This is a genomic window from Gracilimonas sp. BCB1 (assembly GCF_040117685.2).
GTDB lineage: Bacteria > Bacteroidota > Rhodothermia > Balneolales > Balneolaceae > Gracilimonas.
This window is the reverse complement of the sequence record NZ_JBEDYP020000004.1, coordinates 1-57,671: the sequence shown is the minus strand read 5'-3', so window position 1 is coordinate 57,671 and position 57,671 is coordinate 1. Positions and strand designations below refer to the sequence as shown.

The 57,671-nt window shown below is 43.6% G+C and carries 43 protein-coding genes, 1 tRNA gene and 2 pseudogenes (1 of these 46 running past the window's edge); 37 read left to right on the top strand and 9 right to left on the bottom strand.

What is annotated here, in order from left to right:
* Positions 1 to 557: the 5' portion of a ZIP family metal transporter gene (locus ABFW99_RS02100; RefSeq protein WP_349353292.1), read on the bottom strand. 274 nt of this gene lie to the left of the window's left edge; the window shows 557 of its 831 coding nt (coding positions 1–557); the start codon lies at positions 555 to 557; its stop codon lies beyond the left edge, outside the window.
* Positions 558 to 694: 137 nt separating this feature from the next.
* On the opposite strand from ABFW99_RS02100, the gene ABFW99_RS02095 reads away from it, so the two are divergent.
* On the top strand, positions 695 to 1,414 hold the full coding sequence (locus ABFW99_RS02095) for a hypothetical protein (RefSeq protein WP_349353293.1): 720 nt from the start codon (positions 695 to 697) through the stop codon (positions 1,412 to 1,414).
* A 56-nt stretch (positions 1,415 to 1,470) separates the two neighbouring features.
* On the opposite strand, the gene ABFW99_RS02090 is transcribed toward ABFW99_RS02095, so the two are convergent.
* A complete protein-coding gene (locus ABFW99_RS02090; RefSeq protein ID WP_349353294.1) occupies positions 1,471 to 2,592 on the bottom strand; it encodes a YncE family protein in 1,122 nt (373 codons plus the stop codon).
* A gap of 20 nt (positions 2,593 to 2,612) precedes the next feature.
* Positions 2,613 to 4,601: an LVIVD repeat-containing protein gene (locus ABFW99_RS02085; protein ID WP_349353295.1), complete on the bottom strand. Its 1,989-nt coding sequence runs from the start codon at positions 4,599 to 4,601 to the stop codon at positions 2,613 to 2,615.
* A 217-nt stretch (positions 4,602 to 4,818) separates the two neighbouring features.
* Here ABFW99_RS02085 and gcvP point away from each other — a divergent pair, with 217 nt between their 5' ends.
* Complete coding sequence (gene gcvP / locus ABFW99_RS02080) at positions 4,819 to 7,713, top strand: aminomethyl-transferring glycine dehydrogenase (protein ID WP_349353296.1); 2,895 nt, start codon at positions 4,819 to 4,821, stop codon at positions 7,711 to 7,713.
* Positions 7,714 to 7,942: 229 nt separating this feature from the next.
* Here gcvP and ABFW99_RS02075 read toward each other — a convergent pair whose 3' ends face one another.
* Positions 7,943 to 8,566 (bottom strand): DUF1684 domain-containing protein, encoded by a 624-nt coding sequence (locus ABFW99_RS02075; RefSeq protein WP_349353297.1) that lies wholly within the window; start codon positions 8,564 to 8,566, stop codon positions 7,943 to 7,945.
* 8 nt (positions 8,567 to 8,574) lie between these two features.
* Positions 8,575 to 9,024, bottom strand: coding sequence for an OsmC family protein (locus ABFW99_RS02070; protein ID WP_349353298.1), 450 nt, complete (start codon positions 9,022 to 9,024; stop codon positions 8,575 to 8,577).
* 192 nt (positions 9,025 to 9,216) lie between these two features.
* Between ABFW99_RS02070 and ABFW99_RS02065 the strand changes: the two genes are divergently transcribed.
* From ABFW99_RS02065 to ABFW99_RS01920, 30 genes and pseudogenes are all read left to right on the top strand, one after another.
* Positions 9,217 to 10,032, top strand: coding sequence for a UDP-2,3-diacylglucosamine diphosphatase (locus ABFW99_RS02065; RefSeq protein WP_349353299.1), 816 nt, complete (start codon positions 9,217 to 9,219; stop codon positions 10,030 to 10,032).
* Positions 10,029 to 11,072, top strand: a complete 1,044-nt coding sequence (locus tag ABFW99_RS02060) for a glycosyltransferase family protein (protein WP_349353300.1) — start codon at positions 10,029 to 10,031, stop codon at positions 11,070 to 11,072. Before ABFW99_RS02065 ends, ABFW99_RS02060 begins: the two co-directional genes overlap by 4 nt.
* Positions 11,073 to 11,163: 91 nt before the next feature.
* Positions 11,164 to 12,126 (top strand): universal stress protein, encoded by a 963-nt coding sequence (locus ABFW99_RS02055; protein WP_349353301.1) that lies wholly within the window; start codon positions 11,164 to 11,166, stop codon positions 12,124 to 12,126.
* Positions 12,127 to 12,284: 158 nt separating this feature from the next.
* Positions 12,285 to 12,358 (top strand) — tRNA-Ile (locus tag ABFW99_RS02050).
* A gap of 227 nt (positions 12,359 to 12,585) precedes the next feature.
* Complete coding sequence (locus tag ABFW99_RS02045) at positions 12,586 to 13,761, top strand: tyrosine-type recombinase/integrase (protein ID WP_349353302.1); 1,176 nt, start codon at positions 12,586 to 12,588, stop codon at positions 13,759 to 13,761.
* A gap of 348 nt (positions 13,762 to 14,109) precedes the next feature.
* The gene (locus tag ABFW99_RS02040) at positions 14,110 to 14,571 is read left to right on the top strand and encodes a MerR family transcriptional regulator (RefSeq protein WP_349353303.1); all 462 of its coding nucleotides are present in this window, start codon (positions 14,110 to 14,112) and stop codon (positions 14,569 to 14,571) included.
* Positions 14,572 to 14,774: 203 nt separating this feature from the next.
* Positions 14,775 to 15,224, top strand: a complete 450-nt coding sequence (locus tag ABFW99_RS02035) for a hypothetical protein (protein ID WP_349353304.1) — start codon at positions 14,775 to 14,777, stop codon at positions 15,222 to 15,224.
* 155 nt (positions 15,225 to 15,379) lie between these two features.
* A complete protein-coding gene (locus ABFW99_RS02030; protein WP_349353305.1) occupies positions 15,380 to 19,138 on the top strand; it encodes an efflux RND transporter permease subunit in 3,759 nt (1,252 codons plus the stop codon).
* A complete protein-coding gene (locus tag ABFW99_RS02025) occupies positions 19,135 to 20,484 on the top strand; it encodes a TolC family protein (RefSeq protein WP_349353306.1) in 1,350 nt (449 codons plus the stop codon). Before ABFW99_RS02030 ends, ABFW99_RS02025 begins: the two co-directional genes overlap by 4 nt.
* Positions 20,485 to 20,557: 73 nt before the next feature.
* A complete protein-coding gene (locus ABFW99_RS02020) occupies positions 20,558 to 22,273 on the top strand; it encodes an efflux RND transporter periplasmic adaptor subunit (protein ID WP_349353307.1) in 1,716 nt (571 codons plus the stop codon).
* Positions 22,274 to 22,298: 25 nt separating this feature from the next.
* Complete coding sequence (locus tag ABFW99_RS02015; protein WP_255135950.1) at positions 22,299 to 22,640, top strand: P-II family nitrogen regulator; 342 nt, start codon at positions 22,299 to 22,301, stop codon at positions 22,638 to 22,640.
* Between the two features lie 105 nt (positions 22,641 to 22,745).
* Positions 22,746 to 23,222 (top strand): hypothetical protein, encoded by a 477-nt coding sequence (locus ABFW99_RS02010; protein WP_349353308.1) that lies wholly within the window; start codon positions 22,746 to 22,748, stop codon positions 23,220 to 23,222.
* A 59-nt stretch (positions 23,223 to 23,281) separates the two neighbouring features.
* A complete protein-coding gene (locus tag ABFW99_RS02005; RefSeq protein ID WP_349353309.1) occupies positions 23,282 to 24,748 on the top strand; it encodes a multicopper oxidase family protein in 1,467 nt (488 codons plus the stop codon).
* Positions 24,749 to 24,808: 60 nt separating this feature from the next.
* Positions 24,809 to 25,879, top strand: coding sequence for a DUF2231 domain-containing protein (locus ABFW99_RS02000; protein ID WP_349353310.1), 1,071 nt, complete (start codon positions 24,809 to 24,811; stop codon positions 25,877 to 25,879).
* 12 nt (positions 25,880 to 25,891) lie between these two features.
* Positions 25,892 to 26,329, top strand: a complete 438-nt coding sequence (locus ABFW99_RS01995; RefSeq protein ID WP_349353311.1) for a YybH family protein — start codon at positions 25,892 to 25,894, stop codon at positions 26,327 to 26,329.
* 33 nt (positions 26,330 to 26,362) lie between these two features.
* Positions 26,363 to 28,426, top strand: a complete 2,064-nt coding sequence (locus tag ABFW99_RS01990; protein WP_349353312.1) for a copper-translocating P-type ATPase — start codon at positions 26,363 to 26,365, stop codon at positions 28,424 to 28,426.
* A 122-nt stretch (positions 28,427 to 28,548) separates the two neighbouring features.
* Positions 28,549 to 28,830 (top strand): DUF5676 family membrane protein, encoded by a 282-nt coding sequence (locus ABFW99_RS01985; protein ID WP_255135937.1) that lies wholly within the window; start codon positions 28,549 to 28,551, stop codon positions 28,828 to 28,830.
* Positions 28,827 to 29,276 carry a hypothetical protein gene (locus tag ABFW99_RS01980; protein ID WP_349353313.1) on the top strand — a complete coding sequence of 150 codons (450 nt, stop codon included), beginning with the start codon at positions 28,827 to 28,829 and terminating at the stop codon, positions 29,274 to 29,276. Before ABFW99_RS01985 ends, ABFW99_RS01980 begins: the two co-directional genes overlap by 4 nt.
* Before the next feature lie 149 nt (positions 29,277 to 29,425).
* Positions 29,426 to 29,890: a hypothetical protein gene (locus ABFW99_RS01975; RefSeq protein WP_349353314.1), complete on the top strand. Its 465-nt coding sequence runs from the start codon at positions 29,426 to 29,428 to the stop codon at positions 29,888 to 29,890.
* 118 nt (positions 29,891 to 30,008) lie between these two features.
* Positions 30,009 to 31,379, top strand: a complete 1,371-nt coding sequence (locus ABFW99_RS01970) for a TolC family protein (protein WP_349353315.1) — start codon at positions 30,009 to 30,011, stop codon at positions 31,377 to 31,379.
* 34 nt (positions 31,380 to 31,413) lie between these two features.
* Positions 31,414 to 32,673 (top strand): efflux RND transporter periplasmic adaptor subunit, encoded by a 1,260-nt coding sequence (locus tag ABFW99_RS01965; RefSeq protein WP_349353316.1) that lies wholly within the window; start codon positions 31,414 to 31,416, stop codon positions 32,671 to 32,673.
* Positions 32,674 to 32,716: 43 nt separating this feature from the next.
* A complete protein-coding gene (locus ABFW99_RS01960) occupies positions 32,717 to 35,821 on the top strand; it encodes an efflux RND transporter permease subunit (RefSeq protein WP_349353317.1) in 3,105 nt (1,034 codons plus the stop codon).
* Positions 35,822 to 35,886: 65 nt separating this feature from the next.
* Positions 35,887 to 36,207, top strand: coding sequence for a P-II family nitrogen regulator (locus ABFW99_RS01955; protein ID WP_349353318.1), 321 nt, complete (start codon positions 35,887 to 35,889; stop codon positions 36,205 to 36,207).
* Between the two features lie 164 nt (positions 36,208 to 36,371).
* On the top strand, positions 36,372 to 38,867 hold the full coding sequence (locus tag ABFW99_RS01950; RefSeq protein WP_349353319.1) for a heavy metal translocating P-type ATPase: 2,496 nt from the start codon (positions 36,372 to 36,374) through the stop codon (positions 38,865 to 38,867).
* A 30-nt stretch (positions 38,868 to 38,897) separates the two neighbouring features.
* Positions 38,898 to 40,112, top strand: coding sequence for a lipoprotein N-acyltransferase Lnb domain-containing protein (locus ABFW99_RS01945; RefSeq protein ID WP_349353320.1), 1,215 nt, complete (start codon positions 38,898 to 38,900; stop codon positions 40,110 to 40,112).
* Positions 40,113 to 40,317: 205 nt separating this feature from the next.
* Positions 40,318 to 40,731 (top strand): Fur family transcriptional regulator, encoded by a 414-nt coding sequence (locus ABFW99_RS01940; RefSeq protein WP_428235184.1) that lies wholly within the window; start codon positions 40,318 to 40,320, stop codon positions 40,729 to 40,731.
* Between the two features lie 659 nt (positions 40,732 to 41,390).
* Positions 41,391 to 45,791, top strand: coding sequence for a CusA/CzcA family heavy metal efflux RND transporter (locus tag ABFW99_RS01935; RefSeq protein WP_349353321.1), 4,401 nt, complete (start codon positions 41,391 to 41,393; stop codon positions 45,789 to 45,791).
* A 22-nt stretch (positions 45,792 to 45,813) separates the two neighbouring features.
* Positions 45,814 to 47,013, top strand: a complete 1,200-nt coding sequence (locus ABFW99_RS01930; protein ID WP_103664465.1) for an efflux RND transporter periplasmic adaptor subunit — start codon at positions 45,814 to 45,816, stop codon at positions 47,011 to 47,013.
* 72 nt (positions 47,014 to 47,085) lie between these two features.
* A pseudogene (locus tag ABFW99_RS01925) lies at positions 47,086 to 47,416 on the top strand (P-II family nitrogen regulator).
* Between the two features lie 61 nt (positions 47,417 to 47,477).
* Positions 47,478 to 48,272 (top strand): cation transporter, encoded by a 795-nt coding sequence (locus ABFW99_RS01920; RefSeq protein ID WP_020403972.1) that lies wholly within the window; start codon positions 47,478 to 47,480, stop codon positions 48,270 to 48,272.
* A 19-nt stretch (positions 48,273 to 48,291) separates the two neighbouring features.
* Here ABFW99_RS01920 and ABFW99_RS01915 read toward each other — a convergent pair whose 3' ends face one another.
* Entirely contained in the window at positions 48,292 to 48,714 is a 423-nt protein-coding gene (locus tag ABFW99_RS01915; protein ID WP_255135942.1) for a thioredoxin domain-containing protein, read from the bottom strand.
* 86 nt (positions 48,715 to 48,800) lie between these two features.
* Here ABFW99_RS01915 and ABFW99_RS01910 point away from each other — a divergent pair, with 86 nt between their 5' ends.
* The 4 genes from ABFW99_RS01910 to ABFW99_RS01895 all read left to right on the top strand — a co-directional run bounded on the left by ABFW99_RS01910 (position 48,801) and on the right by ABFW99_RS01895 (position 52,376).
* Positions 48,801 to 49,130: a YnfA family protein gene (locus ABFW99_RS01910; protein ID WP_290878342.1), complete on the top strand. Its 330-nt coding sequence runs from the start codon at positions 48,801 to 48,803 to the stop codon at positions 49,128 to 49,130.
* A gap of 390 nt (positions 49,131 to 49,520) precedes the next feature.
* Positions 49,521 to 50,666, top strand: a complete 1,146-nt coding sequence (locus tag ABFW99_RS01905) for a di-heme oxidoredictase family protein (protein ID WP_349353322.1) — start codon at positions 49,521 to 49,523, stop codon at positions 50,664 to 50,666.
* Between the two features lie 9 nt (positions 50,667 to 50,675).
* Positions 50,676 to 51,116 (top strand): Rieske (2Fe-2S) protein, encoded by a 441-nt coding sequence (locus ABFW99_RS01900; protein WP_349353323.1) that lies wholly within the window; start codon positions 50,676 to 50,678, stop codon positions 51,114 to 51,116.
* A 30-nt stretch (positions 51,117 to 51,146) separates the two neighbouring features.
* Positions 51,147 to 52,376, top strand: coding sequence for a hypothetical protein (locus ABFW99_RS01895; protein WP_349353324.1), 1,230 nt, complete (start codon positions 51,147 to 51,149; stop codon positions 52,374 to 52,376).
* Between the two features lie 188 nt (positions 52,377 to 52,564).
* Here the strand turns inward: ABFW99_RS01895 and merA are convergent, their stop codons facing one another.
* Genes merA through ABFW99_RS01880 form a run of 3 tightly spaced genes read right to left on the bottom strand, consistent with a single transcriptional unit; the run spans position 52,565 to position 55,210 of the window.
* Complete coding sequence (merA, locus tag ABFW99_RS01890; RefSeq protein ID WP_349353325.1) at positions 52,565 to 54,265, bottom strand: mercury(II) reductase; 1,701 nt, start codon at positions 54,263 to 54,265, stop codon at positions 52,565 to 52,567.
* Entirely contained in the window at positions 54,207 to 54,833 is a 627-nt protein-coding gene (merTP, locus tag ABFW99_RS01885; protein WP_349353326.1) for a mercuric transport protein MerTP, read from the bottom strand. The genes merA and merTP overlap by 59 nt, the downstream gene beginning before the upstream one ends.
* Complete coding sequence (locus ABFW99_RS01880) at positions 54,830 to 55,210, bottom strand: ArsR/SmtB family transcription factor (RefSeq protein WP_349353327.1); 381 nt, start codon at positions 55,208 to 55,210, stop codon at positions 54,830 to 54,832. The genes merTP and ABFW99_RS01880 overlap by 4 nt, the downstream gene beginning before the upstream one ends.
* Positions 55,211 to 55,482: 272 nt before the next feature.
* On the opposite strand from ABFW99_RS01880, the pseudogene ABFW99_RS01875 reads away from it, so the two are divergent.
* Positions 55,483 to 57,456, top strand: a pseudogene (locus tag ABFW99_RS01875) (N-6 DNA methylase); the annotation flags it as partial.
* Positions 57,457 to 57,671: the final 215 nt, after the last annotated feature.

Sequence of the window (57,671 nt, the reverse complement as noted above, 5' to 3'; positions counted from 1 at the left end):
AGGGGCATGGAAATAGCGATACCTTCAGGGAAGTTTTGAATACCAATACCAATAGCCAAAGTAATAGCTCCTGCAACTGTTGCTCCCCCAACCATATCAAGCCCCAGGCTGGCCGCTCCAAAAAGAACTCCAATTGCTAAGCCTTCCGGAATGTTATGCAGTGTAATAGCTAAAACAAGCAGAGTAGCTCGTTTCCATTTTGTATCCACCCCTTCAGCTTCGTCGCGGGGCAACCCGATGTGCAGGTGGGGGACGTAAGCATCACAAATTCTAAGGAAGATGCCGCCAAGCAGAAAGCCGATAGCTGCGGGAACCCATCCAATCATTCCCTGAGCTTCCGCAAGTTCAATACCGGGGATGATTAGTGACCATACACTTGCAGCAATCATAACTCCGGCAGCAAAGCCCATCATGCCATCTAACAATTTGTAGTTGATACCTTTGGTGAAAAAAACAATAGCCGCTCCAAGTGACGTAACACCCCAGGTAAACAGACCGCCCATCAAGGCTTGTACAATAGGATTTAGTTCAAAAAACCAGTTTGGTAAGAATTCCATAAATTTTTTGTTTTGAATATAACAATTTGCTTAGTCTTACTAAAAATTTAGTTAAGGCTAATATTTATGTTAAATAATTTTCAGATTAAAGGATTCATAATTTTACTACCTTAATGCCCAAACCATTTAAATCAGGCATGAGTAACGATATTTTAGCTTTTAAAGAACCTATCAAAGATGGGTTGATTCGCATACTCTTGCGCATCGGAGACATAGAATGTGAAGTCGAAAATGATGCGCCTGATTTTGTAGACCCGCTCGAGGATCATCCGGTGTTAACCGTTACACCCGAGGCTGACCTTAAAGATATTACCGAGTCTTTTATGGATGGCTATCCCCTGGTACTGAACAAGAGAAAATCCAAAGAGGACAAAATAGTGTGGAATTTACCCGGGGGCGGTATCTGGTTTGATATGGAAATGGATAACGTAAAAGAGGTTTGGCTTACAGAATTCAGTTTTTTTATTGAGAGTGAAAAGCCCCGATACCTGGCATACTACATCCGTGATGTGGAACATAATATTGAGTGGCTGCAACCGGATGCCCAATCAGGTGAGATACGGTCTTTGAGTACCTTTAAAAAGAAATTCACACCACCGCCGGTCTCAGATCAAAATATATACTCAGGTGGTGAAATTATGAAATGTGCTGATATGCTTGGCCGCGCTATCAATAAAATTGATATGCGTACTCAGGAAGCTTTGGTCAGGTTCAATACGGAGAAAGGAAACCTGGAACCGTTACTTATAGGGATGGCTGAAAAGCTGGGTTACACCGTTAAATCTCTAGACAAAGAAGTGATTGATCGTGAAGGTGAAAAGGGCAGAAGCGTTAGCCATTCTATTTCTTTGCAATAAAAAAACCCGGCACTGTGGGAGGCTGCCGGGCTTAAACTCTAAGAGAGATATCTAAACTAACTTTCCTGTTTCCAGAATATGATGCCCCCGGCTTGTTTACCGGTCTCTACCACGTCAACACGCTCCAAGGTTTTCAGGTTGATGATATCAACAGACCCGGGTTCACCACCAATTCCTTCAACCGAGATGAATGCGTAATTGTTGTCAGATGAGATAGCAACACCGTGGCTAACTTTCCGGCTGTTTTTGATTTTCGCCAATTCCTTACCGGAGCTCAAATCCCATACGCCGGTTGCCCCTTCTCCTTTATAGGTTGCTACCAACAGTTTTCCGTCATGGCTGACTTCGAGGTTATATGGTGCTTTTCCGGTTTTCCAACGGTTGGTTATTTCCCATTTGTTAGTGTTTATTTCCAGAACCTCGTCCGAACCGTTAGCCGCAACATATACCAGAGGTTTTGTAGGGTGAGGGTCGGCCCAGGTAGGCTTCTCAACCGGTTTGTGCATCATGTTACCATGATTCATGCCGGAGTGATCCATACTTGCCGACACCTTTCCACTCATTTTTTTGCCTGACAGCTTAAGCTTTCTCTGCACTTCAAGTGCTTCGGTATCGATCTCGATCAGCTCATCGGTCATCATGGATACATGGTATTGTCGGGTTCCTGAACTGTTAATGCGTGAACCGTGAGGCATTATGCCTGTTTCTATATCTGAGAGCCGGATCATGGACTCAGGCTCAACGACTGAAACCGTACTTGGCTCCATGTCTCCATGCAGGTTAAAATTCACCACATACAGTAAACCCGTGGTGGTAGAAATGTCCATACTGGCAGGAAACATGCCCAATTCAACTTCTGCTACAAACTCGTTGGTTCGGGTTTCGAACTTCCAGAGTTTGCCATAGGGTATTCCATGGGCGATGCTTACAAACCAGTGCTCTCCATCAGGGGAGATAGTGAGACCATGCGGCCCTTCGTTTTCCTGAGGCCAGGTTCCCACACGTATGGTTTCTGCAATTTCACCCTTTTGTGTTTCACCATCGAAATGTACCAGGTGAACTTCGTCATCAGATTCTGCAGCTACATACAAATAGTAATCTTGTGCAAAGGAACTGGAGGTTCCCCAAAAGAGAAACCCTCCAATAAAGATTGCGATCAAAGCTCTCTTAAAACTCATAGTCTATATATAACTTTTGTTTAGTTGGTTCCCTGCTGGGGCTTGTCAACAAGTTTGATAGCCCATAAGCCGGAGTTCCAGTCAGAAATGAAAATATGTCCTTTGTATGGTTGAGGTCCCCATGTAAACGGAGCGTTTGGAACCAGGGCATCAGGATGAGTAGGCTCAAATTTGGCAATCTCACGTCCCTGATCGTACAGGTTCCCCATCAACTCTCCGGAAATATCAACGATGCGCAGTCCGGCATTGTAATAAGCCACAAAAAGCAGATCGTCAACTACCCAGAAATTATGAGTACCGGCTTCAGGAACCTGGTAGCGAGCTACTTCAGTTGGCTTGTCCCAGCCATCAAATTGAATAAAATGAATCCAGCCGGCTGCAGCAACGGGATTGCTTCTGGACGGAAGTCCATTCGGGAAAGCTTCGTCACCGGCAATTACGTAAAAATCGCCTGTTGATTTACTTTTGAAAGGGAATGCGGCGTGATTCCATCCACTTGGGTAAGAATAACTTCCCAACTGAACCGGGTTTTCCGGAGATCCACCGGCGGTTCCCATCTCTCCTTCCTGAGCACCAATATCAACGGCTACCACGCCATCACTCCAGTTGGAGGAGTAGGCAATTCCGTCTTCAATCCAAACATCGTGGATCGAGTGGCCGGGAGTATCCAGCTCGAAACGCCCAACGGTCTGTGGGTTTTCCGGGTCTTCAATATTGATGATGTCATAACGACGGCCATTATTCACCGCATATACATGATCTTCGTAGATGAAAGCGTTGTGAACACCGCCGGTGAGTCCTTCATTATATTCAGACAGAATTTTAACATCCCGTGGGTTACTTACATCCAGAACTACCATTCCGTTCTTACGATTTGAAGCACCTTCACGAGTGATTACTCCAATGGTTCCATCTTCAGATATTTTCACGTCATTAACAGTCCGGGCGTCCACACGCACAGTGTCAATCGGAGTAATGTTAGCCGGGTCGGTTACATCCCAGAAATAGGCATCGCCATTTGCTCCCCAGGTTCCGGTTATAGCGTAGTCTCTGCCGTCCACGCCTTCCCAAACCCAGAGGTCAGAAGTGTGTACATCAAGGACTTCACCATGTCCAACCAATTCAATATCCTGCTGAACATTTCGGTCCTTAACCCGAATAATTTGTTCTTCAAATACATCACCTGAGCGAGCAGTGAGGGTGAAAATGCCCGGCTTGTTGGCTACAAATTTCCCGTTCTGAGAAACCTGGCCTTCTGCACCTTGTCCAAGATTATCATCCGGCTGAGCGGTGTAAGAATAGGTGATCGGTGCATCTACTTCATTACCATTATTGCCAAGAGCTTTGGCATCAAAGGTAATGACATCACCGGTTCGGACTTCAGTTTCGCTATTACCAATAGTAATAGAGGCCGTTGGGTTTTGCTTTATAGTCACATTTAGCGTGGCTTTTTTTCCTTCAGACTGAGCCGTGATTTTAGCTTTTCCGGGCTTCTGAGCAATCAGCTTACCATGACTCACCATTGCTACGGATTGATTGTCGCTGGAAATCTTCAGGTCCGGGTTTTCGCGAATCAGGTCCATCGCATCAAGCACATGTACATTCAAATCGATGGTGGTTTTGGAGTAAATGTTTTCAGGTACATTTACAAATTCTACCTTAGCAATAGGCGGATACGGAACATTGATCTCGAACTGTTTAACCACTCGCTGGTCGCGCGGACCTGAGCGAAGAACGATTGCTGAATAGGTACCCGGTTTGTTAGCTTTAACAAGTCCGCTTCTGGAAACTTCCAGGTCACGCCCGTTACGGGAATAGAACAACAAAGTATCAGGAAGGGCTTCACCGGCTTCCGTCATTAGTGTGGCTTTAAGTTGAAGTTCATCCCCAACTTTTACTTCTACGGGATCGGGTTCGATTACAATTTTTAAAGAGCTTGCATCCTGTGCAAAAAGAGAGGTAGTACCAATAAGCAGGATAGCGGCTAAAATTTTTAATGCTTTCGCCATGACAGGTAAAATTAGTTAATAGATAAGTGGTTTTTATTAAGACCTGTAATAAATCAAAAAAAAGTGAGAAATGAACTATGACCCGACTGAAATTCTGCTCTTTTGAACTCATTTTTCCTTATTTTACAGAATCCTGTTTTTCGATGTGATAAAGGAATTTTATTCTTGTCACTCGTTGTTCCTACCAACCAAAACCAACTCATTTTTTCTTACTTAGATGGACATTAATTTCGAGAAAGAAGTATTTGCCCGCCGCCATAACGGACCCACTCAGGAATCAACCCAAAAAATGCTGGAGGTTATCAAAGCCGATTCTGTTGATAAGCTGATTGATGAGACTATACCCGAAGGCATTCGTCTGGACAAGCCTATGGATCTTCCTGAGGCATTAAGTGAACATGATTTTCTGACGGAATTCAAAAAACTGGCTTCCAAAAATATAATCCACAAGTCGTTTATTGGCATGGGCTACTACGATACCCTTGTTCCCAATGTCATTAAAAGAAATATCCTCGAGAATCCGGGTTGGTACACCGCCTACACACCCTACCAGGCTGAGATTGCCCAGGGCCGGCTGGAGGCACTGATTAATTTTCAAACTACTGTCAGCGACCTTACCGGGATGGAGCTGGCTAATGCTTCTTTGCTGGATGAGGGAACAGCGGCCGCGGAAGCCATGAGTATGCTGTACGGACAGCGACGAGGTAAGAAGCGTAAAGATGCGGAAGTATTTTTTGTTTCGGAGTTGTGCCATCCTCAAACCATCGAAGTGTTACAAACAAGAGCAGAGCCGATTGGGGTAGAAGTTAGAGTTGGAGACCACCATGAGCTGGATGTAACAGATCCGGAATTATTTGGAATCCTGCTTCAGTATCCGGCAACCGATGGAAGTGTGGAAGATTACACGAGCATTATTGAGGCAGCGCACGAGCACGATGTGTATGCTGTGGTAGCTGCAGATTTACTGAGCCTGACGTTATTGAAAGCTCCGGGCGAAATGGGTGCCGATGTAGTAGTCGGTTCATCACAGCGATTTGGGGTGCCGATGGGATATGGAGGACCCCACGCCGCTTACTTTGCCACCAAAGAAGATTTTCAGCGAAAAATTCCGGGACGCATCATTGGAGTAACTCAGGATGCGGAAGGTAAACCGGCTTATCGTATGGCACTGCAAACCCGTGAACAACACATTCGTCGGGAAAAGGCCACTTCGAATATTTGTACCGCCCAGGTTTTGCTTGGGGTGATGGCCGGCATGTATGCCGTTTACCATGGGCCGGAAGGACTGAAGAAGATTGCTTCCAAAATTCACGGCTTGACCAAGCTGACTAAAGCCGGATTGGAAAAAATGGGAGTGGAGGTTCAAACAGAAACCTATTTTGACACCCTGACGGTTAAGGAAAATGCCTCCAAAGTGAAGGCGGTAGCTGAAAAACAGGAGGTGAACTTTCGCTATGTGGATGAAAACACCATTGGTCTTTCTTTCGATGAAGCTAAAAATCTCGAAGACGCCGAACTGGTGTTGGCTATTTTTGCAGAAGCGCTTGGTAAGGATAACAGTTTTGATGTGCAGGCTGAATCTAAGAAGGTGAAAGTGGATTATCCCGAAAACCTGGCCCGCCAAACTGATTATCTCGACCACCCTGTTTTCAACCTATACCATTCAGAGCATGAAATGCTTCGCTATATGAAGCGACTGGAGAATAAAGACCTCTCGCTGGTACATTCCATGATTTCGCTTGGCTCCTGTACCATGAAGCTGAATGCTACAGCCGAAATGATTCCGGTGACGTGGCCTGAATTTGGTCAAATACATCCTTTTGCACCGAGAGAGCAGGCGGAAGGTTACACGCAGTTATTTGATGAATTGAACGAGTGGCTCTGTGAGATTACCGGTTTTGCAGGGATGTCGCTTCAGCCCAACTCGGGAGCTCAGGGAGAATATGCCGGATTGATGACCATCCGGGCTTATCACAAAGCCAATGGTGATGATCACAGAAATGTGGCGCTGATTCCTTCATCCGCTCATGGAACTAATCCAGCCAGTGCAGTAATGGCCGGCATGGATGTGGTTGTGGTCAAAACCGACAGTCACGGAAACATCTCCAGCGATGACCTGGAAGCTAAAGCTGAAAAATACAGTGATCGCCTGGCTGCTTTGATGATCACTTATCCTTCTACACACGGAGTGTTTGAACATAAAGTGAAAGACTTCTGTGAAATCATTCACAAACATGGCGGACAAGTTTATATGGATGGTGCAAACATGAATGCACAGGTTGGTTTGACCAGTCCCGGTGAAATCGGAGCCGATGTTTGCCACCTGAACCTGCATAAAACCTTCTGCATCCCGCATGGCGGCGGGGGACCGGGAATGGGGCCGATCGGAGTGGCTGAGCATCTAACGCCATTCCTGCCATCACACACGGTAATCAAAACCGGCGGTGAAAAAGGAGTGAATGCGATTTCGGCAGCACCCTGGGGAAGCGCAAGCATTCTTACGATATCCTATGCGTACATTCGTATGATGGGTGTAAACGGGCTAACGGATGCCACTAAATACGCCATTCTGAATGCCAACTACCTGAAGGATCGTCTTAAAGATCATTATGAAATTCTGTACACCGGAAAAACAGGCCGTTCTGCGCATGAGTTTATTGTGGATCTTCGTCCGTTTAAACAATCGGCAGGAATTGAATCCGTAGATGTAGCGAAACGTCTGATGGATTACGGCTTCCATGCCCCAACCATGAGTTTCCCGGTACCGGGTACACTGATGATTGAGCCTACTGAAAGTGAATCAGTTGAGGAGCTGGATCGGTTCTGCGAAGCAATGATTTCCATCCGTAAAGAGATTCAGGAAATTGAAGATGGCCTTGCCGACAAAGAAGACAATGTGTTGAAGCATGCCCCGCACACACAGCGCGTAATTATAGCGGATGACTGGAACCGAAGTTACTCCCGAGAAAAAGGAGCGTTCCCGCTTGAAGATCTTAAATATGATAAATTCTGGCCTTCTGTTTCCCGCGTTGATGATGCCTATGGCGATCGTAACCTGGTGTGCTCCTGTATCCCGATGTCTGCTTATGAAGAGGGCATCGAAGCCGTGTAGAACGGGAAAACATCGAACAAGGAACATCCAACATTTAAAGCTGAAAGGTTCTTTGTAGACCCTGAAATAAGAAAGAGCTGATGTCATTCCCGCGAAGGCGGGAATCTTGTTGGTGTTTATGGCTTACTTTTTTTGAACCTTGATGTGTGGGATTGTAGGAATAACAGGATTTTCAACTCGCTCCGATCGCTCTGCGTCGGAGCGAAAGTTTTGGAAGGAACTGTAATTCTTATTCCTGTTTAAAATCCTTCACCCCGGCATACACCGGAACATCCATTCGGTTTTGTTTGGGCACGAGCGGACAGGAATACGTGGAGTTATATACACAATAGGGGTTGTAAGCTTTGTTAAAGTCAATGATTACTGAATCACTATTGGGGATCCACATCTCGAGGTAGCGCCCACCGCCGTAGGTTTCGTCTCCATTGGTTTTATCCCTGAAAGGCAAGAACAGGTAGTTTTTATACTTCTCCGTTTCCCTGAGCTCGTGACTTTGAAATACATCTAAGGAAACAGTCCGTCCATAAATAGAAAAATGAAGCTCCCCGTACTTCTCATAGGTTTTAACTTCTGAAGTGGTGGTTGGCATACCAAATGCCGGTTGGTTGGTAGTTCTTACAAACTTTGCCTTGGTATAATAGTCCAGGTTGATGGGGAAGTAATCCAGTCCGGAAAACTCCTCAAAGTCCTCTTCCTTCAACGGCGAGGTTCCCCGGTTCTGAAAGGCCTGATCTAAAGAATCCCGATGGGATTCGATTTCACTTATAATAATTGAATCCGACTGTTTTCCTACAGCAACACTCATTCCACCAAAAAACAGAACAGCGATAAATAATAGAGTTCGATACACCATAATTGGATTTAATTGCTTACTGAACTTTCAATTCGGATATCAGACTCGAGCGTACGGTGAACCGGGCATTTTTTGGATATATCCAGAAGTTTGTCCAGCTGTTCCCGGCTTAAGTCGCCTTTAATAATCAGCTCTTTTTCGATTACGTCAATTTTGCTTTCTGGGTCTTCGCAGTTCTCACAATCTTCATCATGGCGCTTGTTGTGACGAAGTTCCAAATATACATCTTCCAGCGGCCAGTTTTTACGTTCCGCATACATTTTTATCGTCATAAGCGTGCAGGAGCCTAACCCCATCAACAGGTAGTCGTAAGGGTCGGGTCCCATATTCTTTCCTCCATCCACATGTTCGGGTTCATCGGCGAGTAATTCGTGCTTCCCAGCAGTCAGTGTGGTTTTGAACTTTTCCTTTTCCGGAAGGTGGACGTGGACAATCTTCTTTGCGTTTTCTTCACTCATTTCAGAAATGTTAAATGATGAATGTTAAATTTTAAATGACAGTATGTCTCGTTCTTGAAAGAACTTAACATTTAGCATTTAAAATTTAAGATTCATAATTCCATAACAATCATCTAATCAATTCATAACACTTGGGATAACCCAAGATAACATAGGCGGGCGATCTTTGTCCCAAATAATCATCAACAGGCTATGAAAAGATCACTCGATACCGTAGTTATATCAGACGTTCACCTCGGAACCATTGGTTGCCATGCTATCGAACTGGTTCAATATCTTAATTCCATCGACCCAAAGCGAGTCATTTTAAACGGTGACTTCGTGGATATGTGGAATTTCCGCAAATATTATTGGCCCGAAGCTCACATGCACGTCATCCGTACGCTAATTACTATGATGACCAATGGTGTAGATATCTATTATTTGACGGGTAACCATGACGAAACCTTACGGAAGGTATCCAGCCTTCAGCTTGGCCCTTTGTTCATCAGAGACAAGCTGGTGCTTGAGCTGAACGGGGAAAAAGTCTGGTTCTTTCACGGAGATATTTTTGATGTAACCATGAAGCACAGCAAATGGATAGCCAAAATGGGTGGTCATGGATACGAACTACTGATTTTGCTGAACCGGTGGATGAATTACATCACTGAGAAGCTGGGGTACGGTAAATTCTCGCTCTCCAAAAAAATAAAAGACAGTGTAAAGCATGCGGTCAATTTTATAGACGATTTTGAAGTAACGGCTATGGAACTGGCCATTGCTGAAGGCTATGATTATGTAGTGTGCGGGCATATCCACCAACCTAAAATTCGCGGGTATGAGAACGATCAGGGATCGGTAATATACCTCAATTCGGGCGACTGGGTAGAGAATCTGACTTGCCTGGAATATGACGGTAATGAATGGAGCTTATATCGATATGCAGAGGATGAATTTTTGCTGGAAAACCCACGCATAAATCAGCTGATAAAAACACATACGCTCGATAAGAAACTAATGATCGGATGAAAATACTTTATGGCATTCAGGGTACCGGACACGGACATATTAGCCGGGCACGTGTGGTTCTGCCCAAGCTTCGGGAATATGCTGAAGTGGATGTACTTGTAAGTGGCTATAACTACAAAATGAATATTGACGGAGAGATTGCATATAAAGCCCGTGGTTTGAGTCTGGCATATGATAATAATGGAAGCGTGGATATGGTGGAAACTGCTTTAAATCTGCACCCCGTAGAGTTTTTGCGGGATATGCAGGCACTTCCCATTGAAGACTATGATTTTGTGGTGAATGACTTTGAGCCGGTGACCGCATGGGCCGCCAATGGAGTTGGAATTCCTTGTGTTGCCATCAGTCATCAAGCTTCATTTTTATCTGAAAAGGTACCCCGGCCTGAGAAAAAATCGTTGGTGGCAGAGCAGGTGATGAAGCACTTTGCCCCCTCTAATGCAGCTGTGGGTTCCCATTACCTGCAATACGACGACTTTATTGAACCGCCCATCATTCGCCGGCAAATCCGAAATTTGAATCCTGTTCCGGGAAGTCACATCACCGTTTACCTCCCGGCCTTCGATCATGAAACGCTGTGCAGTATTTTTAATCAGGTTCAGAAAGTAGAATGGCACCTTTTTTCTCCAAACTGTGAAGAGGTTTATACAAAAGGAAATGTGAAAGTGCACCCGGTTGGGGACGAAACGTTTCTGGAAAGTATTGAAAGTTGCCTGGGGATTGTCTCTGCAACCGGATTCGAAACCACCTCTGAAGCTATGTTTCTGGGTAAGAAGCTGCTCACCATACCCATCAAAAACCAGTATGAACAGTTATGCAATGCGGCCGCTTTAATTGAATTGGGAGGAACAGTGGTTTATCAAATAGGTCAGAACTTTACACAAACTTTATCAGACTGGATCGATAATGGTCAGATCCTGACTTTACCCGAAATATCTGATGAAGAAGAATTGGTGCAGAAAATCATCTCTGCAGGACTTGGCCGAAGTAAATGCATCGGAGAAAGAAGAGGAGAGAAGTTCGAAACGGTATTTCAATAGCGGTTAAACTGGTTAAAAGGGCATTTTCTTCATTCAACCTTCATAATAAATACCTACCTTCTGCTAACAACTAATAACAGAGGAGGTTGTTATGAAAGCCAGTCATATCTTAGTCCCTACCGATTTTTCTGAAGCTTCTCTTGAAGCGGTTAAAATGGCGGCTAAATTTGTAGAGATGTACGACAGCACCGTAGATCTCATCCACGTGATTCCGCTAATGAGCTATTATGATGAAAGCATGCAGCATTTGGGTGTACCGTTTGATATGGAAAAGGATCTGTATCCCAAAGTGCTCAAAACAGCGAACGACAAACTTCATGAAATCGCTGAGGAATATATCCCCAAAGAGCATCGCGGACAGTTGATCAACCTTGTGGGGCGTAAGCCTTCTCAGGTAATTGCGAATAAGGCCAATGAAAGCCAGTATGATTTGGTCATTATGAGCAACAAAGGAGGCCATGTTTCGGATGAAGTTCGCAGCCATGTAACTGAGAGAGTAATTCGATATAGCGAAAAGCCAGTATTAAGTATAGATGGGTCTTTCTCTGAAAATGATATCCATGAAATCCTGGTTCCGATGGATGGTTCCGGCGACTCGGTGGCACCATTAGTTGAGGCCTTTGATTTTGCCCATGCCTTTGACGCAAGCATCACATTGATGCATATTATTGAACCTTACTCATTGAGTATGGAGCTAATGCCGATTTCCCTGGAAGACAATCCTAAGGTCTATCATTCACTTATTAAAAATATCAACAAATACTTCGAAAAACATCCGGAGTTGGGATTCAGTATCCAGCGTACCGGTGTAAATTTTGAAGACCTGCTTGTGCGAGAAACCGAGAGCGGTTCGGCATCCGTGAAGTTTGTAAGCATTGTGAAGAAAGGATTCTCAGCCCATACTGAAATCTGCGATTATGCTAACAACAGTGCCGATATGGTGGTTATGAGCACCCATGGACGAACCGGCATAGCCCGCATACTTCTGGGCTCAACCACAGCCATCGTGGCACAACATCTCAAAAAACCACTGATGACACTGCGTCCGGATTAGCGGATGTCAATCAAATCAATACTAAATCTTAATGAGTGAAAGGAGCCTGTGCATGCAAAGTAGCTTGTACGGGTTTCCTGTTTTCAGGAACCGTTAAAAAGTGCTTTTATCTGGATGGGAATCCTTGTAAATTTGCAGCCCTTTCGAAACAACGAAACGGGCCCGTAGCTCAGTTGGTTAGAGCAGTCGACTCATAATCGATTGGTCGCAAGTTCAAGTCTTGCCGGGCCCACAATTATTGAGAGGGTGTAAAAACCCCCTCAATTCCCTTCTAAGCCAAAAAAAAGCCTAATTACTTACACTAAGTAAGCGAACGCAAAGGAACGAAAGTGAACACTTTCATACCCCTACATTCCCAACTACTATGTACACTACTATGTACAATTTTGGAATGGTCGTTTGCAAAGGCTGCTGAATTTAGAGTTCGCTTACCGAACTTTAATTCAGAAGGCAACTACTATGGCATTTCTAATCAAACGCGGTAAATACTACTATGTGAATTTTTACTCTGAAGACCTGGGTAAAAAGAATGTTCGGAAATCATTGGGCACCCGACACAAAGACGTTGCTCAGAAAATGGTAACTGAACTCGAAAAACTGGAATCGTTAGGCAAGATCAATCCCTTTTCGAAAGGATTCAATCCTAAGAAGGTTTTACAAAGAAACACCAGTAATGAAACCACTGATTGTAACACGGTTAGTGAATCCATTGAATTATTCTACAAATCAAAAAACCATCTCTCCCCGGCAACCATTGGAGCCTACCAGCGAGCTTTAGATCATTTTGTAGAATTAAATGAGTTATCAGATGTGCATCCAACAAATGTACTGAGCTATCATTTTGAGAATGTGATCTTCAAAAAGAGCATTACTTCTGCTACAAGGCACTATTACTTTCGACATTTCCGGTCTTGGTGGAAGTTTCTGCTGAAAAAGAACATTGTGGAGAAGGATTACTTTCCTGAGATTAAAAAGGATTTGCCAAGAATTAGAGAAAATACCCGACCCAAAATGATTTCTGAGGAAGAACTTGGAATTCTTTTTAAGAAATTCGATGATGAGTTAGCCAGAAAGAAAGACTTACCTGAATTCGATCCTAATTTAGTCCAACACTGGTTCAAACCGATTGTAGCATTGTATTTCTATGGTGGTCTCCGAAAACATGAGGCGGCTTATGACCCTGAGCTTTCGTACTCAGGACTAAAAGGTGAAAACCTGATCTATGAAAGTAAAGAGCTTAGCTACATTTCACTACCACCCACCAAAGGTAGAAAAGAACGGTTAATTCCTATCATTAATGAATTGAAGAAAGAACTGGAGGTGTATTTAAAAGTTCGTGCTAAGATTAGTCCAAGTGATTATGTGTTTATTTACACGGGTGGAAATACAAAAGGTCAACCAGTTCGTGGAATGAGAGTGTATAGGGAATTTAAACGCTACTGTAAGGAAGCCGGTATTCCAACTTCTCGTACTTTACATGGAATGAGACACCAAGCTGTAACTACTTGGATTGAGAAAGGATTTCACACGGCTGAAGCTAGTTATATGGCTGGACATTCGAGCCAGAAAGTAACGGAAAAATACACACATTTGACTGTGAAAAGACTTAAGGATAAAATGAAAGCTCTCTCCTGATTTATAAATTTATATGAGATTAAAACAATGTTATCAATTTTTAATTTGACTCTGTACCATACTCCAGGTCTTATATTGGTATTGAATTATGTTTCGAATAAAAAGAGGAAATATCATGCCATTTAAGAAAGGAGATGTTTATAAATGTCCAGATGAAAATTGTGGATGCGAGGTAACAGTAACTAAAGGAGCACCACCCAGTTGTGGTGGTAACCAAAACCCAACGTGCTGTTGTGGTAAAATTATGGAAAAGAAAGAATAACAATTAGTAATTAATGAGCCGGGTATTATGCCCGGCTTTTCTTAATAATTGAGTGGTTTGTTAAACGTATAATAGAAGTCAGTGAAATGATGAGAGAAAACCAGAATGAAAAGTATCAAGACATCACCACTTTCAAAATTGGTGAAGTAGCTCGCCGTGCAAAAGTTAATAAGGAAACCGTCCGTTATTACGAAAAACGCAGTCTCATTCCAAAACCTGACCGAAGGCGTTCCGGTTACCGTATATTTACGCAGCGGCACATTGATCAAATTAAATTTATCAAACGGGCGCAAGAGTTGGGGTTTACACTGAGTGAAATCAAGGAACTGCTGGAACTACGAATTGATGAGGACACCACTTGTTCAGAGATCAAAAGTGAAGCGCAAGAAAAATACCAAGATGTGGTGGAAAAGATCGAAGACCTACAACGAATAAAGAATACCCTGGTAGATTTAATTGATTCTTGTGCTGGGGAAGGACCTAAAGGAGACTGTCCTATTTTAAAGGCTCTTGAAGGCGAAAATAAAAACATCCTTGGTAATAAGTGAATTTTTGAAAGTGTTGATTAGATATAGATTTATAACATAATTCGTTTACGATACTTTTGAGATAAGACAATAAATTTCGTTTAAAATTGGGTTAGACTCATAATTAGTTCAACAGAATATTTGAAATTTGTCTAATTATGGATTTTGTTTATCGAATTATGTTCCATCTTTCATGGATAGAATTAATTACATATACTTGAAACGTGAAAATTTCTCTAACATATCGCTTTATTGCATCAGTGCTCAGTCTGAGTATCCTGATTGGGGTTTCGGTTCCAACCGGACTTCATGCTATGTCAAATGAACTATGTGAAGAGTTGCAGGAAATGGGAATCCATATGCAGGCTCAAAGTGAACATGCTGAAGATTGCCCAATGACTGTTGAGTTTGCCGAAGTACCGGAACACCAACATCATACTGAAACCAATGAAGATCAAGATCTTGGTATTGTTTGTGCCTGCTCTGTTGAGGAATTATCAGTTAAGACCGAAGCTCCTTTATTTCAAAAAGTAAAAGTCAAGGTTCTGGCTGTTGTCCAGATAATTGCGGAAGTTCACACAAACCAAACTGAATCCGACTATCACGCTATTCAAACTTCGGATTCCTATTCACCACCCCCCATCTTTTTAGCCAACGAGTCCTTTCTGATTTAGGGATCGGTATATCTTTTCTCCCCTAAAGTCATTCCTGTAACGTCAGGAACCTTGATTCTTGTACTATCTATTGTAAAAAATAGGCTTCAAGGTCTCAGATATCTATCGAGAGATGACCTCCTTTTTAATTGTACCGATTCATCAATAATAAACTCATGCTAAATAAAACCATCCGGTTTTTCCTGGAAAATAAGCTTGTTGCTGTACTATTCTTGCTAGTCTTAGTAGGCTGGGGACTTGCAGTAGCTCCCTTTAATTGGAATCTTGACTTTCTTCCTCGGGATCGTGTTCCTGTGGATGCTATTCCCAACCTTGGGGAGAACCAACAGATCGTGTATACCGATTGGGAAGGTCAATCTCCTCAGGATATAGAAGATCAGGTCACCTATCCTCTGACTACTCAATTACTGACTGTGCCTGGCATCAAAACCGTTCGAAGTAATTCGATGACCGGTCTTTCCATCATTTACATCATTTTCGAAGAGGATGTGGATTATTATTGGAGTCGCTCCCGCATCCTTGAAAAACTAAACTCACTTCCGGCAGGCACTATTCCTCAAACTGCAAAGCCCGCCCTTGGTCCTGATGCTACCGGACTGGGACAGATATTTTGGTACACGCTGGAAGGCAGGGATCAAAGTGGAGAGCCCGCAGGTGGCTGGGACCCTCAAGAGTTACGGTCCATACAAGACTTTTATGTGAAATACGGACTATCAGGAGCTCAAGGTGTGGCAGAAGTCGCCTCCATTGGAGGGTACGTAAAAGAGTATCAGATCGACATCGATCCAAACAAACTAAAAACGTATGGGGTTACCCTGCCTGAAGTGATCGATGCGGTTCGGAAAACCAATGCTGAGACCGGTGCCCGAACTATTGAGATGAATAACGTGGAATACCTGGTTCGGGGAATTGGGTACATAGAAAACCTGGAAGATTTGGAATCTGCTGTGGTTAAAGTAGTGGATAATACGCCCATTCGAATTCAGGACGTTGCCTTCGTAAGTATGGGGCCGGCTCCACGAAGAGGTGTGCTGGATAAGGCTGGAGCAGAAGCCGTTGGTGGAGTAGTCGTAGCCCGGCAAGGTGCCAATCCCCAGCAGGTAATTGATAATATAAAAGCACAGATCAAAGAGATTTCTGCCGGCCTGCCTGTAAAAACCCTTCAAGACGGAACCGAATCTCAAGTCACCATTGTACCATTTTATGATCGCTCTACGCTGATCTCTGAAACCTTGGGGACGCTCGAAGAAGCCCTCACGCTTCAAATACTTATTACCATTATCGTGATCGTTATAATGGTATTGAATCTGCGAACTTCGGTGCTAATTTCTGCAATGCTCCCCATCGCTGTACTCATGACCTTCATTGCCATGAAGTATTTTGGGGTGGATGCTAACATTGTGGCCCTTTCCGGGATCGCTATTGCCATTGGTACCATTGTGGATATGGGAGTCATCCTTTCTGAGAATATGCTCCGGCATTTGGAAGAAATGGAGGAAGATGAATCACTTCTGGAAGTTATATACAATGCTACTGTTGAAGTAGCCGGGGCTGTATTGACGGCCATAACCACCACCATTGTGAGTTTTCTCCCTGTCTTTACGATGATCGCTGCCGAAGGGAAACTATTCAAACCACTGGCTTACACTAAAACCTTCGCGCTGATTGCTTCCATCATCATTACAATCACACTTATCCCACCATTTGCCCATTGGTTCTTCGGGCTGAAGATCAATAATAAGAAATTAAAACTTAGTTGGAACGGTTTGCTGGTGATCGGAGGATTCATTGCCATGTTGACTGTTTCAGGCTGGGGTGGTCTGTTGATCATGGGCTTCGGACTCATCAATGGCGTGGGATTCTTTTTAGGCGAAGAATATCACAAACGAATTCCAATTCTCAACAACGTACTTTCTGTAGTGGTAGTAACCTGGCTACTTACGGAATACTGGCTTCCTTTTGGGCCATCGGTCTCTTTTGCAGGTAATTTGTTTTTTATCGTTTTAGTGATCGCCCTTATTCTTGCCACCTTCTGGCTCATCATCAAATATTATCAACCCATTATTAGTTGGTGCCTGGATCATAAAAAGATTTTTCTAACCCTTCCATCCTTTTTCGTGATTTTTGGGGTGGTAATTTGGCTGGGCTTTGCAACTACCTTTGGATTTGTAGCCAAAAGCTTTAATACGGTCGGGGTTGATATAAGCGAAACATCCGTTTGGACTTCAGCGTCCGAAGCTTTTCCAGGACTGGGTGAAGAATTTATGCCCGCCCTGGATGAAGGAGCTTTCCTTTTAATGCCTACTACGATGCCTCACGCCGGTGTAGAAGAGGCAGAAGACGTGATGCGTAAAATAGACCTGTCTGTTAACTCCATACCGGAAGTTGAAATGGTTGTTGGAAAAATGGGCCGGGCTGAATCAGCTTTGGACCCGGCACCTATCTCCATGTTCGAAAATGTGATTCAATATAAATCGGAATACAAAACGGATGAAAATGGCCGACGGATGCGATTCGAGGTCAATGATTCAGGGGAGTTTGTAAGAGATGAAGATGGAGAACTGATCCCGGATGAAAACGGTGAGTATTATCGCCAGTGGCGCGATCATATTCACTCCCCGGATGATATTTGGGATGAAATTGTAGCTTTCGCACGCATACCCGGAACTACCTCGGCACCAAAACTTCAACCCATTGAAACACGATTGGTGATGCTGCAATCTGGCATGAGAGCCCCTATGGGTGTCAAAGTAAAGGGAAGTGATCTTCAAGAAATCGAAAATTTTGGTTTACAATTAGAAGATGTCCTGAAGAATGCTGAAGGCGTAAAAGCTTCATCCGTTTTTGCGGAACGTATTGTTGGTAAACCCTATCTGGAAGTTCACTGGAACCGGGAACAATTGGCTCGTTATGGGTTATCCGTTCAGGATGTACAGCAATTTATGTCGATGGGTGTAGGTGGGATGGCAGTCTCAACCTCCGTTGAAGGGCGCGAGCGATACCCCATTCGTGTTCGTTATGCACGTGAGTTAAGAGATAACCCTGAGGCTTTAAATGAACTTTTGGTCCCCACCAAAACGGGTGTTCATGTACCTCTTTCACAACTGGCTGAGATCAAATACCGTCAAGGACCACAAGCCATCAAAAGCGAAGATACGTTTCTGGTGGGTTATGTAATCTTCGATAAATTAGATGGCTTTGCTGAAATTGAAGTGGTAGAAAATGCCAGTCGTGCTATTGAAGAGAGTGTGAACTCCGGTAACATAGCGGTTCCCGCAGGTATCAATTTTGAATTCGCGGGTAACTATGAGAATCAGGTACGAGCTGAGAAACGGCTAAGCATTATTTTGCCTATTGCGCTCGTCATTATCTTCCTGATCATGTATTTCCAATTTCGGTCTGTGGCTACTACATCCATGATCTTCAGTAGCATTTTTGTGGCCTGGGCGGGGGGATTTCTTCTTGTTTGGCTGTACGGTCAGGGATGGTTTCTGAATTTTGATCTGTTTGGTCAAAATCTTCGGGATCTGTTTCAAATGGGAACCGTGAACTTAAGTGTGGCCGTTTGGGTAGGTTTCATCGCCTTATTTGGAATTGCGGCTGACGGAGGCGTAGTGATGGCAACCTATCTCGACCAATTGTTCGATCGCAAGAAGCCGAAGACATCGGCCGAATTACGAGAAGTAGTGATAGAGGCAAGTACACGCAGAATTCGCCCGACACTCATGACGACAGCCACCACCATCCTTGCTTTGTTACCCGTCCTAACATCCACAGGCCGAGGCTCGGATATTATGGTGCCTATGGCAATCCCGAGTGTAGGTGGCATGTTCCTGCAAATCATCACATTACTGGTTATACCGGTCCTTTATTACATGTGGAAAGAATTTAAAATGAAAAAAGAATTGTCATGAAAGAAGAAAATCGATTAAGGAACATTGAATATCCAATATTGAGCAGGATGGGAAGAAAGTCTTCAGCACTCTTTGTGAAACATCTGCACGCTCTGCTATTAATTGTATTACTTGGCATAATTGCACTGCCTTTTACCGTGCAAGCTCAAACTATTGCAGAATACCAACAACAAGCAGCTAAGAATAATCCCGAGTTGAAGGCTGAATATCAGCACTATCTATCAGCTCTTGAAGAAAGTCCTATTGTTGGTACTTTGCCCGATCCGGAAGTTGCTTTTGCCTATTTCATCAGTCCGATTGAAACCAGATTGGGACCACAAAAAGCAAGGATTTCACTAACCCAAATGTTTCCCTGGTTTGGGAGCCTCTCAGATAAACGATCAATATCGGAAGCGCAGGCTAAAGCGCAATACGAAGTATTTCAGGAGACCCGAAATCGACTGTTTTATCAAACCGAGAAAGCACTTATTGAACTTTATGAGTTGGACCAAAGCTTGGAGATTGCCAACGAAAACCTCGACATCCTAAACTCATTAGTGGAGATAAGTTTGAGCCGATATGAAACAGATCAGGCTTCGCAGGTGGATGTGTTACGGGCACAAATCGAACAGGAAGACCTGAAGACGCAAATTGCTTTGCTTGAAGACAACCGGAACGTGTTAATTCAAAAGGTGAATGAGCTTTTGAATGCTGAGGAAGAACAGGTGATCGCCTTACCGGATACGTTAATCCCTGAAATGAGTATAGAAAGCGAGCCGGAATTACTGAATAAATTGGTTCAACAAAACCCGGCATTAAATCGCCTTAAATATCAGGAGGACTCCGCCCGCGAAATGAAAACGCTGGCAGTAAAAGACGGGAAACCATCCTTTGGCGTAGGTCTGGATTATATCTTCACCGGAGAACGCTCAGATGTACCAACGCTAGCTGATAATGGCAAAGATGCCATCATGGCCAGAGCCAGTTTCAAAATTCCCCTGTTCCGAAATAAATACAATGCCAAGGTTCAACAAGCAGAGCTGAATATTCAATCAGTACAGTCGCAAATAACAGACAAAGAGAACAAGCTGGAAACAGATTTATCCTCTTCGCTGAGGGACTATTATGATGCGCGGCGGCGGTTTGACTTGTATGACCAGAAGCAGATTCAACGGGTTAATCAGGCACTGAGCATTATGACACAGAACTATTCAACCGACAGTTCCAATTTTGAAGAAATTCTACGGATGCAGCGCAAGCTTTTGGGTTATCAACTTAGCCGTATTCAGGCTTTGGTAGATATGCAGGTTTCATCGGCTTTCATCGATTACCTGACGGGCAAGCACAACATTAATCTAAATAAATAGACGTGTGATTTGAGCCATGAATAGTAAGAAAAACTAATCACTACTCTAATCTCACAACTCAATACTTACAACTATGAAAACAAAAAACATACTTATTTACTCTGGACTTATACTGGGTGGACTCTTACTCGGCTACCTATTTTTCGGAGGGACTTCGGAACCACAAACACTTGAAGAGCATATATCAGAAACCCACACTGATGAGGAAGGCAATGTGGTTTATACGTGCAGTATGCACCCTCAGATAAGAGAAAGCGAGCCAGGAAATTGTCCAATTTGTGGCATGGAGTTAATTCCGGCTAATGATCTTGATGACAGTGACTCAGAATCGCTCAACCCGAACGCTGTTACATTCTCGAAAGCCGCACTTGCGCTTGCTGAGGTTGAAACCACTCCGGTTAAAAAAGGAGTCCCAGTGGTTGAAACCCGGTTGCCGGGCAAAGTGGTTGTAAATCAGAACTTGGTATCGAATGTGACGGCTCACTTCCCCGGTCGTATTCGGGAGTTATATGTAGATTATACCGGTGATTACGTCCGTAAAGGTCAAAAACTGGTTTCTATTTATTCTTCGGAGTTAATTACGGCACAAAGTGAACTTTTGGAAACAGCCCGGTTCAAAGAACAAAACCCTCGATTATATGAGTCTGCCCGGCGAAAGCTATTGCTTTGGGAATTTCCGGAAGAGACCATTAACCAGATCGAACAATCAGGAGAAGTGATGGAAGAGTTAGACTTTTTCTCACCAGTATCTGGCTATGTATCACAGATCAATATCTCTCGGGAAGACCATATTCAGGAAGGCTCCATGCTATATCGTATCGCAAAACTTTCTGAGGTATGGATTGAATTTGAGGCGTATGAATCGTCAGTCAATAATTTAAAAATCGGAGATAAAATTGATTTTACGGTGAGCTCCATTCCTGGACACACCTATACCGGTGAAGTCAGCTTTATCCAGCCTTTTTTAAATGATAAATCCCGAACAGTAGAAATACGTATTACTGTTGATAATCCGAGAAAAGAGATGAAACCCGGCATGTTTGCTGAAGGAGTTATTTCTTCTCAATCAGACCAAGAACAGCAACTTCTTATCCCCCGAAGTGCTGTGCTATGGACCGGAGAAAGGTCCATTGTGTTTGTGGATGTTTCTACAGCTGAAACTCCTGCTTTTGAAGCAAGGGAAGTTGCATTAGGCAAAAGGGCTGGTAACGAATATGTAATTGAATCTGGACTGGAAGTTGGTGAGCGTGTGGTAACAAACGGCACATTTAAAGTGGACGCAGCCGCACAGCTTAGCGATAAACTCAGTATGATGAATAGAGAGCCGGGCTCAGGAGCAAATCGCGGGGCACATGATCACGGGGCTATGGACATGAATAACGGTGAAATGAATATGGACGACGGCGATATGAATGAATCCACTATGGATACAACTGAAGATCATTCAAATCATGAAATGGATAAAAGCCTTGAGGCATTAGTACCCCAGTACTTGAAACTTCGGGAAGCACTGTCCAAAGATGATTTTGAAACGGCTAAAGAACATGTCCGAGTGTTCTCAACAGATACATTCAGTGATATTGAAGAGCTCAGAGCCGAGTTCAAATCCATTTCAGAAACGCTTATTTCACGAATTGAAGAAGAAGGATATGAAGGAGCACTGTTCAAGCAATATTGCCCTATGTACGGTGGTGGAAGTACCTGGATAAGTGACAAAAAAGATATTGAAAACCCTTTTTATGGATCTCAAATGCACAACTGCGGAGAAACAGTTGAGCAGATGAATTAATGTATAAATCAAAAACGGAGGTATCATGAAATTAGTAAAAGCATACATACGCCCCATGCTGCTTGAAGAAGTGTATAAAGCGCTACGTTCTGAAGGCCATTGTTGCATAACGGTTTTCAGAGGAGAAGGAGCAGGTCAATATACCGATCCTGACCATGCCCATGGCTCTTTGCAATTCCCGGCGATGCACTCCAAAGTTGTGAAAATAGAAATAGCAGCGGTAGACGAAGATGTCAATTCTATTATTGAAATCATTCAACAAACTGCTTCAACAGGTTCGCGCGGAGATGGAATTATATTTGTCATGCCTATTGAGAATATGATTAGAATCAGGGATGGTGAGGAAGGACCTAAAGTAATAGAATAATAGGCTTACACAAAATAAACGGTAAGTATTAATCATCATTGTATAAGCTAACCCCTTAGATAAATGATATTTTAAGTAAAGCAAACTTTACAAAACCATAAGATTATGAGAAAGATAAAATCAATCGCTCTGTTACTGGCAATAAGTTTAGGTCTAACCGTAACCGCTGTGGCCCAGCAACAAAATATGGAGGAGAAAAAGCAGCAAATGATGACCATGATGCAGGACTCATCTATGCAATCCATGATGATGGATCACATGATGAATAACCCTGAAATGCGAGCCAAGATGATGCAGAGAAAGATAAAATCACAAAAGATGGATCATTCAAAAATGATGGAAAACATGAACTCCATGATGAACAATCCTGAAATGAAAGAACGCATGAAAAAGCATATGGAAATGATGCAATCTATGATCAATGGCAACATGGATCAATCAAAAATGATGTCTATGAAAGCAGATTCTTCTATGATGAACATGCATATGATGTGTATGCAAATGATGCAGGGAGGTATGATGGATTCGGGAATGAAGATGAAATCAGATTCTACCGATAATAAAGGTATGAACCATCATTAGTAAAAAATTAAACGGGGATGCACTACGATGACATTCCCGAATTCTAAAACTTCAAATTTATGAAAAGAAAACAATTTTTACGCAGAGTAGGTCTTGGAACTGGTGCATTAGCCCTATCACCTTGGTTAACATCCTGCTTAACTTTTTCTGACGATGAGTTGCAGGGTTCTTTTAGAAACAGATTGCCTTTTCCGGGTCAAATAACCGATCCTTCGTTTAATTTATCTGCCTCTTCTGCAGAAATAGAGCTACCAGAATCGTTAAGTCTGGCTGCTTTTCAATTTAATAATTCAGTTCCAGGTCCAACAATTCGACATTTAAAGGGGCAGGAACTTAACATTCAGTTTACTAATAATATAGGTCAGGAAAGCATTATTCACTGGCATGGACTCATTGTTCCCCCCGAAATGGATGGACATCCCAAAGATGCAATATCAGGAGGAGCCTATGATTATGAATTCAGCCTGAATCAAAGAGCCGGCACCTATTGGTATCACCCGCATCCTCACAGAATAACAGGAGAGCAGGTTTACCGCGGGTTAGCAGGTTTTTTTATTATTGAGGATGACGAAGAAAAAGCGCTCAACTTACCCAGTGGTAACTACGAGATACCACTCGTTATTCAGGATCGGAGAGTAAGTGACTCTGGGCAGATTATTTATAACCCGTCTATGCCCGAACGGATGATGACTGGGTTTTTGGGAGATACAATCTTAGTTAACGGAGCGCCATCTCCTTACCATGAAGTTGAGCCTGGTGTGTATCGCTTGAGAGTATTAAATGGCTCAAATGCCCGGATTTATAATGTAGCGTTTCAAGATGATCTTTCCTTTATGGTCATTGGCACCGATGGAGGCCTTCTACCGGAAGCTATTGAGACCAATGAATTATTAATGGCCCCAGGGGAAAGAGCAGACATACTGGTAGACTTCTCTGGATTGAAGAAAAATAGTATTCACCTTATCAGTAAACCATTTGATGTGCCTTCCGGCGGCGGTATGATGGGAATGCAAAACATGATGGGGAGCTCCGGCCCCGAACAAGGCACTGGTTTTGATCTTGTGGAATTCAGGATTGATGGAGAATCTAAGCAAGAATCAGTGGACCTTCCCGGTCAGCTGTCTGAATCGACCTTTCCTGAAGCTTCATCTGCTGATCGTACCCGCCCCATTCGGTTGGACATGCAAATGATGAACGGCCATACCATTAATGGACGTCAGTTTGAGATGAAGCGAGTCGATGAACGTGTAGAGCAAGGAAGTACTGAAATTTGGGAGTTTATCAATAACTCAAACGTACCTCACCCCATGCACGTGCATGCCGTTCAGTTTAAAGTTCTTGATAGAAGTGGAAACAGAGGATTAACGCCTACCGAAACAGGTTGGAAGGACACGGTACTTGTCATGCCCGGCGAGACTGTTAGGGTCATCATGAGTTTCAATGCGCCAAAAGGCCTGTACGTTTTTCACTGCCATAACCTGGAGCACGAAGACAACGGCATGATGGCTAACCTGGAGATTATATAACCTTTTGGACACAACAATTAATTTCTGAACTCAATTATTTAAAACTTTGGATAACTAATTATGGAATCTTTACTAACTCCTGAATGGGCTCCCAACATTCACCCACTGATCGTTCATTTTCCCATTGCGCTATTAGTGACGGCTGCATTGGCTAATTTTGTATCCCTTTTTATTCAAGAAAAATGGTGGGATGAAACAAAGAATACCATCCTTTATGTAGCAGGAGCACTTTTCGCCGGTGTCACCTATTACAGTGGCACCATTGCTGCAGATACGGTTTTTCTACCAGCTGAAGCACAATCGGTACTAAGTGAGCATTCTGACTGGGCGGAGTATCTTCTATGGTTCTTTGTAATATATGCTCTATTGAGAATCGCCTTTCATTGGCTTGATCTTTTTGAAAAGAAGAGCTTTAAGATCATTGCATTCATTACAGTGCTACCGGGATTATTTATGGTATATGAAACGGCTGAGTATGGCGGTAAAATGGTATATGGATATGGAGCGGGAACCGGTCAATTATTACAACAAGAAGAACTAGCCCTATCTGAAGTCACCGAAAGTACTACTGTTCCATCCTCCTTTATTACTAAAGATAATGGAGACTGGACCTGGGAGGTCAACTCAAATTCAGTAAGTGATCTAATCACTAACTTTCACTGGGTGGAAGGTTCTTTACAGGCATTAAAGCCAACTATAACTTCAAGCGGTAATCCGTTATTACAGCTTCAAGCTTCCGGGCAAGCAAATCTATTTGTAACCCATCAATCATACCAAAACATACAAGTTGATTACTACCTCAATCTGGATGATTTAGATGGAGAAATAGAACTCATTCATCACCTGCAGGATGCAAGTAACTATGATTTTGTTTCACTGAATTCGGATGGGATTATTCGTCAAGGCAGAATCCAGAACGGGGAAACAACCATTTTCGAAGAAGGCACCTATGAAACCGAGGGTCTGTTATTTCTACGGGTAGTGGCAGATGAAACGCACTTTCGCGGATATATTAACAGAGAGATGAAAGTTCACGGCCACGGGGATGCTCCGGAAAGTGGAAACGTAGGGCTAAAATTACAAGGCCAGGGATCAGTACTCGTATCTAAAATTGAAATGACGCAACTCTAAAAAACTATCTCAATGAAATCACTTATAAAAATATTTACTGTTCTTGTGTTTTTATCAGGAACCGTGATGGCTCAAACAAACCAAAAAGAAACCAAGGTTTTAGAAGCACTTGACAACTTTAAAACCGCCATTGTTGACAACGATTCTGATGCCGCGTCAAATGTAATGGCTGATAATGCCTTGATACTGGAAGGCAGCGGAATGGAAACGAAGAAAGAATATCTTTCCCATCACTTTCACTCTGATGGTAAATTTTTGAGTGCCATGGATCGTGAGATACTAACTCAAAAAATCAGCATTGAAGGAAATACAGCATGGGTCAGCACGGTTAGTTCCATGAAAGGAACGTATTCCGAAAGAGAAATAGACCTGACCTCTCTCGAACTTGCTGTATTAAAAAAAGAGGGTTCGGATTGGAAAATTACCGCCATTCACTGGTCATCCCGATAAGCAACAAACGATTTAATAAAAACGGAGTAAAATATGGACCACCAACACCACAATCACAAAGACCATAATAACCATGGTCACAATCATAGTGAGCATAGCAAGGATAAGGAACAAAACCATGATCATGGTGGGCATGAAGGGCACTCCCATCATGAGCACCATAAAATGATGGTGCAGGATTTTAAATTCCGATTTTGGTGGGTGCTTGCACTCACGATTCCGATCATGGCTCTCTCTCCAATGATTCAGGATTTTCTGGGTGTGGACTGGAGATTCACCGGTGACAGCTGGATTTTAGCTGCGTTATCAACCGTCGTTTACTTCTTTGGCGGATGGCCATTTCTCACCGGCCTGATTGATGAGCTCAAGAAAAAACAACCGGGTATGATGACGCTCATCGGCCTGGCTATTTCTATCGCCTACATCTATAGCACGGCTGTGGTCTTTGGCTTTGAAGGCGACCTGCTATACTGGGAGCTTTCAACTCTGGTCGGAATCATGCTGCTGGGGCATTGGATAGAAATGCGCTCTGTGATGAGCGCCTCGTCAGCGTTGGAAGAACTGGCAGCTCTCATACCGGGTGAGGCCCATCGCGTGAATGAAGATGGGTCTACAGAAGACGTTCCCGTGGAAGAATTACAACAGGGCGACAAAGTCCTTATCAAACCGGGAGAGAAAGTGCCGGCCGATGGGGTTGTTATTAAAGGAGAATCGAGCGTGAATGAAGCGATGCTGACCGGAGAATCCAAGCCGGTTAGTAAACAAAAAGATGATGAGGTAATTGGCGGTTCTGTTAATGAAAAAGGCTCTCTTACTATTCAAATTTCTAAAACCGGGGACGATTCATTCTTATCTCAGGTTATTAACCTGGTAAGAGAGGCGCAGGAAAGTAAGTCTCGTACCCAGGATTTAGCCAATCGGGCTGCTTTTTGGCTGACCATCATTGCTATTACAGCCGGCCTGATAACCTTTGGAGCCTGGATCTTTTTTACGGGACAAAGCTTTGACTTTGCCATGAACCGAACCGTGGCAGTCATGGTAATTACCTGTCCGCACGCTTTGGGCCTCGCCATTCCTTTGGTGGTTTCCCGATCAACCAGTATTGCTGCGACCAATGGATTTCTTATACGCAATCGGTCTGCTTTTGAGCAGGCAAGAAACTTGGATTCCATTATATTCGACAAAACCGGTACGCTAACCGAAGGAACTTTCACTGTAACCAATATTCTGAATTTTGGGGATGATTACTCCGATGAAGAGATACTTAAATATGCAGCTTCGCTGGAGAAAAACTCTGAACATCCACTTGCAAAAGGAATCCTCGAAAAAGCCGGCGAAACCTGGGAGCCGGATGAGTTTAATTCCATTACCGGAAAGGGAATTGAAGGCAAGGTAAATGGAAAGTCGGTGAAAGTAGTAAGCCCCGGATATATTCGGGAGCAGGAAATGGAATACCCAACAGCTGAAGTTGAAAAAGTATCATCACAGGGAAAAACGGTGGTTTTTGTGATCATTGGAGATCAATTGACCGGAGCCATTGCTTTGGGAGATCAAATTCGAGAGTCGTCTAAGAATGCGATTGATGCATTACACAAGATGGGGATTGAGTGCATCATGCTGACAGGCGACAATCAGCAAACGGCTGATTATGTGGCTGGAGAATTAGGCATTGATCAGGTGTTTGCTGAAGTGCTACCCGATGAAAAAGCCGATAAGGTGAAGGAGGTTCAGGGACAAGGAAAACTTGTGGCCATGACTGGTGATGGCGTTAACGATGCCCCTGCTTTAGCTCAGGCTGATGTTGGAATTGCTATCGGCGCTGGTTCAGATGTTGCCGTTGAAACCGGCGATATCGTACTGGTAAAAGATAACCCTCAAGATGTCACTGCTCTCATCAAACTTTCCAAATCTACTTATCGCAAAATGGTTCAAAACCTGTGGTGGGCTTCCGGCTATAATATCGGAGCCATTCCCCTTGCCGCAGGTGTCCTGTTTGCCTGGGGCATTATATTAAGTCCTGCAGTGGGAGCCATACTGATGTCGCTAAGTACTGTTATTGTAGCTATCAATGCACGGTTCTTGAAGCTTGAAAATTGAAGGATGTAAAATGGAAAATGGAAACTAAGTTTATCAAAATATGGGTTTAAAACTGCGAATCTAACTACAATATTTTCAAATTACTGAATAGTACATAAAACCAATAGAATAGAGGAGATACTATGGGAAAACTAAACACCAAGAAATTAGGAATAGCGGTTGGCGCAACAGGCGTGATTCTATACCTGGGCTGTGCCTTGTTGATGATTGTGCTTGGCCAGCAAGGAACTATTTCCTTTTTTAACGCCCTCTTGCACGGATTTGATACGTCATCAATCATTCGAATGGATATTCCTTTGTGGGAATCACTACTTGGAATTATTCTGACCTTCATTATAGGCTGGATATCTGGGGCAATAGTCGCTGCCACGTATAATTATAGTCTAAACGATTCTGAGAATTGAACGTGATTAGTGAACCTGCCAAAAAAGTAATTTTTTGGGCCTTTATCCTTAATACCGTTTGGGAGTTTGTTCAATGTGGCTTTCTATATGGCATGTGGGACTGGCCTTTTCTCAAGGCTACAGTTTGGATGTGGGGAGCTGTTTTAGGGGATATCATCATTGTATTAGGGCTATGGAGAGCCACCTCAATGCTGACTTCATCCGTGCATCTGGAACCTCGTCTTGGTCGCAAAGGATATACTGTGCTTTTCGGCTTAAGCTTTGCAGCAAGTATTTTTCTTGAATGGGCTGCCATTTTTCTTAGCCTGTGGGAATATACTTCTGCAATGCCTGTGCTAACTATTTTTTCTTATGAGGTTGGCTTATCGCCGATTTTTCAAATTACGGTTCTTCCCGCTTTGAGTATTTTTCTTGCTTCAAAGGGAACTAAAATTTCACGTGTATAAAACATAAACAAGCTTCTAAAACTTATGGGCAATAACTACCTAAGGTTCAGTTTTTAAGTTTAGCTGCAAAATTTGATATCTTTAAAACATAATTATGTAAGATGTTTTGTAGCTGATAGTCTATTATTAGTATTCACAAAATTTTAGCTTTGCTTAAAAAAATCCACAAAACAAAGATTTATAAAATCTCAGCCCGACTTCTGCTGATCATATTTGCTATGCATGTTCTAAGTGTGCATAGTCTGGCAGAGTCATTGGTGTATTGTTTTGAAGATAATGGCGATGTAAATGTTGAATCAAAGGCAGAGCTTGGACTATTCTTCAATAGTGAGGCTGAAGTTCACGAAAATGATGGTCATGATCACGAACAAGAAACCGTATTTCACCAAGATGGTGATCACCACAGAGATGTTCCTATTTCGTTACTCTGTGCCAAAGAAGACAAGCTGAATCGCTTTGACCAACAAAAGACAGTTGCTGATCTTAAACGAGCTGTTTTTCAAAAAAGTGAGATCACTCCGGCCTCCCGTTCCCTTCAGCAAACTATTTTCTTACCGCCGGTTATAGAAAATTCTATCACCACCAATCTACAGACCGTAGTACTTCTGAATTAGGCCATACAGCCCCTCCTATACCTAATTCACATTGAGAATGCCCTTCATACTTCACAGGATCATAGTATCCCGTGCGCATTTCTCATCAATCTACAACAGCTAAAAGGCTGAATACTACATGTCAAAATTTATCAAAACGATGCTGCTCATCGGCACGCTCGTGCTTGCTGCCGGTTGCGCCAGCGAACGAACGGTACTTCAAACACCATCTGAAAGCACGCTTATAGAACATGAATCGGAGGACTATTCTTCTCAGATTCTAAACAGAAATTTAGACTCTTCGGCCAATTCGATTACTATTGGCGACACGCTGAGCTATCGAACGGCACTGGCTAAAACGCTCCTCGAAAACCCCGGTCTGCAAAGTTATGCCTGGCAAGTTCGGGTTAATGAAGCCGAGCGCATTCAAGCTGCTTTGTTGCCCAATCCGGAACTGGAAGCCGAAATGGAAAACTTTGGAGGAACCGGTCCTTTTGAAGGCTATGATTCCAGGGAAACCACGATAAGGCTCAGCCAAAAAGTTCTCTTAGGGGCTGATCGGATGAAACGGAAACGACTGGCCGGTTTAACCACTGAGCTCGCCGGGTGGGATTACGAAACCCAGCGTTTAAATACGCTCACCGGACTCACACAAGCTTATACGTCCGCTTTGGAAGCCCAACTGCAATGGGAGCAACAGAAAGAGTTACTGGATGTTGCCCGGCAATTTTATGAAAGCGTGTCGGCGCAAGTCGAAGCCGGGAAAGTTTCAAAACTGGAGCAGACCAAAGCCCAGGTTGAACTCTCTCGTGCACGCATAGATCTGGAAAACAGGCGCAATGCGATGCAATCCGCTTTTACCACACTGGCCTCATTTTGGGGAAGTGATCAGGTTTCGTTTATGGCACTGTCAGGCGAATTAGAGATGCCGGATTCTATTCCAGACTACCAATACGTGGCCGAATTTATAGAGCGAAACCCAGATGTTGCTCGCTGGACTACCGAGATTCAGCAACGGGAAGCTTCCCTTTCGTATGAGCGATCCAAAGCCATTCCTGATATAAAAATCAGCGGCGGGTATCGCTGGATGGAAGATCTTGGAGCCGAAGCTGCTTTAGTAGGTGTCTCCATACCTCTTCCATTTTTTGACCGGAACCAGGGGAATGTAAAGGCAGCTCGCTATGAGCTCAACCGTGCGGAAACGTTGCGGGAGTCTGCCAGAATTGAGGTGCAAAAAGCCCTTCAAAATAGCTATAACAAGTTACAGGCTGCTTTATATGAGGCCGAGCAACTTCAAGCTGAAGTCTTACCCGGAGCCCAAACAGCCTATGAAGCTGCCCAAATCGGCTACCGGCAGGGAAAGTTTGATTTCCTGGAAGTTCTGGATGCCCAGCGAACTTTATTTACCAGCCGGACCCGCTACGTACAAGCGCTGGCTGAACTGAACCGTGCCATTGCACATGTAGAGCGACTGATAGGCACGCCCTTGAATGAAATTTCTACCAACTAATTATTTGAACCCCATGAAACAGAGATTAAAAACAATGAAGATCATTAACATATTACTCCCGATGTGGATGTTGCTTTTGAGTGGAGTCGTCATAAGCGGCTGTAGTTCTCAAAATGAATCCACTCCACAAACCGAAAACCATGCTACCGCTTCTGAACACGGCTCAGACGAAGCCCAACATACGGAGGCAGAAGGCGAGCGATCGGCAGAAGAAGGTGAACATTCAGGTGAAGTCCATTTATCACAGGAGCAATTAGCTTCTCTAAACATCAACGTAGATACCCTGAAAGCCGGAAGTGCAAGCTCCATAATTCAACGGCCTGCCAGTGTGATGTATGATATGGATCGCATTGCAAAAGTGGGCCCAAGAATTGAGGCCAAAGTGGTTAAAGTGCTTAAAGATTTGGGTGACTACGTGGAAGAAGGCGAGGCCATCGCTCAAATGAGCAGCGTTGGACTTGGTAAGATCAAAGCCGATTACATTCGCCTCAGAGCGGCCATGAAGAAGGAGGAAGCCCACTTTAAGCGTGAGCAAAATTTGTATGAACAGGATATCTCCAGTCAGGCTGAGCTGTTGCAGGCCGAATTGGAATATGAACAAGCGAAAGCAGAGCTTGATGCGGCCTCAGAAGCGTTGCGTTTGTACGGATTATCCCATAATGACATCCAAAATATTAAGGCCGGAAGTGAGACCCCGCTTTCATATTTCTACCTGAGCAGTCCACTAAGTGGAACCATTCAGGAGCGAAATCTTTCCCCCGGACAAACCATTAGCCCCAGCGAAACGCCAGTTCACGTAGCAGATCTGTCTAAGGTATGGGTGATGATAGACGGCTATGAGCAGGATATTCGCAACCTGAGTACCGAGCAAACGGTGGAGCTTTCCGTGAGAAGCATGCCAGGCACTACCTTTTCAGGAACCACAGACTGGATCTCCTACGAGCTGGAAAAAGAAACCCGAACCATGCCTGTACGTGCACTGTTCGACAACCCTGATGGACAACTACGTGCCGGTATGTTTGGCACCGCTCGCATTTATACCAATTCAAAGGAAACCGCTGCCCTCATTCCTGTGGACGCCGTTCAACAAATCGAAGGTACTGACCGTGTATTTGTGCCCGGTGATGAGGTCGGAAGTTTCCGTCCGGTTGCCGTTACGCTTGGAAATGAACGAGACGGTTTTGTGGAAGTACTTTCCGGTTTAACACCTGGACAATCAGCCGTTTTTTCAGGGGCTTTTGACCTGAAATCGGCCTTAACCGCCGCAACCCGGAGTGCTTCTCATGGCCACTAAAGCTGACCAGCTCAACAAAATTATCACCCTGAATATTTGACCTATGCTTGAACAAATTATTGATAAAGTATTAAAGAACCGGCTGACCATCTTTATTTTGGTAGCCGCAGTAGCGCTATATGGCTACTTTTCCTTTCGGGATGTACCCATAGATTCCTTTCCAGATGTATCACCAACACTCGTGCAGGTGTTTACCTCCAGTCCGGGCCTTTCTCCGGTAGATGTGGAAACTCAAATAAGTTATCCCATTGAGATCTCCATGTATGGTTTACCGAAGCTGGACCGGGTGCAAAGCACCTCCATTTTCGGGCTTTCCAGAGTGAATATTTACTTTGAGGAAGGAACCGATATTTACTTTGCCCGGCGACTGGTTAACGAACGACTGTCGCAGGCCAAAAATGAGATACCGGACGGTCTTGGTGAGCCTCAACTTGGCCCCATCACCACCGGCCTTGGAACCGTGTTGATGTATGAGGTCAAGAATAAAGAAGGCTACGATCACTCCCTCATGGACATTCGAACCGCTCAGGATTGGATCATAAAACCGCAGCTGCGAACAGTGCCCGGCGTAACCGGCGTGCTGTCGATTGGCGGGGATGTTCGTCAATTCCAGGTCAAAGCCGATATGAATGCCCTGGTTTCCCGAGGACTTACCCTTGAAGATCTCGAAGGTGCCCTCAATAAAAACAACCGCACGGTAGGCGCTTCTTTTCTGGAACGCGGAGGAGAAGAATATCTGGTGCGCGGTTATGGCTGGATTCAACCCGACGAAGAAGGTCTCAATGACCTTGAGAATATAATCGTATCCAACGAAGACGGTACTCCGGTGTATGTGAAAGATGTAGCTGAAGTGGCATTTGGCTCGGAAATCAAGCGGGGAACACTGGTTGCCAACGGGGAAGAATCGGTGGGCGGTTTTGTGTTGAAACTCATCGGAACCAACACACAGGACTTGCTGGCCGAAATGGATAATAAAGTGGATGCCATTAATAGCGCCCTCCCCGAAGGGATGATCATGGAAACCTTTTATTCTCAAGGTGAACTCGTAGAAAAAGCCGTGGGTACAGTTACCAATGCCCTCTACATCGGAGCCATTCTGGTGCTCATCGTGTTGTACTTCTTTATGGGTGATATCCGATCCACGTTGATCATTATTTCCACGGTTCCCATTGCCTTCTTGATCGCTTTCATAGGGATGAAATGGCTGGGAATATCGGCTAACCTGATGAGTCTCGGTGGGCTGGCGATCAGCATCGGGATGATCGGTGATAGTGCCACGGTAATTGTGGAAAACACGTACAGGCTGCTTGAGGAACGAAAAGAAGGAAATGTGTCCCTAACACGGATTGTGAGTGAAGCCGCGCGTGAAGTCATTCGACCGGTCTTTTTCGCTACCAGCATTATCATCATTGTATTTCTGCCACTCTTCTCGCTTGAAGGTGTGGAAGGAAAGATGTTCAAACCGCTGGCTTATACCATTACCTTTGCGCTGTTCGGAGCCATCTTTTTAGCGCTGACGTACATTCCTATTATCTCCAGCTTCATCCTTCCCGAAAAAGGCATGGACAAGGAACCCTGGTTGGTACGTACGCTCAAAAAATGGAGTGAACCGTTGATCGAGAAGACCTCCAAATATCCTAAAATGGTATTTGGAGCCGCTCTTGTTTTGTTTGCCGGTAGTATGGCGATCTTTCCGTATTTGGGAACCGAGTTTCAGCCCACTTTACGAGAAGGGACTTACGCCGTACGCTCGGTGTTGCCTCCGGGAGCGAACCTTCCGACTACCACTGAATACTCCAAGCGACTTCAGGAATCCATGCTTTCCTTTCCTGAAGTGGAAAGCGTGTATTCGCGGGTGGGTCGCGCTGAAGTGGGTGGAGATCCCGAGCCGGTGAACGTGGTATTTAACGTCGTAAACCTCAAACCTTTGGACGCCTGGAAATGGGGACGTGATTACGAAGAACTCCAAACTGCGATGGCAGAAAAACTGACCGAGGATCTGCCCGGCGTATCTTCCAACTTTTCCCAGCCCATTCAGCTTCGCACCGATGAATTGCTAAGCGGCGTTCGGGCCCAAGTGGTTGTAAGTTTGTATGGCGATGATCTGGACGTACTGGCTGAAAAAGCAGGTGAAATTCAGGCCATTGCTAAAGGTGTAGAAGGAGCCGTAGATGTCCGTGCCCAGCAACAAGGTGGCAAACCACAAATCCTGGTTCGCCCGGATCGCGAGCAATTGGCACGGCTTGGAATTAGCATGGATGATTTCCTTAATACCGTTGAAACCGGTATCGGTGGTTCGGTAGCCGGGCAAGTATTCGAAGGCATCCGCCGCTTCGATATCTTCGTTCGCCTCCAGGAATCTCAGCGAACCCACATTGACCAGGTTCGGGATCTGCCCATCCGCACAGCCAAAGGAGCTTTGGTTCCGCTGTCGCAAATAGCCGATGTGGAAGTCTTTACCGGACCCAAGCAGATCTCCAGAAATAAAGCCAGTCGCCGAACTTATGTGCAGCTTAACGTGCGCGGTCGAGACATGGGAAGCGTAGTTAGTGAAATTCAGCAAAAGGTGGCTGAGCAGGTCGAACTACCGGCTGGATATTTCACTGAATACGGTGGACAGTTTGAAAATCAACAGCGGGCGATGGCGCGGTTGTATGTAGTGGTTCCCATTACGCTGGGACTCATTTTTTTCATGCTGTTTTCCACCTTCAGTAGCTGGAAATACGCTGTGCTCATCTTCCTGAATATACCCTTTGCCACTATCGGTGGTATTGTAGCGCTTTGGGTGTCCGGTCTCTACTTGTCCGTGCCGGCAGCCGTGGGTTTTATCGCCATCTTTGGTATCGCGGTACTCAATGGCGTGGTGCTGGTTTCCTACATCAACCAACTTCGGGAGGAAGGACTTGAAACCCACAAGGCAGTTGTTAAAGCCGCCTTGTTACGGCTACGCCCTGTACTCATGACGGCCTTAACCACCGGTCTCGGACTGATTCCGTTGCTACTGGCAAACGATATCGGCTCGAATGTGCAACGTCCTCTGGCAGCCGTGGTAGTTGGTGGTCTGGTAACATCGACTCTGCTTACACTGGTGGTATTACCCACTATCTACAAGTGGTTCGCTGAACCAGTAGAACACGTTGAACTGTAATTATAAATAGATACAAACCTTCAAGGTATTTGAAACCTTGGAGGTTTCATTAAAACCAACTTACTATGAAAGAGATTAAAGCATTTATTCGTACCAACATGATTGATTACGTCATTGATGGCCTTGAAACCTTACCAGAACCGCCTGGTATAACCTTATCGGATGTGCGGGGATGGGGGCACGTTAAAGCCGAAGATAAAGCACGGCTCACCAACCGTATAAAACTGGAAACCGTTGTTCCCGATGAACGGGTTGCTGAAATTATTGATACGATCATCCAAAAAGGAAAAACGGGCAATTCGGGTGATGGCAAAATATTTATATCCGAAGTAGATAAAGCTATAAGAATTCGAACTGGGGAAATCGACGATGAAGTGATTCGATAGGCTAAGATTACATCACTTTATACCCCAAGATTGCTGCCATTTGACCGTGGCAGTAGTCTTTAAACGATGAATAGCAAGTTTTAGAATGCACCGTTACAGCTATTTATGAATTGTATTGGGATGATCCCCCATTCAGTTCTTTTTTTAACTTAAACTTAATAACTATGGAAAAACTAACACTTGATATACCTGTAATACTACCTGACATCCCTGATCATAAGGATAAATGTGTAAGTCGGCTTATTGGAACTCTTGAAGGACGGGATGGAGTGGATCGGGTACATATTAAAACAGATGAAAGTAAAGAACCAAAACTCTGTATTCACTTTGATCCCGAAACGATATCACTAAAAAAAATAAAAACCATTGCTCAACAGACCGGTGCGAAACTTCATGATATATTTGGGCACATGTTAGTGAAAGTGAACGGTATTCGTCATTCCAGACACGCCCGATCAATTACTCGGCAACTCAGAGATGTGGATGGAGTTGTAGATGCTTACGCGAGCGCCACAGGCTGGATCAGGCTGGAATATAAAAAGGGTGATATTAGCAGGGAGAAGCTTACGAAAATAATTAGAGAGACTGGGTTAGATATTGAGAAGTTTTCCGAAGAACTTCAGGACGTAAAAGAAAATAATGAGGAGACAAATGGTAAAGAGAAAAAACCGGAGACAGATCATGAGCACTCACATAAAGAAGAAGATTCGCACGACCATGATCACGGTGGCATCTTTGGCGAAAAAACCGAGCTGATCTTCTCGCTGATATGCGGTAGCTTGCTCGGCATAGGATTCGGCCTCTCCTATGTGAGCACGTTGCCCGGCTGGGTCTCGCTTGCACTATATGTGAGCTCCTACTTCTTTGGTGGATTCTACCTGGTGCAGGAAGCTTACACCGAAGTAAAAGCCGGAAATTTCGAGATTGATTTCCTGATGCTGGTTGCCGCGATTGGAGCTGCAATCCTTGGGGAGTGGGCTGAGGGGGCGCTTCTGCTTTTCTTGTTCAGCCTTGGACATTCCCTGGAACACTATGCTATGGGTCGGGCACGAGATGCCATCAAAGGGCTTTCTGACCTTGCGCCAAAAACCGCTCTGCGAAAAAAAGATGGAACCACCGAAGAGGTACCTGTTGAGGAGTTGCAGGTTGGAGATGTTATTGTGATCAAACCGAACAGTAAAATTTCCGCCGACGGGGTAGTTATCAATGGCGAGAGCAGCGTCAACCAGGCACCCATCACCGGCGAAAGCGTGCCCGTAGACAAGATGGAATATGACGATCCTGAATCCATCGATGAAGATGCAGATTCTATTGACGATAAGCACCGCGTGTTTGCCGGCACCATCAATGGAAATGGAAGTCTGGAGGTAAAGGTGACAAAACTTTCCAAAGATTCCACACTTTCTCGCCTGATCAAGCTGGTTAACGAAGCCGAAGCTCAGAAGTCGCCGACCCAACAGTTCACCGACAAATTTGAAAAGTATTTTGTACCGTCCGTGTTAGTATTAGTGGTGATATTGAATTTTGCTTTTCTGGTTATAGATGAATCTTTTTCAGCAAGTTTTTATCGGGCCATGGCGGTTCTTGTGGCAGCAAGTCCCTGTGCACTGGCTATTTCTACGCCCAGCGCAGTGCTTAGCGGTGTAGGACGAGCCGCAAGAGGTGGAGTTCTGATAAAAGGCGGTCGCCCCCTTGAAAACCTTGGAATATTAAAGGCGTTAGCTTTTGATAAAACCGGAACCCTCACAGAAGGCGAGCCCAGACTTACTGATGTGATCACCTTTGGTGATACGGAGGAAAACGAGTTGTTAAAAGTAGCTGTAGCTGTAGAAAGTTTAAGTGATCACCCCCTCGCTGATGCCGTGGTGCGTGATGGAAAAGAGAAGTTAGGGGAAACTGATTTTCCCGAAGCCGAAGATCTTGAATCCATTACAGGGCGGGGAGTAAAAGCAACGATTAAAGATATAACAGTGTATATCGGGAATGCGGAGCTATTTGAAGAGGCCGATGGCATTAAACTCTCTGAAGACCTTAAACGAAGTGTAGAAGAATTGGAAGGAGAAGGGAAAACGACTATGATTGTTCGTCATGGTGATCGATATCTTGGTATGCTGGGACTCATGGATACGCCCCGCGAGGATGCAAAGGATGTGATTCAAAAACTGCGGGACATGGGCTTGACCCACCTGATTATGCTTACGGGAGACAATCAGCGTGTAGCAGACGCTGTTGCTAAAGAAATTGGCATCGATGACCCAAAAGGTAATTTACTGCCTGAAGACAAAGTGGATGCGATCAAAAAGCTTCGTAAAGAGGAAGGCCATGTAGCGATGGTAGGCGACGGTGTAAACGATGCCCCGGCTATGGCCAACAGCACGGTGGGCATTGCTATGGGAGCAGCCGGATCAGATGTGGCCCTTGAAACAGCCGATGTAGCTTTAATGGCAGACAAGATTTCCGTTCTTCCGTTTGCCATCGGACTGAGCCGCAAAACCAAATCGATCATCAAACAGAACCTGTGGATCAGCCTGGGTATGGTGGCTCTGCTTGTGCCAGCTACGATTTTTGGCCTGAGCATGGGTTGGGCAGTCATCGGCCACGAAGGGTCAACAGTAGTTGTGGTATTTAATGCGTTGAGGTTGTTAGCTTACAAATCCTAACCTATTCAAAGATAAATTAGCTTGGCCAATATGTTGCACACTATAACTAAAGCAGTAAGCTTTTTCCTGATACTATTTATTGCAGCAACTTCTTCTGTAGACGCCGGGCAACCTAAACTTTCGCCAGAAGCTCAGGTCAGTCTCCTTACGGCTTCTTCCGGTGCTGATTTGTACACTTTGTTTGGCCATACTGCCCTGCGCATTTACGACCCGGAATCAGGTGTAGATCGCGCATATAATTATGGTACTTTTGATTTCAACGCTCCGGGATTTTATTGGAAATTTGCCCTCGGCGATCTGCGATATTTTCTTTCGGTAAACAAGTTTGAGAATGCAAAAAAAGCATATTTGAATGACGGCCGCATTATTACTGAACAGCAATTAAATCTAACAGAGAATCAAACCAAACGCTTGTATGATTTTTTGGAGAATAACGCCCGGCCCGAAAATCGATATTATTCCTACGAGTTCTTCTATGATAACTGTACCACCCGGATCTATGAGGCTGTCAAGGCAGTAGCTGGGGATTCAATCCATTTTCAAGAGCCGCAAAATTCGGCAAAGAATAGTTTTCGGCAGTTTATTAATCCCTACCTGAAATCCGTTTCCTGGGTAAAATTTGGGATTAACTTGCTGTTGGGTACTCCCGCCGACCGCAACCCACCCGAGTCGGAAACGCTGTTCTTACCCGACCTGTTAAAAGAGGGATTTTCACACGCTCGGATACAGCAAGCTGATACAAGTCTTGCCTTGGTTTCAGAGCAGAGATTTTATGCTCCTCAGAAACGGTCTGTCATTAGTCCTGCGAGAGTAAGCCCCACTTTAAGCTTTTGGTTTTTGCTGATTACAAGCCTGCTTGCCGGGTTTTTCTATAGAACTAATCACACATTCTGGTTTTGGTTCGACCGTCTGTTATTCGGGATAATTGGGTTAATTGGAGTGTTGATCATTTTTTTGTGGTTTTTTTCTTCGTATCCCTCAACCAAATGGAATTGGAATATAGTGTGGTCTGCCCCGGCCTTGTCGGCCTTTATATTTTCTTTTATGGGCAGAAAACGACTTTCAGAAAATTATAAAGTGTTTTTGGTACTATATGCAGCTATTCTTCTGCTCTTTCTCCTAAGCTGGTCATTTATTCCTCAACAGATCCCCTCTGCAATTTTGCCTCTTCTTTTTTTGTTGGGATTTCGGAGTATTAAAAAGCAATCCGAATCAGTAAATCAGGAAAGGGTCAATGTGTTATAGCTTGCCAATCTTTCACTTATTTAGAATTTTGGAAACGTCAAGATAACTGCTCTGAACTCATATATTTTTATCAAGATCAATAAATATGAGTCTCAAAGATTTTAGTGGTAATTTAGAATTGAATTGGGAAAATTTATACAGGCGACCGGCCCTATGTATGAATATTACTTGTACACATTAATCAACGAATATTATTTCAATAAAGATGACTATTCATGAAAAAAGATTGCAGAGCAGAGATATACAACCGACCGCTATGCGCATGCGGATTCTTCTTTTCATGGCTGAAACTAAGTCGGTAATAAGCCTATCAGATCTTGAAGAAAAGTTTACCCATGCAGATCGGACAACGCTTTATCGTACCTTAAAAACATTCTTAGAACATGGTTTGGTGCATCAAATAAACGATGCAAGTGGGATAACTAAATTTGCCCTTTGTTCTGAAAACTGTACCTGTTCGTACCCAGATGATGTGCACGTTCATTTTTATTGTTTCTCCTGTGAACAAACATTTTGTTTTCCACATCTTGGCATTCCTAACTACGATCTGCCCGAAAATTTTACTCCATCCAACGGCAATTTTGTGATAACCGGGAGTTGTCCTTCCTGTTCTTCCTGATCTTTGCAATTGAGTTGCATTACAAATAATCCTTATTATCTGCATTCTACTTAATCACAATATTTCCCCTTAAAGAATTGTATTTTTTCAGAGCATACATACGTAATCTGAATGTTGCGACAATCGCATCTTTTCTTTTTTCATGGGCAGGGTTTTTCTTTTTTCTACCCTTAAGTGTTTCTGTATTAGCAAGTACTCATGATGTTTCCTCTACCTACAACTTAGATAAAGGCTGTTTTGAAATTGTATTACAACATTCAGAAGAGACTAATTCTGAGTACAAAACAGTTGAAAAAAAGCACCATCAATTTCAAAATCAGTGCTGCTATGATGATGCACTGTTAAGAAATGAGTGCCCGGACTGTAAGTTTATGTTTCCAATCATTCCTTATTTGTTTGGGAACTATGGTGACCCTGTTGTTCAAATTACGTTACCTGTATATCTAAAAGACAATTTATCCCCTCCAATAACTCTTAAGGTTATTAAAGTCACGCAACTTCTGATTTAATACCTGCCTTTCTCTATTTAGCAGAAACAAATTCTGCCCCATCCATTTTTTTCAACGAGCTGTTTAACCTCTGGTCATTCTGTGGTTTCAGCCAAAGTATTTGAAAAAGATCGGCATCAAAGACTAATCTATATTCACACAGCTGTCAACATGATCAACAAAATTATTGCCTTTTCGATTAAGAACAAGTTTATCATCGGCTTGTTTATCCTGTCTCTAATAGGAGTAGGATTATATTCTATGATGACCATTAATCTAGGTTCGGTTCCTGATATTACAAATAATCAGGTACAGGTGATTACGGTATCGGAAAATCTATCTACCGAAGACATTGAACAATTTGTAACCTATCCCGTGGAGCTTGCCATGGGTAACCTGCCAGGAGTAACTGAAATCCGTTCGGTATCCCGATTCGGGTTATCCGTGGTTACCATCGTTTTCGAAGATGATATGGGTACCTATTTACCCCGGCAACTGGTACAGGAAAAACTCAGTGAACTGGGCGAAACGATCCCCGAGAATTTTGGAAGTCCATCCATGGGGCCCATTTCAAGTGGATTAGGCCAAATTTACGAGTACTCCATTCAGGTGGACCCTGCATATGAAGATCAATATACGCCTGATGAATTGCGCACAATACAAGATTGGATTATTAAGCGCCAAATGGTGCTCCTGGAAGGGGTTATAGAGGTCAACTCCTTCGGTGGAGGCATCAAACAATATGAAGTAGCCATAAGTCCTGATAAACTAAATGCAATGGGAGTTAGTATTTCAGAAGTATATGAGGCAATGTCCAGGAATAATGTAAATACCGGCGGGGCCTATATCGAGAAAAACAAGATGGCTAATTTTATTCGTGGCGAAGGATTGATACGCAGCCTTGAAGATATAGAAAACATTGTAGTCAAGAACGAAAACGGACTACCCATCCTAATCAGAGATGTAGCAGAAGAGGTTACCTTTGGAACTCAAATTCGTTATGGAGCTTTTACTCAGGATGGTGAGGAAGCAGTAGGTGGCATTATTATGATGCTGAAAGGCTCAAACCCGAATGCAACCATTCAAAACGTTCAGGATAGAATTGCTGAAATTCAAAAGTCACTGCCTGAAGGTTTAAAGATTGAGCCTTTCCTTGATCGAAGTGCTCTTATTGAACGAACCACCAGTACAGTTACCACAAACCTGGTGGAAGGTGCATTGATTGTAGTTTTCGTTTTGGTAATACTCTTAGGAAGTTTACGCGGAGGGTTAATAACCGCCTCACTTATTCCGCTTTCCCTTCTTTTTGCTTTTATAATGATGAAGGCCACCGGGGTGTGGGCCAATCTAATGAGCCTTGGAGCCATCGACTTCGGTATTATTGTTGATGGAGCCGTAATTATAGTGGAAGGCACGGTTCATGAAATTGAAAAAAGGGTGAAATCCGGAAAACGTGCTTTTAGTAAAACACAGATGAATGAAATTGCCTACAAGGCAAGCAGCACCATGATGAATGCTGCCTTCTTTGGACAGTTGATCATCCTTATTGTATTTGCCCCTATCCTGTTTCTGGAAGGAGTAGAAGGTAAGATGTTCCGTCCTATGGCATTCACCTTTGGGTTTGCTGTATTAGGTGCTATTATTTTATGTCTTACCTATGTACCAATGGTCTCGGCACTGTTTATGAAACCCTCACAAAATAGAAAGGGATGGTTTGCCCGGTTCGAGCGAGGCCTCGATCGGGTCAGCAACAAACTTATATCCTTTATTCAGAAGGGCTACGATCCGGTTATCCAATGGTCGTTAAAGCGAAAACCTGTTGTGATTGTAGCTGCCATACTGCTTTTTGGCGGTGCGATGTTCACCTTTTCGAGAATGGGAGGTGAATTTATTCCACAACTGGATGAGGGAGATATTGCCATGCAAGCCCTATTCCGTCCGGGCAGTGGATTATCAGAGGCGATCGATCAATCCAAGAAAATTGAGACGACACTGCTGGAAGAATTTCCAGAGATAGAAACAGTAACAGCTCGAATTGGGGTAGCTGATATTCCCACTGATCCTATGCCCATGGACATTGCCGACATGTACATCATTCTGGACAAGAATAAAGAAAACTGGATCTCTGCCGAATCTAAAGAGGAGCTGATAGAAAAAATAAAGAGTAAACTCGATCAGACCATGATAGGTGTGAATTTCGTTTTTACCCAGCCGGTAGAGCTTAGGTTTAACGAACTTTTGGAAGGTGTACGAGAAGATATCGCCGTAAAGCTATACGGAGACGACATAGATGTATTGGCGGAGAAAGTTCAGGAAATGGCTCAAATTATTCAAACTATTCCAGGGGTGGGTGATGTGAGTCCCGAACGTACGGCTGGACTACCTCAAATGACCGTTAGGTATGACCGGCAAAAAGTGGCTCAATATGGACTGGATATCACGAAGCTCAATCAATACGTAAGTTCAGCTTTTGCCGGAGGTGTTGCTGGAGTTGTATTCGAAGGCGAAAGACGATTTGATCTTGTGATCCGCTTTGATGAAGCTCATCGTACTGGCATTGAGGATATTCGCAATCTGTATGTAGATCTGGAAAACGGTGCACAGGTGCCGGTTAAAGAAGTGGCGGATATCAGTTATCAGCCGGGGCCTATGCAGATCTCGCGAGATAACACCTTTCGCAGGAGCTATGTTGGTGTGAATACACGCGGGCGGGATGTGGAATCGGTGGTTTTGGATATTCAAGAAAAACTGGAGGCCGAATTGAATCTGCCGCCGGGTTATTACATTACTTATGGGGGTGAATTTGAGAATCTGCAACGGGCCAAGAACCGATTGGCTATTGTAGTGCCTATAGCCCTGTTTCTTATCTTTGTGCTACTGTACTTCGCACTAAAATCGTTCTCACAGTCGGTAATGATCTATCTGGCTATTCCCCTGGCTTCTATTGGAGGTGTCTTCTTCCTGGCTTTACGTGGAATGGACTTCAGTATTTCTGCCGGAGTTGGTTTCATTGTATTGTTCGGAGTGGCTGTGCTAAACGGCCTTGTGCTCGTCAGCCGGTTTAATTCATTAAAAATCGAAGGTGTTATGGATTTACAAGAACGAATTTTGACAGGTACCAAAGAGCGACTTCGCCCCATTTTATTGACCGCTACGGCGGCTATTATGGGTTTTCTTCCGATGGCGTTTTCAACAACAGCCGGTGCTGAAGTACAGCGGCCGCTGGCCACTGTTGTAATCGGCGGGTTGATTAGCGCCACGCTGCTTACGTTGGTCGTGCTGCCCATCCTTTATGCGTACATAGAAAAGCGTAAAATGAGAAAACACAAGCCGGGTAGTACTTCTATGGCCTCCGTTGTGTTGCTGATTATTGGTGGAAGCCTGCTGCTTTCTCCCGATTCTGTACAGGCTCAGGAACAGGTGCTGAATGATACCCTCCCGCAAATTGCGCTGGATCAGGCCGTTCAAAAAGCGATAGCAAATTATCCTTCTCTTGAGGCAGCCAGGCTTGGAATTGACAACAGGAAGGCTCTTCAAAAAACAGCCTGGGACTTTGGCGATACGAACCTCTTTACCGGAGGTGAAGAGTTCGGCAACGGTTCGGACGGTGTTACTACAAAATTTGGCATTCAGCAGCAGTTTGATCTGTTCGGTGTTTTACCAAGGCTAAATCATCGGAATGAACAAACAGAACTTGCCAGGCTGAACTATGAATTGTCTGAGTTAGAGCTCAGGCTCCGGGTAAAGCAGGACTGGTCAACGGTTTTCATCGCTAAACAACAATATGAGATCTATAATCGCCTGAACCAGCAATTCAGGGATATTGCTAGGGCTGCGGAAATAAAATTTGAAACGGAGGAAATTTCCCGGCTGGGATATCTTAATATCATGAATCAGGCCAACCAAATTACCATACAAACAGAACAAGCCTTCCGCGATTATGGGGCTGCTGTTCGAGCTTTTAACAAATGGTTTGAGGGGGACTCGTTATACACGGTTCAAAGTGTTTCAGCCGAACAGCTTGTTCAACCTTTACAGGTAGATTCTACATTCGACCATCCGCTGATTGCTTTATATCAACAAAAAATTGACGTGGCGGAAGCATCGATTAAAGAACAAAGAAGTCAGTTTTTACCAAGTTTTCAAGCCAGTTATGGCTGGCAGGAAATAGCTGGGCAAGGTGGCTTTAATTCCTATGAGATCGGGATCAGACTTCCGGTATTCTTCTGGTCTAAGGCCGGGAAAACTCAATCCGCCCGGATTGAACGAAATATTGCCCGTCAAAACCTAGACCAGGCTCAGAGAGAATTCAACAGTACCTATAACAGTATCCAGGAAAATTATCAGAAATGGTTGCGCTCGTGGGAATATTATCGACAGGAAGCACTCCCTCTTGCCAAAGAACAACAGCAAGGTGCCATCACCTCTTATGAAGAAGGAGCCATAGACTATGTGGCTTTCTTTCAAAGCATCAGAGATGCCATTCGCATTGAAATCGACTCATGGAATGCATTTGGCAATTATCTGAATAGCCATTTCCAATTAGAATACTACCTCAACAAAACTCAATAACAGATTTTAAATCAACAAAAAAATGAATAAATCTAATTTATATATAATTTTATTGGCTGTCCTTGCATCTGTTTTTACAGCCTGCGGCGAGATCAATAGCGATGAAAAAGAACAAGAAGCAACAGAACTTGCCGGTGTGGCTGAGGCAGAAGAAAACATGGTTCATCTGTCGGAACTGAAGTTCAACAGCCTTGGAATGAAACTGGATACTTTGTCCCTGCGCTTTCTCTCAGAGAGCGTAGAAGCAAATGGTCAGCTGGAAGTTCCCCCGCAGCATGAGGCAAGCGTAACTGCGGTTTTGGGAGGTAATATTGGTTCCATAGAAGTTATTGAGGGAGATCAGGTGTCAAAAAATCAGACTATTGCCTTCCTTTCCCATCCTAATTTAACCAAAGTCCAAACTGAATACGTACGGTTGTATCAGCGCATGTTGTATTTAGATCATGAATTTAAGCGACAAGCAAGGTTATATGATGAAAAGGTAGGCTCCGGCCAAACTTACCAACAAACTAAAGCCGAATACGAATCAGTTAAGGCGGAGGTCAAAGGTTATGAGGCTCAGCTGAATCAGCTTAACCTGGACGTTGAACAAATACAAGACGGCGATATTTATTCGTCGGTGCCGGTAGTAAGCCCTATTGATGGGTACATCGAAAAGGTTCAGATTCAAATCGGTCAGTACGTTGATCCCCAAACAATCATGTTTGAAATTGTGGATAACGAACATGTTCATGCCGATTTGATGGTCTTTGAAAAAGATGTGCACAAAGTTAAAAGGGGCCAATCCATCTCTTTTACTGTACAGTCAGTACCGGATCAAATACTTACAGCTACCATTTACTCTGTAGGCAAACAATTCGAACAAAATCCTAGGGCAGTGCATGTGCACGGCGAAATTGATCAGAAAGAAAACTTCCTGATTCCCGGGATGTATATCAACGGCACGATTCACACTTCAGAGACTAAAGCCTTTGCTTTGCCTGAGAATGCCATTGTTGAGGACGAGGGTAAAACCTACCTATTCACCGCAGAACAACAAGAGGAAAACGGAAATACCGAATGGTCTTTCACTCCGGTAGAAATTATGACCGGCATTGAGGAAGATGGTTGGGTTGAAGTGAAGTTGTTAGAACCATTGCCGGATGGAGCACGAGTAGCTTGGAACAATGCCTATTACCTGATCTCTGAAATGAAGAAAAGCCAGACTTCCGACGATGATTAACAAAAACTTTCCGGCAAAGCCATATTCATGTTTTTATGGCTTTGCCGGGGTTAATGCATAACACATAATATTATGAAAGAAATAAAAGCCTTTATAAAACCAAACAGAGTAGAAAATGTAGTTGCAGCACTCCAAGAAGCAGGACATGAAAGTGTTACGCTTTCCAAAGGAGAAGGTACCGGAGCATACAAACAGAAAGATGCGTCCCCATCGCTGGATTTTCACTTTACGGACAGTCCAGTCGTAAAATTAGAAGCTGGTATGTCAATGCAAAGAATCCGATAACGTTGTTCAACTTATCTGCGCCAATGCCAAAACACCGGAACGCGGTGACGGCATCATTTACGTTACAGATATTCAAAAAGCGTTTAGGATTAAAACCTGTGAGCCTTTTGAGGGGTAAGGAACAGGTGATTCTTTGTCACAGTTAAGTTGAAGATGAAAATAATCCCATATATTCAACCATGAAAAAATCCACATTTAATATTCCACAAATGGACTGCTCAGCCGAAGAGCAAATGATTCGAATGAGGTTGGAAGAGTTTGAAGATATTAAATCTCTAAACTTTGATATCCCGAATCGTACATTAGAAGTGTATCACGAAAATAGGCTTAATGAGATTGAGAAAGCCCTTGACTCCCTGAGTTTGGGTTCTAAATTGAATTCAACAAAAGAGGCTCAAATGTCGCCTTTCGCTTCTGATGAGCAGCAACAAAAGAACATTCTATGGTGGGTTTTAGGGATCAACTTTCTCTTCTTTATCATTGAAATGACAGCCGGATGGATTATCAATTCTATGGGGCTGATTGCAGACTCACTAGATATGCTGGCAGATTCATCCGTATATGCGCTCAGCCTTTTTGCTGTTGGAGCAGCGGTAGCAAGAAAAAAGAAAGTAGCAAAAATTAGCGGCTATCTTCAGATGGGTCTGGCATCACTGGGATTTCTTGAAGTACTGCGGAGGTTTCTTGGAGTGGGTGAAATGCCCGACTTTCATTGGATGATCATTATTGCTTCAACGGCTCTTGTTGCAAATGTTTTTACCTTATGGCTTATCAATAAAGCGAAAAGCAAAGAAGCACACATGCAGGCAAGCACAATTTTTACCTCCAATGATATTATTGTAAATGGTGGTGTAATTTTGGCCGGAATTCTTGTTTATGCACTGGATAGCAGGTGGCCGGATCTGCTCATCGGAGCTATTGTGTTTAGTTTTGTCATGAGAGGAGCAGTAAGAATTCTAAAATTATCAAAATAGCAGGTGTTGTTGCTGATATTTACTCCAGGGCATTCGTAATCTTTGTTATGATACCTTGCTTATCATCATCTGTTGTGATTTTATCAAGAACTTCGTTGGTGTTGGCATCAAGCAACAGGACAAATCCGGTCATGCCTTCATTTTTCTCAAAAATTTCTGAAAGTCCTAACCTGGCTGCCATTAACTTTGATTGATGTGCCGTAAAATCATTGGTCATATCCATTTTGACGAAAAGCACCGGTTGTCCTTCAAACTCAGGTTTTGCTTCTTCCATTATTGGCTTTATTGCCTGGCAGGCTCCACACCAATCGGCATACATATACATAGCTATTACCCGAGGATCTTCATCTGAGTTAACCTGATTTGCGTTGAGAGTAAAAAATGATGTTGCAAATACTACGGCGATTAGTAGTACTGGATAAGCGATAAATCGTTTCATCATACTGCTGATTGGTTTAATAAGTATTTAAAGGATTACAAAAGCTATGCATTATCTTTTACAGATTCTAAAAATGATTAATGATAATAATGATCTATCTGAAATCAGTATTCTATTTTATCGTAGCGGGACTTCTGGAAATTGGCGGAGGGTATTTAGTGTGGATATGGCTCCGCGAAAGCAAAAGCTGGGTATATGGTATCTCTGGGATGATGCTGTTGGCGCTGTATGGATTTCTACCCACACTGCAACCCGCGCACTTTGGCCGAGTATTCGCAGCATATGGAGGGGTTTTTATTGTTCTATCACTCCTGTGGGGGTGGAAAATAGATGACATTCAGCCCGATAAATTTGATATGATTGGTGCCGGATTTGCCTTAATTGGTGTAATAATAATGATGTACTGGCCAAGAGGATAAAAAGATCCATGAAATTCTGAAATTCGCACTTATCCAATCGTGATTTCATTTTCAATCGGCTTTATGATTCTAAAACAGGGTGGCTTAACACTGTTAGTTGTTTAATGTATAAAAATGCTTGGCAATCATTCCTAAACCATTCCAATAGTTGATGCTTTCACCACTTCTCAAGGGATCAAACTGTTTATTCATTTCTCTTTTCTTACGGATCTTACTGTTTTATTTATCATAAAAAATTCGCATCAGCTAAGTATGGTAGTATTAATTGAACATTGTTTTTAATCAAGACAAATTATATTTTTAGTCAAGACTAATAAATAATTTTGATTATTAAACATCATGAAATATCGTATTTGGATACCAGTATTGTACACCTGTTTCCTTCTGCTAATGATCGGCTGTGATACAGTTGTACCAGAAGCCCCGGCTGAGAAAGATTTACTGGATGGCCCCATACCCGGATTGACTCACGAAGAACAAGATCAATTTCTTAAAGGGGACATTGCCTTTAATGATGATGTTTTTACACCCCAAACGGGCTTAGGGCCTATTTTTGTGGCCACTTCGTGTGGGAGTTGCCACCCTGGCGATGGAAAAGGGCATCCATCAACATCACTTATCCGGTTTGGACAAACTGAGCCTAATTCACCGATTAATGCGCCTGGTGCACCACAACTTCAAAACCGGGCTATTCCCGGATATCAGCCGGAAAAATTACCTGAAGGGGTTCCAAGTATGAAAATGACGCCTCCGGCCGTTACCGGGCTGGGCTTGTTGGCCGCACTGACAGATCAACAAATTCTAGAAAATACCGACCCCAATGATGAAGACGAAGATGGAATTTCAGGTGTTCCCAACTATGTTACTCCACCGGATTACTTCATCCCGGAAGATCATCATCAGCCAGAAAATGGCAAGTATATTGGCCGGTTTGGTAAGAAGGCATCAGCTGTTAATTTGTTGCACCAAACCGCTACAGCTTATAACCAGGATATTGGGGTCACATCTACCTTCGAACCTCTGGATGTTTACTCGGGTTTGACGACAGATCCGGAAGTATCGGATCAAGTGGTAAGAGATGTAGTTTTTTACCTGAAGACGTTAAAGGCTCCCATCCAGCGAAAGCCACAAAATCCCCTTGTTTTAAAAGGAAAAGGGATATTCACTACTATCCAATGCAGTTCGTGTCATACCCCGCAATGGACCACTCCGGAAACAGACATTGCCGCACTTTCAAACAAAACATTTTATCCATATACCGATCTATTGCTACACGATATGGGGCCTGAATTGGATGACGGAGCTACGGAAGGTTCAGCGGAAACATACGAATGGAGGACCCCTCCCTTATGGGGATTGGGGTTGTCACCCGATTCACAAGGTGGAAAGTACTTCCTGATGCATGATGGCCGGGCTGAAAGTATTGAAGAGGCAATATTGATGCATGGCGGGGAGGCTCAAAACAGCCGTGATCAATTTCAATTGCTCTCCCCTGAAGAAAAAGAAGCACTAATCATGTTTTTGGAATCTCTTTAACCAAGTACTATGGAACGAAAAGAATTTATAAAAACCTGCAGTTATAGTTGCCTTGGCCTTGTGGGGGCAGCATTTTTCCTTGAAGGCTGCTCAGGTCCAAAATATCTGAATGCTCAATTTGAAGATGAGTATTTACTTGTTCCCCTGTCTTCGTTTGAATATGAAAACAAGGAAGAAAATAAATTCAGGAAATATATTGTGGCCTATAATAACCGACTTAAATACCCGGTATCCATCTTCAGATTTTCTGAAACGGAATACCGAGCTTTGCTTATGAAATGCACCCACAAGGGTACTGAGCTTCAAGTATATGGCGACCGGCTTCAGTGTCCCGCCCACGGAAGTGAATTTACCCAAAACGGAGAAGTGCAGAATGGTCCGGCAGAAGCTCCGCTTCGAACTTTTCCTGTACAGGTTGAAGGTACTTTATTAAAAATCGATATGGGATAAGTACATCTTTAAAAAATATTTTTAGCCCTTATGAAAAAAATAATACTACTTTTTTTAATTCTATTCAGTACAATCAACGCCAACGCACAGGTTGATAGTACCCTGTTCAAAGATACCCCGCGCGATACATTGGCGGAAGATACAATGAACATGGATGCCGTTTATGAGCGCCCGTTTTTCCAGGCGGGAACATCGCCTGTCTCTGTCGGTGGCTATATAGAGGCCGATTACCAATATATAGGAGAAGACGGGATTACCGAAGGCCATACCTTCCGCGTTCCTCGGTTTACACTTTTTGTAGGCTCTTCCATTCATCCAAAAGTCAAGTTTCTTTCAGAAATTGAATTTGAAGAAGGTGGTAACGAGATTGCCGTTGAGTTTGCGGCATTGGATATCAATTTTTTCCCGATGCTTAATTTTCGTGGAGGGATTATTATGAATCCTATTGGGGCTTTTAACCAAAATCATGATGGCCCTAAATGGGAGTTTGTTGACCGGCCCATTGCCATGACCGAAATGCTGCCTGCTACCTGGAGCAACGTGGGTTTTGGCCTCTACGGAAAGCGATATGTTAACGATTGGGCTTTTGGCTACGAGGTTTATCTCACCAACGGATTTGATAACAGCATTATCGCAAACGGGGAAAACAAAACCTTTCTCCCCGCAGCCAAAGAAAATTTCGAACGTTTTGAAGAAAGCAACAATGGGCAACCTTTAATTACAGGAAAACTCGCTGTGAAAAATCAGAACATCGGAGAAATTGGCCTTTCTTATATGGGAGGGGTTTACAATACCTTTGAAGATGACGGACTGATTCTGGATGAAGAAAGGCGGTTGGATGTTTTTGCCATAGATTTTAATACCTCCCTGGAAAAAACAAGTACCTACATAACCGGCGAATGGGCATGGGTGATGGTTGATGTTCCGCAAACCTACGGACAGCAATTCGGAGACCGGCAGCAAGGCGGATTTGTGGATATCGTGCAGCCGGTTTTCAGGCAGCCGTTGGCTGGTTTTGAGAATGCGGTACTAAACCTGGCTGTCAGGCTGGAATATGTGGACTGGAATGTGGGAACATTTCGAGAAACAGGAGCAAATATTTCAGATGATTTGTGGGCCATTGTTCCAGGTGTGAGCTTCAGGCCTTCTGCTCAAACCGTGCTGCGCTTGAACTACCGATATATGCAGCAGCAAGATATTTTGGGTAATCCAGCGGCAAAAATTGCAGGAATTCAAATCGGGATTTCCAGTTATTTTTGAAAATCTACTCAAAAATAAGTCGGGATTCTTAAATAAATTAGAAGCCAGCAACCTTTATAATCCGGATGATGTGAATAAGAGAATTCACGAGATTCTGAAACCTTACACCTTCAGCCATAGCACTATAGAAGTGTAATTAGATGAAGGAACTTCACCTTTGATTGAGTCAAATGGTTGTTAACACTCTGTCAAACCGCACAGCAGCTCAATTTCTTCACGTCTTTGTCGAAAGTGAGAGCCGCAAGCTTAATTCCTTCAGAAAGAGTCAGATAGGGATGAAATTCCGACTTGAGTGACTGAATGGTTACGCCATGTCGAATCGCCAGAACCAGTTCCATTAGTAGTTCAGAGCCTTCCGGTGCCAAAATACGGGCTCCAATCAAACGGTCATTGTCTTTGTTTCGGATTAATTTGATATAACCACGGGTGTCCCGAGCGGCGATGGACCGAGGTACATTGTCCAGCGTAAGTTTCGTTGCCTGATAGTTGACTCCCTCTTCTTCGGCTTGTTGTTCATCCATGCCCACACCGGCCACTTGTGGATCAGTGAAAATAACCCACGGTAAGACTGAAAAATCGGCTTTTCCATGACTGGCTCTCATCGCATTTTCAGCTGCGATTTTTCCTTCATAGGCCGCAGTGTACACGAACTGCCGTTCGCCAAGTACATCGCCGGCGGCAAAGATGTTGGGTGTATTGGTTCGCATGGTTTCATCAACGGGAATGTAATTGCGTCCTTTGGTCTCAATTCCTGCGGATTTAAGATTCAGGTTCCCTGTATTTCCCTGCCTGCCGGTAGCAACTAATATCTGATTGGCTTCAAGTTCTTTTTCTTCTCCGTTTACCGTAAACCGAATACTTCTTTTTTTATCTGATTTTGTAACCTCCAGAATATCTGTATTCGTCAAAATGGTCAATCCTTCCTCTTCCAAATATCCCGTCAAGGCTGTTGCAAGCTCTTCGGGTTGATCACTTAACACATGTTCTGATCGCTGCAATACAGTCACCTTGCTTCCAAGCCGACTAAAGAGTTGCGCATTTTCAAGAGCAATATATCCGCCGCCAAGTATGACGAGCTCTTCCGGAAGTTCCTCAAGTTCATAGGCCGATTCATTGGTCAGATATCCCGCTTCTTTCAGTCCGGGTATTTCAGGAATAAACGGGGAAGCTCCTGTGGCAATTAAAATGTTCTCAGCGGTATAGGTTGAATTATTAACCTGAACCTGATTTGCTTGAATTAACTTTCCGTACCCCTCAATGAGGGTAATGTTTGGATCATCCTTTATAACATTCACATACTTTTCCTGGCGAAGATCACGAACCATCTTCCGTTTTTGCTCAATCACTTTTTTGAAATCACTAATGGTTGCCGTGGTTTCAATCCCTTCAAACCTCGGATGGGAAGCATTGTGAAAGGCTTCTGCTGTTCGGATCAGTGTTTTGGAAGGCACGCACCCCACATTTACGCACGTTCCACCGGTTGGCAAACCTTTATTAATAATCAGCGCGGTTCCACCCAATTCACTCGTTCGGATAGCGGCAGCAAAAGCGGCCGAACCGCCCCCGATAATAATCAACGAGTAATGGTTATCACCCGATTGCTCTTTTCCAGAGTCGCCCACTACCTGATACTTTCCCGTCTGATTTACGGCTTCAATCACTGAAGCTTTATCAAGGGTGGATTCATCAAATGATATCGTGGCTTTCCCTTTAGGGTAGCTTACATACGCCTTCTGTATTCCGTTTAGTTTGGATAGATTATTTTCAATAGACACGGCGCAATGATCACATGTCATGCCCGCTATGTCCAGTTCCAGTTCTTTCATCCTATTATTCGTTTTCTTGCTCTTGTTGAAGGTTGGCTGTAAATCCGGTCTTATTGATCGCATCCTGAAGTTCTTTTTCCGTGAGCTTCGTTTTCAAATACGAAATAGTAGCCGTTCCGCTGTCGTAGGATACCTCGGACTCAATAATTCCATCGAGTTTACCCAACTCATTTTTCACACTGGCTTCACACCCAGCGCAGGTCATGCCCTCCACATTAAAGATGACATGTTCTACATCTGCCTCGGAAACATATTGTATTTGAGTGGGCTGAGCGTCAGAGAAAAACCAATGAGAGTAATTTGGAAAAGCCAGCAACAGCGCCGCCACAACGGTTACGATGCCAAGAAACGATTTAGACTGGGTGAAACGGGCTTCTTCAGGATCACATTCACAGTCGATCTCTTTTGAGGGCTTCAGTTTTTGGTACCATGCAAACCCAAGTAAAAGAACAGTCAGCCCAATTAAATAAGGCCGGAATGGGTCCATGAATGAAAATGTAGAGGCGATACCACTTGTGCCTGCCAGAATAGCCAGCACCGGAGTGATGCAGCAAAGGGAGGCGATAAATGCAACTCCGAGTCCCGCACCCAGCCATTTGGTATCAGAATTATTTTTCTGTTGCTTGTTCATGCGGCTAATACCTCCATAATGGTATTGTTTTCAATTTGGTTGAAAAGTGGTTTCAAAAGATCGTCATAAGGTTCTTGCAGAGAATAGAAGATGAGTTTTCCCTCTCTTCTTGAATCTAAAAGTCCGGCGTCTTTCAATTTTCGCAGGTGTTGTGATACCGCCGGTACGGTCATATCTAAAATATCGCTCAAATCGCACGGGCATAAATCTTCCTCCGTGCTCAACAAGAACAGAATTTTGAGGCGAACATCATTTCCGGCCAGCTTTAGTATGTCCGAGAGTTTTAAGATGGATGATTCTACCGCATGGATAGAATCAATGCAGCGGTTGATCTGGTTCAGATCGGCTACATCACGAATACAGGATTGTTTGCTCATAGGAATTATTATTTAAGTGATTGCTTAAATATAAAGTCAATGAAACGTTTAAGCAAATGATTAAATGAGGAAGTAAGTTAGGTACATACCCGTGTCTAAGGGCGGTTACTTATAAAAAAATTCGGAATTATTGAGTGAGATTATAGTATCCAAAGGCGTGATCATATATTGAATAAAGGAAACGTTGTTTATAGCCATCATTGGCAGGAAGAAATTACATTGTCTTTGAGCACTGATTTTGTTAGCCTAAGCGCCAACCAAATTGTTTATCTATGACCATTCAGGAATACGTTGATCAGTTAAATCTAAGATATAAATCAGGCATTTCGAGGGAACACAGCTATCGGGGCGATTTACAAACATTGCTTGGTGATCTTTTACCCGACCTGCTTATAACCAATGAACCCTCACGAACAGATGTTGGAGCCCCCGACTATATCCTCACTAAAGGCAAAATTCCAGTTGGATATATTGAAGCCAAAGACATTGGCGATCCGGATCTCGAAGGAAAGAAGAAGAATAAAGAACAGTTTGAACGCTACAAAACCGGTCTCCCGAATCTGATCTTTACTGATTACCTCGATTTCCGTGTATTTCGGGATGGAGAATTCCTGACCTCCGTTGCTATCGCGGAAATCAAAGACGGCAGTATTGTTGGGTTGACTGAGAACTACAATGAGTTCGAAAACATCATCAAAGATTTTGGTACACATGTGGGGCAAACCATCCGCAGTGCCAATAAGCTGTCGAAGATGATGGCCGGTAAAGCCCGAATCCTCGCTGATGTAATTGAGAAAGCCCTGAATGCCGATGAAGAAAAGCAAAAAAACAAAGTAAACGAGACGGCTAACAATACCCTACGGGAACAACTGGCTGCATTTCAGAATGTATTGATCCACGATATCAAGGCGAAGGAGTTTGCGGACATCTATGCCCAGACGATTGCTTACGGCATGTTTGCAGCCCGACTCCACGATTCAAGTTTGGATACCTTTGATCGACATGAGGCAGCAGCGCTTATTCCAAAAACCAATCCCTTTCTTCGTAAGCTATTTCAATACATAGCTGGTTATGATCTGGATGATCGTATCGTATGGGTGGTAGATGGATTAGCTGATATTTTCAGAGCGACTGATGTTGATGGCCTTCTAAAGAACTTTGGTAAAGCTACTCAACAACAAGATCCCATCATTCATTTTTATGAAACGTTCCTGGCTGAATACGATCCTAAGCTTCGGAAAAGTCGCGGTGTTTGGTACACGCCAGAACCGGTCGTAAACTTTATTGTACGAGCTGTGGATGACATTCTGAAGGTCGAATTTGGACTGAAAGACGGACTGGCCGACACCTCTAAAACAAAAGTGAAGGTAAAAGTTCCCACCCATGACAAACGTCACAAAGGTGGAATGGTGGAAGAAGAGCGGGAAGTCCACAAAGTCCAGATCCTGGACCCGGCCGCGGGAACCGGAACCTTTCTTGCCGAAGTGATCAAACAAATTCATTCCAAGTTTGAAGGACAGCAAGGCATCTGGACTACCTACGTGGAAGAGCATCTTATTCCTCGCCTGAATGGATTTGAGATCTTAATGGCTAGTTATGCAATGGCACACCTAAAATTGGATTTACTGCTTCGAGAAACGGGTGTTGAGCCAAGTGGAAGTGAACGTTTCCGGGTTTATCTCACCAATTCTTTGGAAGAACACCATCCAGACACAGGAACCTTATTTGCCGGCTGGCTAAGTGAAGAAGCAAATGAAGCCAATCATATTAAGCGTGATACTCCAGTGATGGTTGTGATGGGGAATCCGCCTTATTCGGTGAGTAGTAGGAATAAAGGAGTGTGGATTGAAAAGCTCATGAAGGAGTATAAAAGAAATTTAAAGGAAAGAAATATTCAACCTTTATCGGATGATTACATAAAATTTATCAGATATGGACAACACCTTATTGATAAAAATGGAGAAGGAATTTTGGCTTATGTATCAAACAATAGCTTTATAGATGGCATTATACATAAGAGAATGAGACAATCCTTGCTTGAAAGTTTTGATGATATATACATAATTGATCTACATGGTAATTCTAACAAGAAGGAAACCACTCCTGATGGTAAAAAAGATGAAAATGTCTTTGATATTCAACAAGGAGTCTCAATAAATATTTTCGTAAAGAAAAACAGGAAGAGAGATAAATCTAAAAAGGGGCAGGTGCATCAATTTGACTTATCGGTGAAGCGGCGCACGAAAAACGCGAAAGCGTTTCACGATAAATGCGAAAACCTAGATGTTCAAAGCTGCACCAGTGGTTAAACACCCGATTCATAACTGAACCAAGTAGGTACAACATAACCAAAAACGCGAAAGCGTTTCACGATAAATGCGAAAACCTAGATGTTCAAAGCTGCACCAGTGGTTAAAGAAATTGGCTTCGATAAAATAGTCGTCAGGCAGGCGTTACACAA

Bases quoted from the DNA above. Each gene is read 5' to 3' on its own strand.
- ABFW99_RS02095 (WP_349353293.1), top strand. From the start codon at position 695: ATGAGTAACGATATTTTAGCTTTTAAAGAACCTATCAAAGATGGGTTG.
- ABFW99_RS02090 (WP_349353294.1), bottom strand. From the start codon at position 2,592: ATGAGTTTTAAGAGAGCTTTGATCGCAATCTTTATTGGAGGGTTTCTC.
- ABFW99_RS02085 (WP_349353295.1), bottom strand. From the start codon at position 4,601: ATGGCGAAAGCATTAAAAATTTTAGCCGCTATCCTGCTTATTGGTACT.
- gcvP (WP_349353296.1), top strand. From the start codon at position 4,819: ATGGACATTAATTTCGAGAAAGAAGTATTTGCCCGCCGCCATAACGGA.
- ABFW99_RS02075 (WP_349353297.1), bottom strand. From the start codon at position 8,566: ATGGTGTATCGAACTCTATTATTTATCGCTGTTCTGTTTTTTGGTGGA.
- ABFW99_RS02070 (WP_349353298.1), bottom strand. From the start codon at position 9,024: ATGAGTGAAGAAAACGCAAAGAAGATTGTCCACGTCCACCTTCCGGAA.
- ABFW99_RS02065 (WP_349353299.1), top strand. From the start codon at position 9,217: ATGAAAAGATCACTCGATACCGTAGTTATATCAGACGTTCACCTCGGA.
- ABFW99_RS02060 (WP_349353300.1), top strand. From the start codon at position 10,029: ATGAAAATACTTTATGGCATTCAGGGTACCGGACACGGACATATTAGC.
- ABFW99_RS02055 (WP_349353301.1), top strand. From the start codon at position 11,164: ATGAAAGCCAGTCATATCTTAGTCCCTACCGATTTTTCTGAAGCTTCT.
- ABFW99_RS02045 (WP_349353302.1), top strand. From the start codon at position 12,586: ATGGCATTTCTAATCAAACGCGGTAAATACTACTATGTGAATTTTTAC.
- ABFW99_RS02040 (WP_349353303.1), top strand. From the start codon at position 14,110: ATGATGAGAGAAAACCAGAATGAAAAGTATCAAGACATCACCACTTTC.
- ABFW99_RS02030 (WP_349353305.1), top strand. From the start codon at position 15,380: ATGCTAAATAAAACCATCCGGTTTTTCCTGGAAAATAAGCTTGTTGCT.
- ABFW99_RS02025 (WP_349353306.1), top strand. From the start codon at position 19,135: ATGAAAGAAGAAAATCGATTAAGGAACATTGAATATCCAATATTGAGC.
- ABFW99_RS02020 (WP_349353307.1), top strand. From the start codon at position 20,558: ATGAAAACAAAAAACATACTTATTTACTCTGGACTTATACTGGGTGGA.
- ABFW99_RS02015 (WP_255135950.1), top strand. From the start codon at position 22,299: ATGAAATTAGTAAAAGCATACATACGCCCCATGCTGCTTGAAGAAGTG.
- ABFW99_RS02010 (WP_349353308.1), top strand. From the start codon at position 22,746: ATGAGAAAGATAAAATCAATCGCTCTGTTACTGGCAATAAGTTTAGGT.
- ABFW99_RS02005 (WP_349353309.1), top strand. From the start codon at position 23,282: ATGAAAAGAAAACAATTTTTACGCAGAGTAGGTCTTGGAACTGGTGCA.
- ABFW99_RS02000 (WP_349353310.1), top strand. From the start codon at position 24,809: ATGGAATCTTTACTAACTCCTGAATGGGCTCCCAACATTCACCCACTG.
- ABFW99_RS01995 (WP_349353311.1), top strand. From the start codon at position 25,892: ATGAAATCACTTATAAAAATATTTACTGTTCTTGTGTTTTTATCAGGA.
- ABFW99_RS01990 (WP_349353312.1), top strand. From the start codon at position 26,363: ATGGACCACCAACACCACAATCACAAAGACCATAATAACCATGGTCAC.
- ABFW99_RS01985 (WP_255135937.1), top strand. From the start codon at position 28,549: ATGGGAAAACTAAACACCAAGAAATTAGGAATAGCGGTTGGCGCAACA.
- ABFW99_RS01970 (WP_349353315.1), top strand. From the start codon at position 30,009: ATGTCAAAATTTATCAAAACGATGCTGCTCATCGGCACGCTCGTGCTT.
- ABFW99_RS01965 (WP_349353316.1), top strand. From the start codon at position 31,414: ATGAAGATCATTAACATATTACTCCCGATGTGGATGTTGCTTTTGAGT.
- ABFW99_RS01960 (WP_349353317.1), top strand. From the start codon at position 32,717: ATGCTTGAACAAATTATTGATAAAGTATTAAAGAACCGGCTGACCATC.
- ABFW99_RS01955 (WP_349353318.1), top strand. From the start codon at position 35,887: ATGAAAGAGATTAAAGCATTTATTCGTACCAACATGATTGATTACGTC.
- ABFW99_RS01950 (WP_349353319.1), top strand. From the start codon at position 36,372: ATGGAAAAACTAACACTTGATATACCTGTAATACTACCTGACATCCCT.
- ABFW99_RS01945 (WP_349353320.1), top strand. From the start codon at position 38,898: ATGTTGCACACTATAACTAAAGCAGTAAGCTTTTTCCTGATACTATTT.
- ABFW99_RS01940 (WP_428235184.1), top strand. From the start codon at position 40,318: ATGACTATTCATGAAAAAAGATTGCAGAGCAGAGATATACAACCGACC.
- ABFW99_RS01935 (WP_349353321.1), top strand. From the start codon at position 41,391: ATGATCAACAAAATTATTGCCTTTTCGATTAAGAACAAGTTTATCATC.
- ABFW99_RS01930 (WP_103664465.1), top strand. From the start codon at position 45,814: ATGAATAAATCTAATTTATATATAATTTTATTGGCTGTCCTTGCATCT.
- ABFW99_RS01920 (WP_020403972.1), top strand. From the start codon at position 47,478: ATGAAAAAATCCACATTTAATATTCCACAAATGGACTGCTCAGCCGAA.
- ABFW99_RS01915 (WP_255135942.1), bottom strand. From the start codon at position 48,714: ATGATGAAACGATTTATCGCTTATCCAGTACTACTAATCGCCGTAGTA.
- ABFW99_RS01910 (WP_290878342.1), top strand. From the start codon at position 48,801: ATGATCTATCTGAAATCAGTATTCTATTTTATCGTAGCGGGACTTCTG.
- ABFW99_RS01905 (WP_349353322.1), top strand. From the start codon at position 49,521: ATGATCGGCTGTGATACAGTTGTACCAGAAGCCCCGGCTGAGAAAGAT.
- ABFW99_RS01900 (WP_349353323.1), top strand. From the start codon at position 50,676: ATGGAACGAAAAGAATTTATAAAAACCTGCAGTTATAGTTGCCTTGGC.
- ABFW99_RS01895 (WP_349353324.1), top strand. From the start codon at position 51,147: ATGAAAAAAATAATACTACTTTTTTTAATTCTATTCAGTACAATCAAC.
- merA (WP_349353325.1), bottom strand. From the start codon at position 54,265: ATGCGATCAATAAGACCGGATTTACAGCCAACCTTCAACAAGAGCAAG.
- merTP (WP_349353326.1), bottom strand. From the start codon at position 54,833: ATGAACAAGCAACAGAAAAATAATTCTGATACCAAATGGCTGGGTGCG.
- ABFW99_RS01880 (WP_349353327.1), bottom strand. From the start codon at position 55,210: ATGAGCAAACAATCCTGTATTCGTGATGTAGCCGATCTGAACCAGATC.